The sequence below is a fragment of the Pseudoalteromonas sp. PSi26 genome (assembly GCF_054960575.1).
Genome location: NZ_JBHNYT010000002.1, coordinates 288358 through 346028, shown reverse-complemented (window position 1 = coordinate 346028; position 57671 = coordinate 288358). Strand labels below are relative to the sequence as shown.

General features: G+C 40.2%; 59 protein-coding genes (2 of these 59 only partly in view). 9 read left to right on the top strand and 50 right to left on the bottom strand.

All coding sequences use genetic code 11. The features are described from left to right. The 3 genes from clpB to rluD all read right to left on the bottom strand — a co-directional run. Window positions 1-2495, bottom strand: partial view of an ATP-dependent chaperone ClpB gene (clpB, locus tag ACFI34_RS03655; protein WP_058403463.1) — the 5' portion only. It extends 82 nt beyond the left edge of the window; only the first 2495 of its 2577 coding nucleotides appear in the window; the start codon lies at window positions 2493-2495; its stop codon lies beyond the left edge, outside the window. Window positions 2496-2592: 97 nt separating this feature from the next. Beyond that, entirely contained in the window at window positions 2593-3324 is a 732-nt protein-coding gene (gene pgeF / locus ACFI34_RS03650; RefSeq protein WP_462672441.1) for a peptidoglycan editing factor PgeF, read from the bottom strand. Then, entirely contained in the window at window positions 3324-4301 is a 978-nt protein-coding gene (gene rluD, locus ACFI34_RS03645; RefSeq protein WP_006792792.1) for a 23S rRNA pseudouridine(1911/1915/1917) synthase RluD, read from the bottom strand. The genes pgeF and rluD overlap by 1 nt, the downstream gene beginning before the upstream one ends. Window positions 4302-4442: 141 nt before the next feature. Here rluD and ACFI34_RS03640 point away from each other — a divergent pair, with 141 nt between their 5' ends. Continuing rightward, a complete protein-coding gene (locus ACFI34_RS03640) occupies window positions 4443-5207 on the top strand; it encodes an outer membrane protein assembly factor BamD (RefSeq protein ID WP_006792791.1) in 765 nt (254 codons plus the stop codon). Between the two features lie 56 nt (window positions 5208-5263). On the opposite strand, the gene glnB is transcribed toward ACFI34_RS03640, so the two are convergent. Then, on the bottom strand, window positions 5264-5602 hold the full coding sequence (gene glnB, locus ACFI34_RS03635) for a nitrogen regulatory protein P-II (protein WP_006792790.1): 339 nt from the start codon (window positions 5600-5602) through the stop codon (window positions 5264-5266). Between the two features lie 158 nt (window positions 5603-5760). Here glnB and ACFI34_RS03630 point away from each other — a divergent pair, with 158 nt between their 5' ends. Continuing rightward, window positions 5761-6312: a GspH/FimT family pseudopilin gene (locus ACFI34_RS03630; protein ID WP_462672440.1), complete on the top strand. Its 552-nt coding sequence runs from the start codon at window positions 5761-5763 to the stop codon at window positions 6310-6312. 78 nt (window positions 6313-6390) lie between these two features. Then, window positions 6391-6918: a GspH/FimT family pseudopilin gene (locus ACFI34_RS03625; RefSeq protein WP_462672439.1), complete on the top strand. Its 528-nt coding sequence runs from the start codon at window positions 6391-6393 to the stop codon at window positions 6916-6918. Window positions 6919-6920: 2 nt separating this feature from the next. On the opposite strand, the gene ACFI34_RS03620 is transcribed toward ACFI34_RS03625, so the two are convergent. From ACFI34_RS03620 to murJ, 13 genes are all read right to left on the bottom strand, one after another. Next, complete coding sequence (locus tag ACFI34_RS03620) at window positions 6921-7337, bottom strand: type IV pilin protein (protein WP_462672438.1); 417 nt, start codon at window positions 7335-7337, stop codon at window positions 6921-6923. Window positions 7338-7346: 9 nt separating this feature from the next. Further along, window positions 7347-10595 carry a PilC/PilY family type IV pilus protein gene (locus ACFI34_RS03615; RefSeq protein ID WP_462672437.1) on the bottom strand — a complete coding sequence of 1083 codons (3249 nt, stop codon included), beginning with the start codon at window positions 10593-10595 and terminating at the stop codon, window positions 7347-7349. 1 nt (window position 10596) lies between these two features. After that, entirely contained in the window at window positions 10597-11100 is a 504-nt protein-coding gene (locus tag ACFI34_RS03610; protein ID WP_462672436.1) for a pilus assembly PilX family protein, read from the bottom strand. Beyond that, window positions 11088-12089, bottom strand: a complete 1002-nt coding sequence (locus tag ACFI34_RS03605) for a PilW family protein (protein ID WP_462672435.1) — start codon at window positions 12087-12089, stop codon at window positions 11088-11090. Before ACFI34_RS03605 ends, ACFI34_RS03610 begins: the two co-directional genes overlap by 13 nt. Window positions 12090-12091: 2 nt before the next feature. Next, window positions 12092-12652 (bottom strand): type IV pilus modification protein PilV, encoded by a 561-nt coding sequence (gene pilV, locus ACFI34_RS03600; protein ID WP_375278953.1) that lies wholly within the window; start codon window positions 12650-12652, stop codon window positions 12092-12094. 105 nt (window positions 12653-12757) lie between these two features. Next, window positions 12758-13465 (bottom strand): LytR/AlgR family response regulator transcription factor, encoded by a 708-nt coding sequence (locus ACFI34_RS03595; protein ID WP_462672434.1) that lies wholly within the window; start codon window positions 13463-13465, stop codon window positions 12758-12760. Next, the gene (locus ACFI34_RS03590; protein WP_462672433.1) at window positions 13462-14496 is read right to left on the bottom strand and encodes a sensor histidine kinase; all 1035 of its coding nucleotides are present in this window, start codon (window positions 14494-14496) and stop codon (window positions 13462-13464) included. The genes ACFI34_RS03595 and ACFI34_RS03590 overlap by 4 nt, the downstream gene beginning before the upstream one ends. 40 nt (window positions 14497-14536) lie before the next feature. Then, window positions 14537-15466, bottom strand: a complete 930-nt coding sequence (ispH, locus tag ACFI34_RS03585) for a 4-hydroxy-3-methylbut-2-enyl diphosphate reductase (protein WP_462672432.1) — start codon at window positions 15464-15466, stop codon at window positions 14537-14539. Next, window positions 15466-15906 carry an FKBP-type peptidyl-prolyl cis-trans isomerase gene (gene fkpB, locus ACFI34_RS03580; RefSeq protein WP_006792779.1) on the bottom strand — a complete coding sequence of 147 codons (441 nt, stop codon included), beginning with the start codon at window positions 15904-15906 and terminating at the stop codon, window positions 15466-15468. The genes ispH and fkpB overlap by 1 nt, the downstream gene beginning before the upstream one ends. Next, window positions 15903-16403, bottom strand: a complete 501-nt coding sequence (gene lspA / locus ACFI34_RS03575; protein WP_010555931.1) for a signal peptidase II — start codon at window positions 16401-16403, stop codon at window positions 15903-15905. Before lspA ends, fkpB begins: the two co-directional genes overlap by 4 nt. A gap of 12 nt (window positions 16404-16415) precedes the next feature. Continuing rightward, a complete protein-coding gene (gene ileS, locus ACFI34_RS03570; protein WP_462672431.1) occupies window positions 16416-19244 on the bottom strand; it encodes an isoleucine--tRNA ligase in 2829 nt (942 codons plus the stop codon). 5 nt (window positions 19245-19249) lie between these two features. After that, window positions 19250-20200, bottom strand: a complete 951-nt coding sequence (gene ribF, locus ACFI34_RS03565) for a bifunctional riboflavin kinase/FAD synthetase (RefSeq protein WP_462672430.1) — start codon at window positions 20198-20200, stop codon at window positions 19250-19252. Window positions 20201-20283: 83 nt separating this feature from the next. Continuing rightward, window positions 20284-21822, bottom strand: coding sequence for a murein biosynthesis integral membrane protein MurJ (gene murJ, locus ACFI34_RS03560; protein ID WP_462672429.1), 1539 nt, complete (start codon window positions 21820-21822; stop codon window positions 20284-20286). Window positions 21823-22116: 294 nt separating this feature from the next. Here murJ and rpsT point away from each other — a divergent pair, with 294 nt between their 5' ends. Continuing rightward, on the top strand, window positions 22117-22377 hold the full coding sequence (rpsT, locus tag ACFI34_RS03555) for a 30S ribosomal protein S20 (protein ID WP_006792774.1): 261 nt from the start codon (window positions 22117-22119) through the stop codon (window positions 22375-22377). 65 nt (window positions 22378-22442) lie between these two features. On the opposite strand, the gene ACFI34_RS03550 is transcribed toward rpsT, so the two are convergent. Next, window positions 22443-22826 (bottom strand): response regulator, encoded by a 384-nt coding sequence (locus ACFI34_RS03550; RefSeq protein ID WP_006792773.1) that lies wholly within the window; start codon window positions 22824-22826, stop codon window positions 22443-22445. 113 nt (window positions 22827-22939) lie between these two features. Between ACFI34_RS03550 and ACFI34_RS03545 the strand changes: the two genes are divergently transcribed. From ACFI34_RS03545 to smrA, 3 genes are all read left to right on the top strand, one after another. Then, window positions 22940-23383: a hypothetical protein gene (locus ACFI34_RS03545; protein ID WP_462672428.1), complete on the top strand. Its 444-nt coding sequence runs from the start codon at window positions 22940-22942 to the stop codon at window positions 23381-23383. A 107-nt stretch (window positions 23384-23490) separates the two neighbouring features. Continuing rightward, the gene (locus tag ACFI34_RS03540; RefSeq protein ID WP_006792771.1) at window positions 23491-23736 is read left to right on the top strand and encodes a hypothetical protein; all 246 of its coding nucleotides are present in this window, start codon (window positions 23491-23493) and stop codon (window positions 23734-23736) included. Window positions 23737-23865: 129 nt separating this feature from the next. Further along, on the top strand, window positions 23866-24444 hold the full coding sequence (gene smrA / locus ACFI34_RS03535) for a DNA endonuclease SmrA (RefSeq protein ID WP_462672427.1): 579 nt from the start codon (window positions 23866-23868) through the stop codon (window positions 24442-24444). 205 nt (window positions 24445-24649) lie between these two features. Here the strand turns inward: smrA and ACFI34_RS03530 are convergent, their stop codons facing one another. Continuing rightward, window positions 24650-25570, bottom strand: a complete 921-nt coding sequence (locus ACFI34_RS03530) for a 2-hydroxyacid dehydrogenase (RefSeq protein WP_462672426.1) — start codon at window positions 25568-25570, stop codon at window positions 24650-24652. Window positions 25571-25726: 156 nt separating this feature from the next. Here ACFI34_RS03530 and olsF point away from each other — a divergent pair, with 156 nt between their 5' ends. Beyond that, window positions 25727-27433, top strand: coding sequence for a bifunctional ornithine lipid synthase OlsF (gene olsF, locus ACFI34_RS03525; protein ID WP_410900198.1), 1707 nt, complete (start codon window positions 25727-25729; stop codon window positions 27431-27433). 55 nt (window positions 27434-27488) lie between these two features. Here olsF and dapE read toward each other — a convergent pair whose 3' ends face one another. After that, on the bottom strand, window positions 27489-28673 hold the full coding sequence (dapE, locus tag ACFI34_RS03520; RefSeq protein ID WP_462672425.1) for a succinyl-diaminopimelate desuccinylase: 1185 nt from the start codon (window positions 28671-28673) through the stop codon (window positions 27489-27491). A gap of 263 nt (window positions 28674-28936) precedes the next feature. Here dapE and ACFI34_RS03515 point away from each other — a divergent pair, with 263 nt between their 5' ends. Continuing rightward, on the top strand, window positions 28937-29590 hold the full coding sequence (locus ACFI34_RS03515) for an OmpW/AlkL family protein (protein WP_006792765.1): 654 nt from the start codon (window positions 28937-28939) through the stop codon (window positions 29588-29590). Between the two features lie 35 nt (window positions 29591-29625). On the opposite strand, the gene ACFI34_RS03510 is transcribed toward ACFI34_RS03515, so the two are convergent. The 30 genes from ACFI34_RS03510 to ACFI34_RS03365 form a co-directional block, all read right to left on the bottom strand. Continuing rightward, window positions 29626-30027 carry a DUF2802 domain-containing protein gene (locus ACFI34_RS03510; RefSeq protein WP_462672424.1) on the bottom strand — a complete coding sequence of 134 codons (402 nt, stop codon included), beginning with the start codon at window positions 30025-30027 and terminating at the stop codon, window positions 29626-29628. A 17-nt stretch (window positions 30028-30044) separates the two neighbouring features. Beyond that, entirely contained in the window at window positions 30045-30542 is a 498-nt protein-coding gene (locus ACFI34_RS03505; RefSeq protein ID WP_006792763.1) for a chemotaxis protein CheW, read from the bottom strand. A gap of 24 nt (window positions 30543-30566) precedes the next feature. Then, on the bottom strand, window positions 30567-31367 hold the full coding sequence (locus ACFI34_RS03500) for a chemotaxis protein CheW (protein WP_462672423.1): 801 nt from the start codon (window positions 31365-31367) through the stop codon (window positions 30567-30569). A gap of 3 nt (window positions 31368-31370) precedes the next feature. Beyond that, window positions 31371-32141, bottom strand: coding sequence for a ParA family protein (locus tag ACFI34_RS03495; RefSeq protein WP_462672422.1), 771 nt, complete (start codon window positions 32139-32141; stop codon window positions 31371-31373). Window positions 32142-32153: 12 nt separating this feature from the next. Next, entirely contained in the window at window positions 32154-33113 is a 960-nt protein-coding gene (locus ACFI34_RS03490) for a flagellar motor protein MotB (protein WP_462672421.1), read from the bottom strand. A gap of 2 nt (window positions 33114-33115) precedes the next feature. Beyond that, window positions 33116-33880, bottom strand: coding sequence for a flagellar motor protein (locus ACFI34_RS03485; RefSeq protein ID WP_462672420.1), 765 nt, complete (start codon window positions 33878-33880; stop codon window positions 33116-33118). Beyond that, window positions 33873-35027, bottom strand: a complete 1155-nt coding sequence (locus tag ACFI34_RS03480) for a protein-glutamate methylesterase/protein-glutamine glutaminase (RefSeq protein WP_462672419.1) — start codon at window positions 35025-35027, stop codon at window positions 33873-33875. Before ACFI34_RS03480 ends, ACFI34_RS03485 begins: the two co-directional genes overlap by 8 nt. A gap of 59 nt (window positions 35028-35086) precedes the next feature. Next, window positions 35087-37330, bottom strand: coding sequence for a chemotaxis protein CheA (locus ACFI34_RS03475; RefSeq protein WP_462672418.1), 2244 nt, complete (start codon window positions 37328-37330; stop codon window positions 35087-35089). 15 nt (window positions 37331-37345) lie between these two features. Further along, window positions 37346-38113 (bottom strand): protein phosphatase CheZ, encoded by a 768-nt coding sequence (locus tag ACFI34_RS03470; protein WP_462672417.1) that lies wholly within the window; start codon window positions 38111-38113, stop codon window positions 37346-37348. Window positions 38114-38131: 18 nt separating this feature from the next. Beyond that, the gene (gene cheY, locus ACFI34_RS03465; protein WP_008132609.1) at window positions 38132-38515 is read right to left on the bottom strand and encodes a chemotaxis response regulator CheY; all 384 of its coding nucleotides are present in this window, start codon (window positions 38513-38515) and stop codon (window positions 38132-38134) included. Window positions 38516-38554: 39 nt separating this feature from the next. Next, on the bottom strand, window positions 38555-39265 hold the full coding sequence (locus ACFI34_RS03460; RefSeq protein WP_462672416.1) for an RNA polymerase sigma factor FliA: 711 nt from the start codon (window positions 39263-39265) through the stop codon (window positions 38555-38557). A gap of 26 nt (window positions 39266-39291) precedes the next feature. Next, a complete protein-coding gene (locus tag ACFI34_RS03455; protein ID WP_006792753.1) occupies window positions 39292-40152 on the bottom strand; it encodes a MinD/ParA family ATP-binding protein in 861 nt (286 codons plus the stop codon). Next, window positions 40145-41620 (bottom strand): flagellar biosynthesis protein FlhF, encoded by a 1476-nt coding sequence (gene flhF, locus ACFI34_RS03450; protein WP_462672415.1) that lies wholly within the window; start codon window positions 41618-41620, stop codon window positions 40145-40147. The genes ACFI34_RS03455 and flhF overlap by 8 nt, the downstream gene beginning before the upstream one ends. A 20-nt stretch (window positions 41621-41640) precedes the next feature. Further along, the gene (flhA, locus tag ACFI34_RS03445) at window positions 41641-43749 is read right to left on the bottom strand and encodes a flagellar biosynthesis protein FlhA (protein WP_462672414.1); all 2109 of its coding nucleotides are present in this window, start codon (window positions 43747-43749) and stop codon (window positions 41641-41643) included. A gap of 73 nt (window positions 43750-43822) precedes the next feature. Next, window positions 43823-44953 carry a flagellar biosynthesis protein FlhB gene (gene flhB / locus ACFI34_RS03440; RefSeq protein ID WP_462672413.1) on the bottom strand — a complete coding sequence of 377 codons (1131 nt, stop codon included), beginning with the start codon at window positions 44951-44953 and terminating at the stop codon, window positions 43823-43825. 9 nt (window positions 44954-44962) lie between these two features. Continuing rightward, a complete protein-coding gene (gene fliR, locus ACFI34_RS03435; RefSeq protein ID WP_006792749.1) occupies window positions 44963-45742 on the bottom strand; it encodes a flagellar biosynthetic protein FliR in 780 nt (259 codons plus the stop codon). Between the two features lie 3 nt (window positions 45743-45745). Beyond that, window positions 45746-46015 (bottom strand): flagellar biosynthetic protein FliQ, encoded by a 270-nt coding sequence (locus tag ACFI34_RS03430; RefSeq protein WP_006792748.1) that lies wholly within the window; start codon window positions 46013-46015, stop codon window positions 45746-45748. 40 nt (window positions 46016-46055) lie between these two features. Continuing rightward, a complete protein-coding gene (gene fliP, locus ACFI34_RS03425; protein ID WP_305397812.1) occupies window positions 46056-46796 on the bottom strand; it encodes a flagellar type III secretion system pore protein FliP in 741 nt (246 codons plus the stop codon). Between the two features lie 4 nt (window positions 46797-46800). Beyond that, the gene (fliO, locus tag ACFI34_RS03420) at window positions 46801-47184 is read right to left on the bottom strand and encodes a flagellar biosynthetic protein FliO (RefSeq protein WP_462672412.1); all 384 of its coding nucleotides are present in this window, start codon (window positions 47182-47184) and stop codon (window positions 46801-46803) included. Continuing rightward, on the bottom strand, window positions 47181-47579 hold the full coding sequence (fliN, locus tag ACFI34_RS03415; protein ID WP_006792745.1) for a flagellar motor switch protein FliN: 399 nt from the start codon (window positions 47577-47579) through the stop codon (window positions 47181-47183). The genes fliO and fliN overlap by 4 nt, the downstream gene beginning before the upstream one ends. 20 nt (window positions 47580-47599) lie before the next feature. Further along, window positions 47600-48691, bottom strand: a complete 1092-nt coding sequence (fliM, locus tag ACFI34_RS03410) for a flagellar motor switch protein FliM (protein WP_010555915.1) — start codon at window positions 48689-48691, stop codon at window positions 47600-47602. Between the two features lie 9 nt (window positions 48692-48700). Further along, the gene (gene fliL, locus ACFI34_RS03405) at window positions 48701-49228 is read right to left on the bottom strand and encodes a flagellar basal body-associated protein FliL (protein ID WP_058403499.1); all 528 of its coding nucleotides are present in this window, start codon (window positions 49226-49228) and stop codon (window positions 48701-48703) included. A 57-nt stretch (window positions 49229-49285) separates the two neighbouring features. Continuing rightward, the gene (locus ACFI34_RS03400; protein WP_462672466.1) at window positions 49286-51574 is read right to left on the bottom strand and encodes a flagellar hook-length control protein FliK; all 2289 of its coding nucleotides are present in this window, start codon (window positions 51572-51574) and stop codon (window positions 49286-49288) included. A 95-nt stretch (window positions 51575-51669) separates the two neighbouring features. Then, window positions 51670-52116, bottom strand: a complete 447-nt coding sequence (fliJ, locus tag ACFI34_RS03395; protein ID WP_058403500.1) for a flagellar export protein FliJ — start codon at window positions 52114-52116, stop codon at window positions 51670-51672. Next, window positions 52116-53450 carry a flagellar protein export ATPase FliI gene (gene fliI, locus ACFI34_RS03390; RefSeq protein WP_058403501.1) on the bottom strand — a complete coding sequence of 445 codons (1335 nt, stop codon included), beginning with the start codon at window positions 53448-53450 and terminating at the stop codon, window positions 52116-52118. The genes fliJ and fliI overlap by 1 nt, the downstream gene beginning before the upstream one ends. Before the next feature lie 18 nt (window positions 53451-53468). Beyond that, window positions 53469-54275 carry a flagellar assembly protein FliH gene (fliH, locus tag ACFI34_RS03385; protein WP_462672411.1) on the bottom strand — a complete coding sequence of 269 codons (807 nt, stop codon included), beginning with the start codon at window positions 54273-54275 and terminating at the stop codon, window positions 53469-53471. Window positions 54276-54278: 3 nt separating this feature from the next. Continuing rightward, window positions 54279-55319, bottom strand: a complete 1041-nt coding sequence (fliG, locus tag ACFI34_RS03380; RefSeq protein ID WP_058403503.1) for a flagellar motor switch protein FliG — start codon at window positions 55317-55319, stop codon at window positions 54279-54281. Next, window positions 55312-57027 (bottom strand): flagellar basal-body MS-ring/collar protein FliF, encoded by a 1716-nt coding sequence (gene fliF, locus ACFI34_RS03375; protein WP_462672410.1) that lies wholly within the window; start codon window positions 57025-57027, stop codon window positions 55312-55314. The genes fliG and fliF overlap by 8 nt, the downstream gene beginning before the upstream one ends. A 20-nt stretch (window positions 57028-57047) precedes the next feature. Continuing rightward, window positions 57048-57380, bottom strand: coding sequence for a flagellar hook-basal body complex protein FliE (gene fliE, locus ACFI34_RS03370; RefSeq protein WP_462672409.1), 333 nt, complete (start codon window positions 57378-57380; stop codon window positions 57048-57050). 171 nt (window positions 57381-57551) lie between these two features. Further along, window positions 57552-57671, bottom strand: the 3' end of a protein-coding gene (locus ACFI34_RS03365) for a sigma-54-dependent transcriptional regulator (RefSeq protein WP_462672408.1). It continues 1347 nt past the right edge of the window; only the last 120 of its 1467 coding nucleotides appear in the window; its start codon lies beyond the right edge, outside the window; it ends in the stop codon at window positions 57552-57554.

The window sequence follows — 57671 nt, the reverse complement described above, 5'->3', positions numbered from 1 at the left end:
TTTTGTGCCAATGGGTTTTCAATCGTTTGTTGAATGGCTCGTTTTAATGGACGTGCGCCGTATACAGGATCAAACCCACTTGCAGCAATAGTATCAAGCGCCGCATCGCTAATTTCTAGTAAGTACCCCATCTCAGTTAAACGTTCACGTAACTTCATTAACTGAATATCAGCAATCTCTTTAATGTGCTGATTCGCTAGCGGATGAAATACCACGGTTTCGTCAATGCGGTTTATAAACTCAGGTCTGAATTCACTGATCAATACATCCATTACTTTTGATTTAAGTGTTGCGTAATCATTATTACCCGCCTGCTCTTGAATAATATCTGAACCTAAATTTGAGGTCATGATGATCACGGTATTTTTAAAATCAACAGTACGCCCTTGTCCATCTGTTAACCTGCCATCATCAAGTACTTGTAATAAAATATTGAAAACGTCAGGGTGTGCTTTTTCTATTTCATCAAGCAATATGACCGAGTATGGTTTACGGCGAACAGCTTCTGTTAAGTAGCCCCCTTCTTCATACCCTACGTACCCAGGAGGCGCACCTACTAAACGGGCAACAGAATGTTTTTCCATAAACTCAGACATATCAATACGCACCATGGCATCTTCGGTATCAAACATAAAACCAGCAAGCGCTTTAGTCAGCTCGGTTTTACCTACGCCTGTTGGCCCTAAAAACAAAAATGAACCAATCGGCCGGTTAGGATCAGCAAGCCCTGCTCGGGAGCGACGAATGGCATTAGATACTGCAACAACCGCCTCGTCTTGCCCTATTACTTTACTATGCAGTTTATCTTCCATTTGCAGCAGTTTTTCACGTTCCCCCTGTAGCATGCGAGACACAGGTATACCTGTCCAACGAGAGAGTATTTCTGCAATTTCATCTTCGCCTACTTGGTTTTTAAGCAGTGTCATGTCTTGCATTTCGGCTTGTGACGCTAAGTCTAATTTGCGTTCAAGCTCGGGGATACGACCATATTGCAACTCAGACATGCGCTGTAAATCACTTGCTCTGCGAGCAACGTCTAAATCAAGCCGAGCTTGCTCAAGCTCCGCTTTAATTACTTGCGTACCTTGCAGTGATGCTTTTTCTGCATTCCAAATTTCATCGAGTTCGCGGTATTGGCCATCAAGATCGGTTATAAGCTCTTGCATTTCACTACGGCGTTTTTGACTCGCCTCATCTTTTTCTTTAGCGAGAGCATTATCTTCAAGTTTTAACTGAATAATGCGGCGCTCAAGCTTATCTAATGATTCCGGCTTGGAATCAATTTGCAAACGAATAGAAGAACCTGCTTCATCAATTAAATCTATTGCTTTATCGGGAAGCTGGCGGTCGCTAATATAACGGTGCGATAACTGCGCGGCAGCAACAATTGCAGGGTCGGTAATTTCAACTGAATGGTGCAGTTCGTAGCGTTCTTTTAATCCGCGTAAAATTGCAATTGTGTCCTCAACTGAGGGCTCTTCAATTAACACTTTTTGAAATCGGCGCTCAAGGGCAGCATCTTTTTCTATGTATTTACGGTATTCATCTAAGGTCGTTGCGCCTACACAATGGAGTTCACCACGTGCTAGTGCAGGTTTTAACATATTACCCGCATCCATTGCGCCATCGCTTTTACCTGCACCTACAATGGTATGAATTTCATCAATGAATAAGATGACTTGGCCTTCTTCTTTTGCCAACTCGTTTAAAACCGATTTTAAACGCTCTTCAAATTCACCTCTAAATTTAGCACCAGCAACCAAGGCTCCTAAATCAAGTGACAGTACACGTTTGTTTTTTAATCCCTCTGGTACTTCACCATTAATAATGCGCTGCGCTAAGCCTTCAGCTATGGCGGTTTTACCCACCCCAGGCTCGCCAATAAGTACCGGGTTGTTTTTAGTTCTGCGCTGTAATACCTGAATGGTACGGCGTATTTCGTCGTCTCGACCTATAACGGGGTCAAGCTTGCCTTGCTCTGCACGTTCGGTTAAATCAATCGTATACTTTTCTAAAGCTTGGCGCGTTTCTTCCGCATTCGGATCATCAACTTTTTGACCCCCACGAATTGCTTTTATGGCGCTTTCTATTTTTGTAGCAGTAATATTAAGCGATCTCAATATATCCCCAAGCGGGCCTTTGTCATCGCACGCAGCAAGAACAAATAACTCACTAGAAATAAATTTATCTTTGCGCTTTTGAGCGTACTTATCACATAAATTTATAAGCGTAGCCATATTATTGGATAACTGTACATCGCCCCCAACGCCTTCAACTTTGAATAGCTTCTCTATTTCTTGGGATAACTTTGTATTAAGCTCGTCTGCACTTACACCAGTTTGAGCAAACAAGGCACGAACGCTTGAACCACTCTGTTGGAGAAGTGCATACATTAGGTGAACGGGTTCAATAAATTGATGATCACGGCCTAGGGCAAGTGATTGCGCATCAGAAAGCGCAGATTGAAATTTACTTGTAAATCTATCTAAACGCATGAGGGGTTACCTATTAAAAAATCTAATTGATTAATAAATGGGTATGTTGCACGATTTGTTCAAGGTGCTAAAGAAAATTAATTCGTTAAATAGTTAATTACTTGCGCCAGATCAAACTTGCCATACGCCCTGTTCGGCCATCGCGACGATAAGAGAAAAATAAATGTGATTGAGAAACTGTACAGTACTCACCACCAGCAATATTTATTACCCCTAGCTGTGATAATAAAATACGCGCAATACCGTATATATCAGCATAATACTTGTTATTGGGTTGCGGCTTGAATGCTACTGAGAATAAAGGCGATTGACTATTAAATGCTTCAAAAACCTCTACACCAACCTCAAACTGATCAGGCCCTATTGCAGGGCCAAGCCATACATGTATATTTTGTGGTTCAGCGTTAAAGCATTTAAGTGTATTTTGAATAATACCTTGTTCTAACCCTCGCCAACCTCCGTGAATAGCCGCCACCTCGGTCCCATCATTACTCGCAAGTAATATAGGTAGGCAATCGGCAGTCATTATAGCCAAAGGTTGGTCAACTAAACGCGTATAGAGTGCATCGGCATCATATAATTTATTAAAATCAAACTGCTGATCAACTGTAATTACATTTGCACTGTGTATTTGATTCAGCCAGATAGCTGGCTTTGGGAGGATATTATTGAGTACTAAGCGGTTTTGTAATACATCAGCGTGGCTATCATTAACATGAAGCCCCAAATTTAAACTATTGTATGGGGCCTTTGATACGCCGCCTTCACGTGTGGTACTAAGGGTACTCACATTGTGAAGGCTTTGCCATTTTGCTGATAGCAACTGCATTATCTATCGATATCTGGGTTAGCCTGAGTATCTTCACGAAGTGCTAACGTCATTTCTACCATATCATCTGGGATAGGTGCTTGCCACGTCATCATTTCGCCCGTGATTGGATGCGCAATACTTAGCTTTACCGCATGTAACGCTTGGCGTTTAAAGCTTCTAAGTAGTTCGAACAATTGCGGTGTTGCACCCTTTGGTGGACGCGGACGACCGTTATATGACTGATCACCAATTAATGGGTGGTTCAAATAAGCCATGTGCACACGAATTTGGTGTGTACGGCCTGTTTCTAAACGCAAGCGCAAACGCGTATGCGCACGAAATTTTTCAGCAACACGGTAATGAGTAATAGCAGGCTTACCCATTTCATGCACAGCCATATGAGTACGCTGTGTTGCATGACGACCAATTGGTTTTTCAACCATACCACCCGCTGTCATAGTGCCGTTACAAAGCGCTTCGTATTCACGAGTGAAGTTTTCACGCTTTTGTAGTGCCTTAACGAGGTGTGTTTGCGCTTGAATTGTTTTAGCAACAACCATTAAACCTGTTGTATCTTTATCTAAGCGGTGCACAATACCTGCTCGTGGCACATTAATAATGTCAGGGTAATGGTGTAATAATGCATTAAGCACTGTGCCATCTGGGTTACCAGCACCAGGATGAACCACTAATCCCATAGGTTTATTAATAACTAAAATATGGTCATCTTCATAAACAATGTTTAAGTCGATATTTTGTGCAAGGTATTCACGCGGTGCCTCAATGGTTGTTTCAACATTTAAAACTTCACCGCCTAACAGTTTTGTACGCGGTGTGTTTAATATTTCGCCATCAACGGTGATTTTATCATCCAAAATCCACGTTTTTATACGTGAACGTGAATAATCAGGGAACAATTGTGCTAATACTTGGTCTAGACGTTTACCACCTAAGTCGGTTGGAACCTCGGCTTGAAGAGAAATTTGCTCTGTCATTCGTAACTTTACCCAATTTACCAGTGCAAGCTTTCCTCGACTGGGTTAGAATCGCTTTTAATAAAAGCATAATATAATACGTATAGTTTACTCGGTTTTACCGACTTGGCCTAGCCGAAGACATCGAAGGTAACAAATAAAATGATAAATAAAATAGGGAAACGTGCATTTGCCATCGTTTTTTCAGTTTCGGTACTTAGTTTAGGTGCCTGTTCGTCAGCACCTGACCAAGAAGACATTCAACGTGTACCAAATAGATCAGCACAAGCTTTATACGAAGATGCAAAAGAAACACTAGATTCAGGTTTATATGCCCGTGCAATTGAGCTTTTATCAGCGATTGATTCGCGCTACCCATTTGGGCCATTTTCAAAACAAGTGCAAATGGATTTAGTGTATGCTCATTACCAGTCGGGTAACACTGAACAAGCATTAGCAACCATTGACCGTTTTATCCGTTTGAATCCAAATCATAAAGATCTAGATTACATGTATTACATGCGTGGTTTGGTAAATATTAAAGCAGACAAAAACGCGTTCCAAGAATACTTTGGTATTGATAGAGCAGACAGGGATGCGAACAGAACCCGCGTTGCTTTTACTGATTTATCAACACTTGTAAAACGTTTTCCACAAAGCGGTTACGCACCAGAAGCAAAACGTCGTTTGGTATGGTTATTAAACCGTATGGCACGATACGAGCTAAAAGTAGCTACATACTACTATGAGCGCGAAGCGTACTTAGCAGCTGCTAACCGTGGTAAATTTGTAGTTGAACACTACTCTCAAAGTAGTTATTTAAATGCAGCCCTTGATATGATGCAAAAAAGCTATGAAAAATTAGGTTTAACCGAATTAAGTCAAAACGCTAAAAAAGCACAAGCGCTAAATAAAAGAACACAGTAAATACAAAAAAGGCGCTTTAAAGCGCCTTTTTACTGCCTAAGCTATTTAAGCTTAAATTAGATTGCGTCTTCATCTTCCTCTGCGGTACGAATACGAACCACACGCTCAACCTCAGTGACAAATATTTTACCGTCACCAATTTTTCCGGTTTGTGCAGTTTTAACAATAACTTCAATCGCGCGATCTACACTTTCGTCAGCAAGTACTATATCAAGCTTCACTTTTGGTAGAAAATCAACCATATATTCAGCACCACGATAAAGCTCAGTGTGCCCTTTTTGACGACCAAAGCCTTTTACTTCACTCACGGTCATGCCGTTAATGCCCACCTCTGACAGCGCCTCGCGTACATCATCAAGTTTAAACGGTTTTATAATTGCTTCTATTTTTTTCATATTAATTACTTTTTAAAGCCTTAGATGCCACGATTTTAGACAATCATAAGGTTCATAGCAAACAAAGCAATTGAATTACGGTGATAAATTAATCAGCCATGATATAATTTTGTCATATAAGAATCGTAATACAAAAATTAGCTGTAAATGAGATCGTTATGAAGATTAAACAATCAGGATTCACACTTTTAGAATTAATGGTAACCGTCGCAATTGTTGGCATTATAGCATCTATCGCTTTTTGGAATAGTAGCGACATGTTAGAAGAGAACCGTGCTGAAAACTTTTTACTTGAGCTGAAAAGAAACATTAGCTACGCGCGTTCTCAAGCTGCAAGCACCGATGAAATAGTTGTAATATGTGCAGCGCAACATGGTGAAGTAAAAAACCAAAACGATAATATGCGATGCCGAAACCGATGGGATAGGAATAAAATTATTATTGTTTTTATCGACTCTGATAACAGTGGCCACTACAACAAATCTACCGACTCATTATTACGCGTTATGGAAAAAATTAGCCTAGAAGATAAAGTTAAATTTACAGGTAACTCAAGGCGTCTACGGTTTAATACCAGTGGCCGAATTACAACAAACCCAGGAGAGTTTGTTTTTTGCCCTAACAACGGCACAGATAACAATAAAGCCCTTAGCGTTTCTCAATCGGGCACAGCGTTTTACTTAGGTGATAGCACAAAAACGTGCGGTTAAAAAACAACCAATTTAGCTTGTCATATTTTATTCATTTACTAAACTAAATTAAAAGATAATTAATTTAGGACTTCAGGGATGAGGTTATCAATATCGAAATGTAAAGGGATCACGCTTCTTGAACTAGTGCTTACACTCGCTGTGGTAAGCATTATCAGTCAAATCTCTATGTGGTATTACCCAGATTTTCTAGCAAAAAACCGGCTAGAGAACCATGTTAACCTTCTGCACCGAACTATCAATTATGGTCGACTTTACGCAATTGAAAATAGTACTTACGTTACTCTTTGCTCGTTAAACGAAGGCGAATGCTCAAAAGATGAATGGGATGGTCAAATGTCTTTGTTTATCGATCTAGATAAATCAACAACATTAGATGACGATGAATTGTTACTTAGTACCTTTGAAAGAATAAATGAGGCTGATGCGCTTGAATACCCTCGCACTGCAATCACGTTTCGCCCTGATGGCTCATTAAACGGTTTTCAAAATGGGACGTTTATTTACTGCCCAAATGAAAAAGCCAACCTAGAAGGGCTGGCTTTATCGGTAAGTCAAACGGGCAGAATAAGGATTAAATCAACCGATAAGTGCCAAAAAAATTAAACTCAACGGCCCCAGCAGTAGTCAATATCTGAGTTACCTTTAGCACCTTTAGCGCCTTTTAGACCTGTATCGGTAATAGATAACTCATTACAGTCGTTATCACCCTTTACAGCACCTGCTATTGGCTTTGCTTTTATTGTAAATGCATTGCCATCGACGACATCAATGGATAATTCAAAATGCCCATTTTCGGTTTTATCTTGAAGTCCTAAGTCTGCAAATGTCTCTGTATATTCCCTATTATCGACAAAATACTGCTCCTCCTTGTTTGCAGCATCTAATAATGCTGCAGCAGCTTCGGCGCGCGAAGCACGCTTTACGTATTCTGTGTAATTGGGCAATGCAATTGAAGCAAGTATGCCTACAATTGCAACCGCTATCATCAGCTCAATCAAGGTAAATCCACGTTGCTTATTCATTTTTATTCCTTAATTTCCAACTTCATCATTTTCTTCACGCTTATAGATATACGTTTGTTGCGTTCTAAATCCAAAGCCTAATGTATTATCAGGGTTAACAAGCTGTACTTTACCATCAACCACATTTAAACCAGGGCCTGTGATCTCAACTGGCTTCATTGGGTTTTGTGCATTTTCTCCTTTAATACCCGGCCCAATGAGGTAAAATTGGCTTTCTTGTGTTACAGATAGCGTTGGGTTGTCATCGCACTTACCATCGCCATTACCATCGGCACATGAAGGGCCTTCTCCAAAATAAAGTTGCGGTGTATCTGGAACATCGTAACTGGTTGAAAATTTCAGGTCGTCATACACTTTTGTCCCGTAATGCAGGTGGAAAGCATACAATGAGCCCCCCCCGCCACTAAGCGAACATTGGTTTTCTGTTGCAGAGTCCGAAGCGGGTGTAAAGCTTGTAAAGTAAGCAACACCGCCTACCACGGTAGCAGCAGCTAATGACTTTTCACCGGTACCAAGCTCATAACGCCAGCCATTAAATTTAGCTAAATCTACTTCTAAGTCTACAAAATCGTCCACATCATCTAGGGCATTACCAAATGGATCTGAGTTCATCAGCATTAAATCATCTGGTTTAATTGTGTCTGGTGCGTTAGTTTTAAACGTTTGTGTAACTGTGTTTTCATCTCTTATCATAAACAGTTGGTCTTGCTCATTTGTACCCGTTGGTTTAGAGCGGTTACCACTGCCTATAACTATTGCATCATAAGGTGTATCCAAACGTGTAATCACTTTTTTACTGTTGATCGTCGTTTCTGATACTTTACTGTAAATAGTACGCGCAACAAGTGGCTTGTAAAAAAAGCGTCTGTCTTCTGTTGCTTTGTTACTGCCAAGTTCTGCCAGTTTAAAATGGCTAAAATCATTGGTGTTTGTGCCAGGCATATCTATACGCCACACATCACCGCCTGTATCGGCCGCGTATATTCTGTCTATGTAGCCGTCATAGTCAGAATCTAACGTAGTAATATCTGCAGCAATGCTGTGCTTGCCCTTAAACCCATTAATGTTAGGCGTTAATGCCCACACTCGTTTACCTGTTTCGGCCTCAACAATGTATATGCCTCGGCCTACACTATCTTTACTTTTAATAACCGCGTCTTTATTTGTGTCGTAACCTGCTCCAAATACAAGTAATGGTTTATCGCCAAATGCTTTAATATAAGCTATCTGCGGCTTAGACCACGTCTGTCCCAGTTCTTGAAATTGACCTTTACCGCCTTCAATTGGGTTATCCCACAGTTTTTTGGGCTCATCTGGGTTGGTAATATCAAGCGCATAGTAGTTTTCTCCACCGCGGCGCATACCTGCAAACACCCATACTTTATCGTCGCCACTGGCGTCAATAATTCCATCATTTAGCCCATCGCTGTTTAAGCTTTTGTTATTAAAGTAAACGCTTATAGGGCCATCCATGCCATATTTCTTACCCGTTTCTTTGGTGCGTAAGGGTTTTATTATGTCGTAAAGTTCAGAGGGAATAAAAGCCCAGCTTTCACTCACTGCGTTATTAACATCATCATCCTTAAACATATGTAAGAAACCTGCATTAGTACCAATTAGAATACGAATATCATTATTACCATAATCTAATGCAACAGGTTTAGAGTGAAGCGGATCACCAAAAATATTTTGTCTTTGATCTGTAGTACTGTTGTCTTTATCTTCATCATCAACGTCTATTCCCATAGTCCATTTGATATCAGAATCCGATAATAAAATAGAGTTATCTGGAACTAAGTCTAAAACTTCATTAACTTTAGATGAAGTAAACCTGACAATATCTCCTTGCTTATCAGTATATATTTTACGGCGGTTTTCCAAATCACTGCCTGTTAAACTACTTAAGTGATAATTAACACCGCCCTGCGCAACAAGGTTACCGTCCGCTGATTGCCCAGAAGGTAACCAGAAAGTTTTTGCATCCGTATCAATTAAACCATTTGAGTCAAGTGCGTTGGCTCCTGTAGAGTCAACAATTTGGCTCCCAGACACTTTTAATTTTTTTAAATTGCCGCCCCAACGAGTATTAGTTTCTGGATAAAACATTGCAAAATAAATAGCGTCACGGCTTCTTGTTTGGTCTACGTTATTACTGGCCACTGAAGGGGATGAAAAACTATCGTTTACCTCTCGAATGCGAGCAATTGCGCTGTTTAATGATGCCGAAAGTTGATCTGGTGTACTGGCCGGTAAATTTTCACCACCACCTAATTGAGCGGCTTGACGCAATAATTCTTGTCCATCCTCACTCATACCTGAACCAAAGCCTATCGTATATAGGCGTCCAGTTTCATGGATATCAGGCGTTGATGGATACAAATCAACTGTTGTATCACTAGTACCGTGAATTACCTTAGCCAATTGGTGCAGGTAATTATCATAAACATAATCACTCTCAACTAAGGGCGTATTGAAAAAATCATTATGGGCGTCACTTATTGAACTATCACTAGCGTTATCGCTATCTTCATTGATATAACGCCTTCCATAAATGTCATAAACATACCTAGGAGAAGGATCTCCATCAGTCATATAAATGATATTTACTGAATTATCACAACGTTTTGCCTCTGCTGTTGAGTCGGCAAAAGGAGAAATATAATTGTAGCTGTACGTATTTTGCCATTGATCCCAACACCATCCTATCCTATTGCACCGTCGGACACGCTCTCTTCCAGTTATTACCTCGTTTTCTATTGCCGTATCTCTATTTGATCGTTCTACTGGTTCTGCATATTCTAAACTACCGCCTGTAATGTAAAGATATGCTTCCCAAAGAGTTTCAGATAAGGGCGTACCACCATCGGCAGGCAAACTATCAATTGATGAAGTTATATCTGAGTGTGGGCTCCCTATACCTTCAACAACATAGCCCCCTGATGTCCCCACAAAACGCATTAAACCAAAGTCAATCTCTTCATTATCATTAACTACTTTTTTCATTGCAGTTTTTGCAGCTGATAGACGGCTATCAGGACAATGAATGTATAGATTAGTGCTTTCATTAAAACCACAGTCATTGCCATTAGTAGATGAAAAAGCCATACTTCCGGAGGTATCGAAAATGAGCAAAACACGGGGTTTTTCATCAAGGTCTACATTATGGTTTACATATAACTCAATGTCTTCTGCGCTTGCCGTTGCACTGACCGCTAAGCCAAGTAATGCTGCTAGCACTTTGTTTAATTTAAAATTCATATTAAATCCCCTTACTTATGCTAGCCATTTCTTGTGCTACACCTGTCACAATTGTGAGTGAGTGCTTGGCTTTAGAGCCATACTCAATAGTCGTGGCAACTTGCACCATGTTGCACGATATACCTGCTGTAAAGTTAAATCGCCTTGGGCATTCTAAATCAAGTGCACCTTGATTTAAGTTAATCATTTTACTTTGCATATCGCCGTGCGTTGCAATTGTCATACCTTCACCGTTGTCTCCAGAGTGGTGTGAGACTTCATCGGGCGTTAAAAAAAACTGGTTTGCAGCTCCTTTATTAGCCTCATCAGAAATCATTCTTTGCACTTCACCAATAAGTTCGTTTTCAGCGACTTCTCGCTCTTGCGCTGCATTTGTAATTTTAACGTCAATACTGCTGCTACTCATCAGTGTTACAGCAATACCAGTGACGGCTATTACCATAATTAATGCAGTAATAAGCACAACACCTTGCTGTTTTGTAGGTGAGCTTTTTAAATACGCCATAAGTTTGATCCAACGTTGTTTAATCGAATTGTGGTAGTAAATACGGTACGTCTGTAACTGTCATTAAATGTTAACTGACGCTTATTATCGTCTTCGCCCAAGGTATATGTTTGATTCTTTAATTTAAGGCCCGGGTCTTCTTGTAAAGCTCTTATTAATAAGAATACTTGAACGGTTAAAATACCCTTTCGGTCTTCCCAGTCTGAATGTTCCATATCACCGATACTTTTATAGGTATCAATGCGGCTGTCACTATTTGTGTCGAGGCCAAAAACAAAGCGCATATTTTCTACGCCTTCCATTATTGTCTCTGTAGAAATATTAGCCCCTACCAAGCGTTTTCTCATCAGTGCAGGAACAGTAATATTTTTATTATTAACCTTGTACGTTTGCTCAGAAATGTAATAAACGTGGTGGCTATAAGGCCAAACAGTTGCATTAATATTTAGCGCACCAGCATTGACTACGCCGCGAACAAATTGCGCCTTTTCTTGCTCTGCAATAAAATAGTTTTGACCCGCTTGAGTTTCGTTTCCTCCAGCTCCTACGGTTAAGCGGTTACCTTGTAAAAACTTAAGCTGTAAAATATCTGTACTTTTAACGGGATTACTCACGCAATTTAGTTCTTTAGACTCTTCAGCAACCTTTGCATAAATAGTTCTAAAGTTAGTGGTAGACGCTAAATCAGGAAAACTCCCATTATTAGCCCCTTCAAAGCAATCTGGTGCAGGGGTTGTTGCTGAAGCCCTTGTGGTGTTACCTGCGACAAATGAGTCATCGTAGTATGTGCCCCAAAACCCAATTTGTTCTATATCACGCTGCATAATATTAATAGCAAGACGCGCAGACTCTTGGATCTCGCCTATGGTCATGGTGTCTTTTGTGGTTACTTTCATACCAATGTAGGTAAACATAACGCCACCAAGAACTAAACCACCTATAAAAAGCGAGATCATCATTTCTACAAGGGTAAACCCTTTTTGCTTCATGCTTAGCTCCTTAAGTAAATGTAACTAGTTAAAACAACTAAACGACGCTTTTTGTCTGATTCGCCACACTCAATCGCAGCTGTTGCATCATTAGCTGTAAACTCTTGCCTACCTTGCCATGAGATAATCACTTCTAAGTTAAACGCTTTTCCACCTGACCCACCAACTGCCGTTGGCGTAATACACACAGTTGCATCATCTAAGGCACCTGTGTTCTCTCGCGCTCTGATTGCTCTTTTCCATTGTTCTAAATCTAAAGCCGCCACTTGCGCTGCACTACAGCTTGCACTGAAACAAGTTTGAGACGTTGATGTGGAGGTTTCACTGTTAAATGTTCTAGCATAAAGCCCTACTAGCTGAGGTGTATCATTTGCACGAATACGCTGAATAATGTCGTTTCCAAGCGCAACAGCTGCGGCTCGCTGCATAGAATCAAAGCTTGCTTGCTTAGCTTTAGCTTGCAAAGCCACGGCCCCTAATAAGCCAAAACTTAAAATAATAAATGCAATAAGTACTTCAATTAGTGTGAAGCCTTTTTGAAATTTTGTTTGAGACGATTGCATACCAAAACCAAATAAAAATTATCTGATTATAAGTTTATGGCATTAAAATTTAGATTCAATACTTACTCGGATGAACGGTAGAATTTGTTGATAAACGGTTAACAGCTAGGCTTTTAATATATTTTTAACTGCTTTTAGCTCCCGTCGGCTTACGGCTAACTTTTCTTTGCAACCAGCAAGTTCAATAGTATGTAAACCAGCACTTTGTGTATTTAAACACAGCAGTTTATTTTTATTTACTAGGGTGTTTCTATGAATTCGTAACAATTGAGCGGGGTAAAGTAGCTCTAACTGTTTTAAACTTTGTTCAATAAAGGCCTCTCCACCTTCAAAAACCATATTAGTGTATTTTTCCTGTGCATTAAAATAGAAAATATTTTCAAGATCTACACTTTTTATCACCCCTGCTACCTGATAACTAATTTTAGGTGATTGCTGCTTTTGTACATGCGCTTTATTTAAACGCCCTAGTTGTTCTAGTACTTTAGCTAAAGACTGCTCTGTAACCGGTTTAACTAAATACCCTGCTGCACTTAACTGCAATGCATCTAATGCATGTTCAGGGTGAGCCGTTATAAATACTATAGCTGGCGGCAAAGCCAAGCGGCTAAGCTCATACGCTACTTGCAGGCCATTAATACCGGGCATATCAACGTCTAAAAAAATTAAATCGGGATTATATTTGTTAGCAAGCTTCAACGCTTCATTACCATTTGCCGCTTCTGCTTTTATCGTTATGCTGTTTTCATTTGTTAAAAGCCGTTTTAAGCGTATTCTAGCTAATGGTTCGTCATCAACAATTAGTACATTCATAAGCTATTCTCAATGTGTTTAGGAATAACAACTTTCACTCTAAATACGTTGTCTCTATTGGTAATAGTAAGCTGCGCTTTATTTTTATAGTAAATATTTAAACGCTGACGAATATTTTCAAGCGCCATGCCGTTATTAGGCCTAGTTTGCACCTTTGAGGCTGCAATTGAGTTTGAAACAATCATTGTTATATAGCCGGTTGTGATATGCAGTTCTACATTTATTGTCGCGCCGTCTTCACTTGCTTCAACACCGTGGCATACTGCGTTTTCAATCAATGGCTGTAGTGTTAAACACGGTATATTCAATGCTGGGAATTCTTCTGGAATGAGCCAATTAACTTTTAATCGTTCACCAAAGCGCCATGTTTCTAAAGCAATATATTGCTTACTCAGTGTTACCTCATCGTTTAGTAGCACGCTTTTACCAGAACGCATTGCTGCTTGCGATAATGCAGCTAAAGCTAAGATAGCTTGCTCTGCGGCCGCAGCATCCTGATGCGTTAATTCTGCTGCTGTATTTAAGCTGTTATATAAAAAATGTGGACGAATTCGTGCCTGTAAAGCATCTAATTCTGCACGTGAAAGTGCCTTAGTTTGTTTCTCTTTCTCAGCATAAATAAGTAAAAACTGCACAAACAACGCAACCAAAAAAGCGACAATAATAGTATTTTGCAGTACAAAATAAATAAGGTGTTTAGTTGTATTTATGTCAAACGCAAAGCGCGAAAATAAAACACTAAATAAGCTGGTAAATAATAAAAAAGAAACAAAAAAAAGTGAAAGTTGCAAAACATGAGTACGATTTTGCAATAAAGGTCTGGCTATATACAACGATGACGTACTTGATAAAACGATTAAATGTAGAAATAAGCTAATTATCCCAAGCCTAAGCCATATATCCCCCTGAGCGTGCGGAGCAAATGCTAAAACGACCGCTATAACTTGAGTGACAACAAGCGAGGCAAGTACACCTCGCTCATTAAAAAGAGCCGAAAAAAGCAGTGCATCCGATTGAAGCGGCTTGCCCATGACAGCTCTCCTTGTAATCTAAATAGTTAATTTATATAGATTAACGCAGCTCCACAGGAACAGCAAATACGATATTTTCTTCTTCGCCTGGATTTTCGACAACTTGCTTACCGCCAAGTTCTTTCAAACGACTGATTACTTGTTGAACAAGCACTTCAGGCGCAGATGCACCAGCCGTAACCCCTACTGAATTAGCGCTTGAAACCCACTGTTCTTGTACGTCAGTCGCATCATCAATTAAATAAGCGGTTGTGCCCATTTTATCCGCAAGTTCGCGCAATCGATTTGAGTTTGAGCTATTTTTCGCACCAACAACTAATAATACATCAACCTTATCAGCTAGGTCGCGAACAGCATCTTGGCGATTTTGAGTCGCGTAACAAATATCATCCTTGCGCGGGCCGTCAATTGCTGGAAACTTTTCTCGTAATGCGTCAATGACATCTGCGGTGTCATCAACAGAGAGTGTTGTTTGACTACAATAAAATAAATTTTCTGCATCTTTAACATTAAGCGCAATAACATCGTCTACGGTTTCTACTAAATAAATACCGCCAACATCATTGTCGTATTGCCCCATGGTGCCTTCAACCTCTGGGTGACCATGATGGCCAATTAAAATACATTCAGTTCCCTTGCGGCTTGCGCGGGTTACTTCCATATGTACTTTAGTAACAAGTGGACATGTTGCATCAAACACTTTTAGTTCTCTGCGCTTGGCCTCAGAGCGTACCGCTTGAGATACACCATGCGCACTAAATATAACAATGCTATCGTCTGGTACTTGGTGCAATTCTTCGACAAACACAGCACCACGATTTTTTAAGCCATCTACAACATATTTGTTATGAACAACTTCATGACGCACGTAAATTGGCTTTTCAAAAATATCTAAAGCGCGCTCTACTATACTAATTGCTCTGTCAACGCCTGCACAAAAACCACGTGGGTTAGCTAATAAAATATCCATTAGCCCTCTACCTCAATAATATCCACTTCAAATGTTAAGCGCTGCCCAGATAACGGGTGATTAAAATCAATCGTAACCGACTCACCTTGCACTTCACGCACTAACCCAGGAAGTTCTGTTCCATCAGGTTGTGTAAACGCAATAATGGCACCTACTTTAGCAGGTGTCTCTGCGCCAAATTTACTACGATCAACGTAATAAATATTATCTGGATTTGGCTGACCAAATGCATCTTCAGGCTCTAATTCAAACGTTTTACTTTCACCTGCGCTTAAACCTAATAGGCACTTCTCAAAATTTGCCGTTAGGCTGCCATCGCCCATTGTTAACTTTGCAGGTTTGTTGTGCACTTTAGTTGAATCAGCGGCAGAGCCATCTTCAAGTTTTATAGAAAAATGAAAAATAACTTGCGAGTTTTCACCAATTACAGCTTGGCTCATGCTTTATGCTCCTTCGGACTCTCACCTGTAAAGGCGTCAAATAATAACAATGCCGCGCCCACACAAATAGCACAGTCAGCAAAGTTAAATACTGGAAAATGTGAGTCTTCATAAAATACGTGAATAAAGTCAATTACATAACCGTAAGCAATACGGTCGTATAAGTTACCAATAGCGCCAGCAAGCACTAACGAGTAAGCACCACATAACACTTTATTAGTTGCAGGTAATCTTTTTAGCCACCACACCAATAAGGCACTTATAGCAATTGCAATTGCGCTTAAAAACCAACGTTGCCAACCACCAGCATCACTTAAAAAACTATAAGCAGCACCATAGTTATGCACATAGGTAATACTAAAAACAGGTAGTAAATTAATAGACTCGCTATAAGCCATAGTATTTACAACAAGTGTTTTACTGGCAAAGTCTATTGCTAAAAGCAATAGACTCAACCATAACCACACTAAACCACTTTTTTGGGCTAGTTTGCTCACTAAAAACATCCCCTAAGCGAATTGACGCTTTTCGCCTTCGCCATCAACATTACTAACACAACGACCGCAGATTTCTGGGTGAGCAGGTTCAACACCTACATCGTCGCTGTAATGCCAGCAACGCTCGCATTTGGCGGCATCTGTTGCTGCAACGCTAATGTACAAACCTTCTATTTCTGTTTCTTGCGTATCTGCAGGCTGGCTATCAACACGTGTAACGTTAACAGCTGACGTTAACAGTACAAAACGCAGCTCATCACCCAATGCCGTTAATTTATTTGCCAGCTCTTCGCCCGCAAATAAATTAACCGTTGCTTGAAGTGCAGCACCAATAACTTCTTCTTTACGTGCCGCTTCTAATAAACGGTTCACTTCGTCACGTACATTTAAAATTGCTTGCCAGTCATCATTACTAAACTGGGTATGTGTTGGTGCTTGTAAACCTTCATACCACACTGATGTGAATACGTAATCACTGCGTTCACCCGGTAATGCTTCCCAAATTTCTTGCGCTGTAAAGCTCATAATTGGTGCCATCCAACGCGTCATTGCTTCAGCTATATGGTATAGCGCTGTTTGACAAGAACGTCGCGCATGGCTGTCGCTCTTTGCAGTGTACTGACGGTCTTTAATTACATCTAAATAGAACGAACCAAGCTCGCCCGTACAGAAGTTCATCAGCTTTTGCGTAACTAATAGCATTTGGTAGCTATCGTAAGCGGCTAAAATTTCGTCCTGGAGCTGAGCTGCACGTCCAACAATCCACTTATCAAGCTCAACCATATCGTCAACAGCCACTTGATCTGTTTTAGGATCAAAACCATTTAAGTTAGCTAATAAATAACGGCTCGTGTTACGAATACGGCGGTAGCGATCTGCTGAGCGTTTAAATATTTCGTCCGATACAGTCATTTCTGCCGTGTAATCAGTAGAGGCAACCCATAAACGTAAAATATCTGCACCTAGCTTATTCATAACGTTTTGTGGAGAGATAACGTTACCTAACGATTTAGACATTTTTCTGCCGTTTTCATCAACGGTAAAACCATGTGTAAGCACTTGCTTATAAGGGGCATGGCCATTAATTGCAACCGATGTCATCATCGACGACATAAACCAACCACGGTGTTGATCCGACCCTTCTAAGTATAAATCTGCTGGGCCTACTAATTCTTCACGCGCATCAACAACACACGCATGCGATACGCCTGAGTCAAACCATACATCGAGTGTATCTTGCACTTTCATGTATTGTTTAGCGTCTTCTTCGCCTAATAGTGTTTCTGGCTCTAAGTCATACCATGCTTGAATACCTGACTTCTCAACTAATGCAGCAGCTTGCTCAATAAGTGCTTGGGTATTTGGGTGTAATGCACCGGTGTCTTTATCAACAAATAAAGCAATGGGTACACCCCAAGTACGTTGGCGAGAAATACACCAATCTGGGCGACCTTCGACCATGTTTGCAATACGGCTTTCACCCCACTCTGGTAGCCACTGCGTATTTTTAATTTCAGCCAGTGAATCTTTACGTAAGTTAGCCTGATCCATACTAACAAACCATTGCGGCGTAGCGCGGAAAATAATAGGGGTTTTATGACGCCAGCAATGCGGGTAACTGTGAGTAAGCGCATGGTGATGAACTAAAGCGCCACGCTCTTTTAAAACTTCAATTACGCTCGCGTTAGCTTTAAATACATGCTGGCCTGCAAATAATTCTGTATCAGGCAAGTACACACCATTTGCGCCAACTGGGTTAGCAACTTCAAGGTTATAGTTTAAGCCTGCCACGAAATCTTCTTGACCATGTCCCGGTGCTGTATGCACCACACCAGTACCTGAGTCCGTAGTTACGTGCTCTGCAACAATCACCGGTACACTAAAATCATAAAAAGGATGTGCTACCTGTAAATTTTCAAGTGCAGCGCCTTTTACATAGCCTAAAACGTGGTAATGATTAAAACCAAACCGATCCATAGCATCTTTTACAAGCTCTGAGCCTAAAATTAAACGCTGCTCAGCGCCTTCATCTTCAACTTGAACCAATGCATATTCTAGGTCAGCATGAACAGCGACTGCACGGTTGGCCGGAAGCGTCCATGGTGTTGTAGTCCATATTACAGTGCCAACATCACCTTTACCTTTATGCCCTTCAACCATATCAAACGCGTTAACTACGGCGTCTTGATCATCAAAAATAAAACGCACATCAATGGCTGGCGATTGTTTATCTTGATACTCAACTTCAGCTTCAGCTAATGCAGAGCCACAATCAGTACACCAGTGCACAGGCTTTGCGCCTTTGTGCAGGTGACCATTTTTTATAATACGGCCAAGCACACGAATTGCATTCGCTTCAAAGTCAAAGTTCATTGTTAAATAAGGCTTGTCCCAATCGGCAAACACACCTAAACGTTTAAAATCAACTTTTTGACCTTCAACTTGCTTTTTAGCATAGGCGCGGCATTTTTCACGAAACTCGCTGGCAGTTACTTTAACGCCAGGCTTACCTACTTTTTTCTCAACCATTAGCTCAATTGGTAAACCGTGACAGTCCCAACCTGGAATATATGGTGAGTCGAAATCTGATAAGGTTTTAGACTTAACAATAATGTCTTTTAAAATTTTATTGACTGAGTGACCTAAGTGAATGTCGCCATTTGCATACGGAGGGCCGTCATGCAAAATAAAGGTTTTTTTACCCTTTTTAGCGCTGCGGATTTGACCGTATAGGTCGTCTTCATACCATGCTTTTAGCATTTTTGGTTCACGTTGTGCCAAATTGCCACGCATTGGAAACGGTGTTTCCGGTAAGTTCAAAGTATGTTTATAGTCGCTCATTTATCCTACATTCCGTCTCTATCGGCTACCTGATTTAAACCAAAACACTGTTTAGCGGCGGCAACGTCTGTTGCTATTTGCGCCGTTAATTGTGTTAATGTCTCGAATTTTTTCTCATCGCGGAGTTTTTGTATCAACTCAACGTGCATAAATTGTCCGTAAATGTCTTGTGCAAAGTCAAAAAGATGAACTTCTAGAAGTGCACGTGTCCCATTAAATGTGGGTTTATTGCCTATATTAGCAACCCCAAAAACCTGTTTCCCTGCAATAGTCGCCTGCACAGCAAACACCCCATTCACGGGGCAAACTTGGCGCTTTAGCGCTATATTTGCAGTTCTAAAGCCAAGTTCACGGCCTCGTTTCCAACCATGTATAACACGCCCAGAAATTGCATAAGTATGACCAAGCATTACTTTTGCATCGGCTAAGTTGCCACATGCCAATGCTTCACGTATTAACGTGCTGCTTACTCTAGCATTTAACTGGTGAAAACTCGCAGTGCTTTGTACATCCATGCCTGCTTGTTTACCCATATTTACAAGTAAATTAAAATTACCTTTACGTTGTTGGCCAAATCTAAAGTCGTCACCCACCGTTAACGCTTTAACACCGAGTTTTTTTATGAGTATCTCATTTACAAACTGTTCTGCATGCATATTTGCAAACCGCTGGTTAAAGCTAATACAAATTACACGTTCAATGCCTAAATCACTTAATAAACGTAACTTGTCGCGTAAGCGAGTTAACCTTGCTGGGGCATTATTTTTTGCAAAAAACTCTTGAGGTTGAGGCTCAAACAACAACACCGTACTGGGTAAATTGTGTGCTTTAGCGTCGGCTAACAAGCCTTTTAATACTTGCGCATGACCTAAGTGAACGCCGTCAAAATTACCAATAGTTAACACACATCCAAAATGGTGTGGGCGAATATTGTGTATACCTCTAATTAACTCCATGCCACCTAAAGCCTTTTTTCAGCAAGTATTATCACGACTTATATCAAGGAAAAGCCACAAGGCTGCCGATTATAATCTTTTTTTTAGTTTGATTCAGTAATTGCTACACTTTTTATCGTATTTAGTCTTACACCCATTAAAAAGAGCATTGCAAAGTAGCTAACTCCTGCTAATACAACAAGGGCAATTAATAATATAACCTGTTGTACGAAAGCCCACGAGGCCCAGAAATAGTAACTACTTACATACCATGTAACACACCCCATGACTAAACTTGCAACGATGCACTTTATTGTGAAACGCAAACTCATAGAAGAAAACTGATACACATTTTCTTTTTTTAGCTGCCTATAAAGTAAAAATGCATTACAACTGGCTGACATTGATGTAGCGAGTGCTAACCCTAAGTAACCTATAAAAGGGGCTAACATAATATTAAATACCATATTTAGCACAAGGGTTATAATACCAATGCGTACGGGCGTTTTAGTATCTTGACGTGAATAAAACCCAGGCGCGAGCACTTTAATCAACATAAAACTAACTAACCCTACAGAGTAAGCTACAACACCTAAACTTACCGCTTTTACATGATCAACACTGTCCTCTTTAAAGGCACCATGATCAAATAACACCGTAATTATAAGTGGGCTAATTATCATTAAGCCAACCATTGCTGGTATACCTAAAAATATTACAAAGCGAACTCCCCAGTCGAGTGTATGCTGAAAATCGCTCAATTTTTTACTGCTATGCAATTTAGAGAGTGCGGGTAGAATAACCGTCGCAATACCTATTCCAAACAAACCAAGCGGAAACTCTATTAGCCTGTCTGAGTAATAAAGCCATGCTATAGAACCTGTCATCAGTAATGAGGCAATCATAGTATCTAGTAATAAATTAATTTGGCTTATCGATACGCCAAACAATGCAGGCAGCATAAGCTTACGCACTTTTTTTACGTTTTCGTCATGCCAAGCCCAGCGCGGGCGAGCCAACATTTTAGCGCGGAATAAAAAAGGTAATTGAAATAACAATTGCACAATACCACCGACAAATACACCTATAGCTAGGGCGTATGCACCTACACTAAATTTGTCATGTAAAAAAATTGCACAGGTAATAATTGATATATTTAGTAACACAGGGGTAAATGCCGCAACGGCAAAACGGTTGTAAACATTCATTACCGCACCGCTCAGCGCGACTAAACTTACAAACAATAAATACGGAAAGGTAAATTTTAATAACGAACTGGCCAGCTCAAACTTCTCTGCATTGGGGCCGCCTTGCCACCAATCAATAAACCACCCTGTACCAAATAAAGCAGCGATGACCGGTGAAGCCACTACACCAAAAATAGTGACTAACAATAAAATAGTGCCCAGCGTACCTGCAGTTTGGGCAACGAAGAGCCTGACTTTATCATCACCTTGTTGCTCTTTTATTTCACTTAAAACGGGTACAAATGCCTGTGCAAAAGCGCCTTCTGCAAATAAGCGACGTAAAAAGTTAGGAATTCGGTTAGCAAATAAAAATACGTCAGCCGCAGCACTTGCGCCAAGTAAATTGGCAACAACTGCATCTCTTACGAGCCCTAAAATACGCGAGATCATAGTCATGCAACTAACAATCATACCGGAGCGAAATAAACCTTTTGACACCTTAAACCTACTTAAAAATCCCTAAGATACGCGATTATGCCACAGTCTTTTTTATAAATCGCTTTAAAGCACTAGGCTGGGGGTCTGTGCTTTGTTACAATAGCGTCATTAACTGCTAAAGCGGCAAATTAATGTTCGTTATAAGGAGCAGTTTTTCTTGAATAGTTAAATTTAATTGACATTCATGATAGAAACAGGCATATTCCACGGCCTTTAATTTAAGCTTTATTTTAAGATTGTTAGGAGCAAACCTTGGCTAACATCAAGTCTGCAAAAAAACGCGCTATTACTAGCGAAAAGAACCGTCAGCACAACGCAAGCCGTCGCTCAATGATGCGCACTTACTTCAAAAAAGTAGTTGTTGCTATTGAAGCTGGCGATAAAGAAGCTGCACAGCAAGCTTTTTCTGTTGCTACACCTATCCTAGACCGTTACGCAACTAAGGGTCTAATCCACAAAAACAAAGCAGCTCGTCATAAGAGCCGTTTAGCAGCTAAGATCAAAGCGCTATAATTTGCTTTTGTTAGAATATAAAAAACCGGCTTTTGCCGGTTTTTTTTTACTTAAAAGTTTTTGGCCTACATAATTTCTAAATCTGGATAAAACTTTTTAAGCATGGCTGCTATTTTTTTAGGTGTAAACGGTTTTACGATAAACCCTTTAGCGCCTTTATCTATGGCATCTTTTACATTTTCAACAGCTGAATGCGCAGACACCATAATTACATTCGTTTCTGGACTCATCTCGTTGATTTGTGCAATTAATTCTTTGCCGTCTCCATCCGGTAACTCAATATCTAAAAAAATCATACTGTATTTTGCAGCTTGGCATTCACTAATACACTGTGAGGCAGTAGATGCTTCCTTTACATTGTCTATCCCTAGATGCATGAGCGTTTGACTCAAAAAACTACGCACCGTGCTAACGTCATCCACTATTAAAATTGATAGCTGCGTGTCCATCTTCATTCCTCATAGGCTATAAGCTAACTTTACGTTATTATAATAATTAGCTTAGTATATAAATTTACTATTTGAATTATAAAGACCTATGTAAAAAAGGCCAGATCTGCTTTATGTCAAAAACACCAAAAAAACAATCCTTGCTAGGTAAAACACCAACAAGAAAAAAAACAACACAAAAAAATAAAACTCGGGCAACCTCTCAAAGGCAGGCACAAACTAAACAACACACTATTGATGCAGAGTTAAATAGCCAAGAACCTAAAGCCAAAAAAGGACTGTTAATAACGCTCGCTATTATTGCAGTTATCATTATAGCTTTTCCAAAGCCAACTTTACTCACCTATAAAAAATTAGGGATGGTTAGCGAAAGTATTTATTGGCCTGGTGTATTTGGATACGGTGCAACGCTTGTAGACTCACATTTACATCCTAAGTTTGACGATAAGCGCAAATCTCTTTATTTATGCAGTGATTTACAGAATCCTCAGAGCTGCCAAAAGTATCAAGTTATTGCTGACGACGGTCTAATTTCAGCGATTAAAAGTTACTTTTAGCATTAATAAAACTAATCTGAAAAATGTAAAATTACTTGGTTGAAAGGTGCGCAAAAGATCACCATAATGGCGCTCCTTTTTTCAACAACTGAACTATTGAAACGACCATGCTAAATGAGCTAGATTGGCTTTTAAACACGATACTACTTGCACTAGGTTTAGGTGCATTCTTTATTAACCACATAACATTACTGCGCGTAGCTGCGATAAGTGCATGTGGCCTGCTATTTTTATCATTTAGCTTAGATCTTATGTCGTCGAGTGTTATTTCAAATATGAGTTTGGTATTGATCAATACATTTTACCTGTTTAAGGTTTATACATTTGGGCAACTTAATGTAACTCAGAGCTAACAACTTCCCCTAGAATATTTTATAGCCCAGCATTGCTGGGCTTTTTTTATTGTATAAATCAAAATGGTTGGGTAATTAGGTGAACTGAGATAATATTGGCCTCGTATTACATTATTATGAGATTTCGGTATGTCCTTATCTGATTTTGATTTGTTTTTATCTTCCATGGAAGATGTGACCCCTATTAGCAGTGATACTATTAAACCGTTATCAAGCAACCCTCATTCTTCACTTGCGCAACAACAAAAGCGACAAGCGGCTGAAAATACTCTATCAACAGATGAAAACTACTTAAGTACAGAGTCTGTAGAGCTTGTTGAGCCATTTGCTATATTAAGTTTTAAAAAAGACGGAGTACAAGGCCCTGTATTTAAAAACTTACGTTTAGCAAAGTATCAAGTTGATGCGACCTTAGACCTTCATGGCCAGCTACTTAAAAATGCACGCAATACGCTCTTTAATTTTATTAATGACTGTCAGCAGCAAAATGTACGTGTGGTGCTAATTAGGCATGGTGTAGGAATTAAAAATAAAACCAATCCGGGAATACTTAAAAGTTTTGTAAATAAATGGCTACCTGAGTTACCGGCGGTTTTGGCATACCATACTGCACAGAGGCATCATGGAGGGAGTGGAGCAACTTATGTTTTACTTAAAAAAAGTGCCGATAAAAAACACGAAAATAGAGAAATCCACAGCAAGCGCTAAACTTGCTGTGGTGCCATTCTATAAAATAGTTGGCTGATTAAACCAAGCAGATACGCCTAAAATTATTATAGAAATTATAATTAAGCTTAATCTAGCACCACCCTGATTTGTTTTCATTTCACCCTCTTTATATTTTTCTTGTTGAGAACATATACAACATTAATAAAAATTACATATGTTAACAAGCTGTTTCTTTAAATATTTATCAATATCCTTTCGTTCTATCTATTCGATTATTTAAAGTAATACCTTGCTGCAAGCGTTCGACGTTTTCTGCTATTTGTGCTGAAACACTGTTTATATCTGATAATGCAGCACAATGCGGTGTAAGGGTTATTTTATCATGCTGCCAATAAGGGTGTTCTCTACTAAGAGGTTCGTGTTCAAAAACGTCAATGACTGCTGCACGAAGCGAATTCTCTTCCAAGGCATTAAGTAAATCAGCCTCTATAACATGCTCACCTCGTGCAACATTAATAATAACTGCATGATTAGGAAGCATACTAATCGTATATTTATTGATAATACCTTTTGTTTTATTAGTTAATGGCAACAAACAGACTAGATAATCAATATTGCAAAGCATTTCTTTAAGCCCTTGTTCGCCATAAAATAAATTAACTGTATTACTGGTTTTATGTGTATGGGCCCAAGCATTTACAGTAAAGTTATTGGCAAGAAGTCGTTTCGCACATGCTTTACCTAGCTCCCCAAATCCCAAAATACCTACATTGTTTTGTTGATAAGCCCTTTTGGGCTTCCATTGGTGCTGCATTTGCTTAATAAAGTATTCTTTTAATCGTAATTTTTGCGCTAAAACATGGGTAAGTACATATTCGGCCATGTCTTGTGCCAATTTTTCATCAACTATACGCACTACATCTACGTCATCACCAAGCAAATTTAAATCAATACTGTCTACACCCGCACCAAATGAAGATACCGCTTTAAGGTTTGGCAACTTTGCCCACATATCATGCGGTGCTTTCCATGCTAATACAAAATCAATAGCTTCTAGATTATTGCAATCTGGCCACTGCTGTATTTTTGTAGAGGGTAATCGGGCTTGTAATTGCGCTATTAACTTTGTGTTATCTCGCCCTGTAATTGCTACTAATACCGACATAGTTACTTCCATAATAAGTTTTTATAAAATCCATGCTGACTAATCAACACTTCGGACCCTTTACACTTTAAAAGGTCACACAACTGCAAAATAACTGTCACACCCTTTTTTTACTCTACAGACATGGCAATCGTGCTAAATTAAAAAGAGGTTTGTATGATCAGTGTTGATAAAGTAATTGCAGCAAACTTACCACAATTAGAAAGCTCACCAAAAGTAAAAAGCCTAGTAAAAAAGGGATTAGGCTATTTACTACATGAACAAGAGTTTGTAGCCTTTGCCGACACCTACCCTCATTTACAAGGGCTAGAATTTGTTGAACAAGTTCTCGATGAGCTCAATTTTGATACACGTTATAAGCCAAAGCAAATAGAGCATATTCCTAGCGAAGGTAAATTAATTATTGTTGCAAACCACCCTATAGGCTCTTTAGATGCGCTTGCATTAATTAAAGTGCTCTCAAGCGTAAGAAAAGATTTAAAGGTTGTTGCTAACCGTATGCTCATGTCGGTGACTCCAATGCACGATTTACTTTTACCTGTAAATAACTTATCTGGCACAAGTAAGAAACAAGAGCTTTATAATATTCACCAGCATCTGAAAAATGAGGGGGTATTATTAATATTTCCCGCTGGTGAAGTATCACGACTGAGCCCTACAGGTATCAAAGATTGTAAATGGAACAGCGGGTTTTTGCGCATCGCAAAAAAAGCCAATTGCCCTATATTACCTATTTATATAAAAGCTAAAAACAGCCCATTATTTTATGGGACTTCAATAATATACAAACCCTTAGCAAGCTTATTACTAGTAAAAGAAATGTTTAAACAACGCCAGAAATCGTTAGAGTTTGAAATTGGTGCGTCTATTCCTCCAGCGTCATACCTCATAGAAAATTTAAAAGATAAAGAGATTGTTAATTTAATACGAAAACAACTGTATCGTCTAACAACTAAAAAAACCTTACCACTTAAAACACAAACTCCTATTGCTGTCCCAGAGTGTAGAAAAGAGCTTAAAAAAGCAATAGATGCGTGTCAGCTTCTGGGGGAAACACAAGATGGTATGCATATTCATTTATATCAATATACGGGTAGCTCACCTATTTTTAGAGAGCTAGGGAGGTTGAGAGAAATAGCTTTTAGAGCTGTAGGTGAAGGTAGCGGAAAACGCCGTGATATTGATAAGTACGATATGGACTATCAACACTTAGTTCTTTGGGACCCAACTCAATTAGAGTTGGTAGGCGCGTATAGGCTAGCTTGTGCTAAAGAAATAATTGATAAACATGGCCGTAAAGGTCTGTATACCGACAGTTTATTTACTTATAGCACTGAAATGGGCCCCTACCTAGAGCAAGGAATTGAACTTGGTCGTAGCTTTGTTCAGCCAAAATATTGGGGGCGCAAAAGCCTAGATTACCTGTGGTACGGCATTGGCGCTTTTGTTAAAAACTACCCACAATATCGTTATTTATTTGGGGCTGTTAGCGTGTCTAATACGTTACCAGATCCGGCAAAGGCCATGCTAGTGTATTACTATCAGCATTATTATAAAACCGATGAGATACTTGCTACTCCAAATAATGAATTCAAACTAAGCGAACATGAACTTACACAGTGTGACATGGTTTTTTGCAAAGACGATGTTAAAGAAGACTTTGTAGAACTAAAGCATGTGCTTGCTAACATGGGTGCGCAAGTTCCCACTTTATTTAAACAATATACAGAGCTATGCAAACCTGGCGGGGTGAAGTTCTTAAGTTTTAGCGTAGATCCCGACTTTAACAATTGCATTGATGGTTTAGTATTGGTTGACTTACAGAATGTTAAAGACAACAAAGCAAAGCGATACTTAAGCTAATTGAAGCGAGGTTACCCTCGCCACTATCAGGGTTTTAATTGAGAACTAACTAACATTACCGTTCTATATAAATACGTGAAAGTAAGTCATAATAAATTGCTTCAACTTTTATTAAGTCATCAATAGATACGTGCTCATTAACCTGGTGAATTGTATGGTTTCTTAGCCCACATTCAATTACTTGAGTATGGCTGTTAGCAAAAAAACGACCGTCAGATGTGCCACCACTGGTACTTAGAACTGGGTAGTTTCCAGTTTGACTATGTATGGCTTGTTCAACACAAGTAATTAAACTCCACTTGCTCTTAGGTTGGGTATAGTAAGGTTCACATGGACGCTCCCAATTAATAGTTATGTAACGTGAAAATTCATCCAACGAATTGTCCAATATTGATTTAATTTTTTCACTGCTGTACCGATGGCTATAGCGAATATTAAATGTTATTTCACAGTGACTAGGGACTAAATTATCGACCACATTGTCAATATTTATGCCTGTAACTTGCAGTGTTGTTTTTGAGCCAGCGTCATCTAAGTGCCACGCTTGTTCACTCAGTTTATTGACTATTTTGGCACTAATATGTGCGGCGTTAATGGTATTTTGAGGATAAGCTACATGACCTGCCCTGCCCTTTACCAGAATACGTGCTGAAAGTGCACCACGGCGACCGTTTTTAATTGTATCGCCAACATGTGTCGAACTAGTTGGCTCGCCTACAATACATCCGTCTAAAACAATCCCATTTGAAGAAAGCTTATTGGCTATTTGCGCAGAGCCAAACTCAGCCTCGCCTTCTTCATCAGAGGTAATGAGCCAATAAAAAGTCCCCGCTTTTGATGATGTGTTATTTATTAATTTTTTTGTGGCAGTTAGCATAGCTGCCACACCTCCCTTCATATCAGCGGCACCTCTTCCGTAAATTACGCCATTAATTATTCTTCCATCAAACGGAGGGGTTAGCCAGTCACCATTATCTGCGGGAACCACATCAATGTGCCCTGAAAAAGCGACACACGGCCCCTCATTGAATTTAATATGCGCAATTAAGTTAGTGACACCATTACTCGTAAACTTTTCACAGCAAAAACCTTGCTCAGATAACTGCTCAACCAGCCAATCTATTGCGCCGGCTTGATTCGGCGTTACTGATTTAAATTGGATAAGCGTTTGTAATTTATTTATTAATTCGGCGTTTAGCCTTTGAGAAGTGACTGCGTGTTGTGAAACAACTAAAGACATTTTTTTAACACCTTTATTACTAAGTAAGGCATTATTAAATAGTGAGAGTATGACTAAGAGATGTCAGCTTTTATACATTCTGATGATTATTACTTATATAGATTGTCAATCATTGCTGTTACGAAACAGCGTCAAAATTAATCTAAATCAATAAAATACTTTTCAACGTTCAATCATTTTTGAAACTTTGATCTAGAACAGGTTTTTCATATTTGTTAAGCGTAATAATGGCGTCAATCAAAAAGTAGTTCTTGGAGAACAACATGAAAACCAAAATTAGCATTGCATTATTAACCTCTTTATTAGCACTCTCTCCAGCTGCACACGCTAACTTCAGCGTAAATCTGGGTGCTATTAACGTAAACCCAGATAACAGTGGCTCTGCAATTAACGAAGCCCCTTCATTAGGTCTAAAAGGTGATTCTAATACTCAGCTAGGTATTACCGTAGACTATGCATTTAATGACAACTGGGTATTAGAATTGATTGCTGCTACGCCATTCTCTCATGATGTAAATGGAACAGGCGGCTTGGCTGGTAATAAAATTGCTAACATTAAACACTTGCCACCCTCGTTAGTGGCACAGTATCACTTTTTAGATACAAGCTATCAGCTTAGACCATTCATAGGTGTTGGTGTTAATTATACAACCTTTTTTGATGAACAGCCTTCACAAGCTCTTAAAGCAACCCTTGGTACAGACGATGTTAAAGTTGAGCTTGATGACTCTGTAGGATTTTTAGTACAAGTAGGGGCTAATTATAAAATGGATGATCACTGGGGACTTCACGCAATGGTTTCTATAATGGATATTGATACAGATGCAACTGTGTATGCTAACAATGCAAAAGCATTAACATCAACAGTTGAGCTTGACCCTGTAGTGGCAATGTTTGGTGTGAAGTATAGTTTTTAAAGTCTAAATACAGTGTTATGTGTGTAAAAAAGGCGCTAAGCGCCTTTTTTTTTGTGCAAAGAAAACAATAACTCGGCCTCAGCCCTGGGTAACTCACACTCGCGAATAACTTCTTCTAAATCTGCACCTAACTCAACCATTTTCACAGCACGGGAATAAATCTTAGCATCGGGATCATCGTATTTTTGAGCCGATTGCTGCTGCAGTAAATCTTGGTTTTGTTGCTCAACCTCTAGAACTCGCTTGCCGATACTGAGCAAACCGGTTCTTAATTCAGCGGCTTCGCTTCTTAAAATATGAACTTGTTCTGCACATTCTTTAAGCTTTTGATGTACATCAGCAACGTCGATGGTGTGTTTATTTTTAAATGCAATAGTAAGCGTTAACGATATAAGACCTACCGCTAACGCGCTTATAGCAATACTAAGTAACAGCATAGTTTATCTGATAAAGCTTATAAATCGCTTAACTCATCCCATTCGTCATCACTAAGTAGCTTATTTAAATCAACTAAAATAAGAAGCTCATTATCTCGATTACAGACACCTTGGATAAACTTAGCGCTTTCTTCAGTACCCACATTTGGCGCACTGTCAATTTCAGAGCTACGCAGGTATACAACTTCAGAAACGCTATCAGCTAAAATGCCTATAACTTGTTCTTCAGCTTCAATAATTAATATACGTGAGTTATCAGTTGCATCAGCTGCTGACAAACCGAATCGAGCACGTGTATCAATAACGGTTACTACATTACCACGTAAGTTAATAATGCCTATTACATAAGAAGGCGCACCAGGGACTGGTGCAATCTCGGTGTAACGCAGTATTTCTTGAACTTGCATTACATTAACACCGTAGGTTTCCTCTTCTAGTTTAAAAGTAACCCACTGTAATATTTCATCATTATTATCTGCATTTTTATTTTCTGACAGTAATTTCTCTTGGTTCATGCTGTTACCCCATAATGGTCATTACTACTGACGGCTATCTAAGCCCTCTTCTAATAACATATTTAAATTGTCTACATCTATTAAAGCACACATTTTTTCTTTAATAACCCCGGCAAGCCATGGGCGCTTACTTTGATCTGTACGCCATTTTACATCTTCTTTTGTCAATGTAATGTTATTTATAAGCTTCTCAGCTAATAATCCCCATTGGCTATCTCCTAAAGTTATTAAATACTGATAATCAAGTGATGCCTCAAGTTTTTCATCGTACTTCTCTGGCATAACCCAGCGCGCTGTATCTACAACATTGAGCTTTTCATCACGGTTAAGCATAACGCCTTTAAACCACTTAGGTTTACCAAACAGGTGATTCACTTCACCTAATTGATGTATACCGCCAAGAGCTTTAAGCGGGACTGCTAGCGTAAGTCCTGCAACCTCAAAGAACAAAGCCTGAAATTCGCCGTCAAAGTAATCTGACTCACTGTTATTTGAAAGATTTAATTGTTTCTGTTTTGCTATTTTAAGGTCTGTACTCGTTGTCTCTTTTGGCGTTTCAATGACGCTAACTTTCGGTGTTGTGGCTTCTGCTTCTTTAACTTCATGCGTATCATCTAACGAAGATGATTCATGCTCAGCCACTACTTTAACTTTAGTAACTGGCTTCTGACTTTCATGAGTGGCTTCTTCGCTTGGCAAGTCACCCGGTATATTTTCTAAAAGTTTTGCTACGGGCTCTAAGTCACTGGCAAGCTCTTCTTCGCAAAGTAAGGCACCTAAGTACTGAGTCATTACTTTTTCATTAGCAAATAATTGCTTACTCATTCATTAACCTTGTTCAATTAAATAATCTAATAATGCTTTATAAGCAAATACACCACGAGAGCGAGGGCAAAACTCTATGGGTACTTTTTGTGCTAAGCTTGCATCTCTTAGTTTTGTATCTACGGGAATAACACCTGGCCAAACTTTGTTACCGTAGGTTTTTTGTAACGTTTTATAGGCTTCGAGTGATGCCTTCGTTCGTTTATCGTACATTGTAGGTATTATAGTATATTCGTAACTTTTCGCTTGTGAGCTCTGCATTAACTCCATTGTACGCATCATTCTATCTAAGCCTTTAAGCGCTAAAAACTCAGTTTGAACAGGGACTAAAATGCGCTCACTCGCAGCCAATGCATTAACCATTAAAACCCCTAAAACAGGTGGACAATCTAAAATAGCATAATCGTAATGTTCACTTATTTTGGCAAGTGTCTTTTTTAAAATTAACCCCATGCCTGTTTTATTGCCCATACTTCTATCTAATGTAGCAATAGCCATAGTAGCAGGTAATATATCTAAATTTTCGAGGGTGGATGGGCATAAGGCTTGAAGTATCTCCTCACTTTGCATACTAGTTCCACGAGCGAAAATATCGTAAACACTGACTTCTAAATCTTCAGAATCAATACCAAAGTAATACGTTAAAGACGCATGAGGATCGGTATCTATTAGTAATACACGTTTACCCTGCAGTGCTAAAATACCAGCAAGACTGACCGCAGTCGTTGTTTTACCAACGCCACCTTTTTGGTTAGCTACAGTCCAAATCTTCACATCACATCCTAGTTACTGTTCATTGCGAGTTGTAATACGAATTCCACCATGTGGTAAACGAATAATTTTAATTGTGTCATCGTCTGACGGTAATTCTACTTCTGGCTCAGGCACTACTGCCTCAGCTATAGGCTCTTCTGCTGATTTATTTTTCTCTTCTGGCAAGCCATATTTAGATAACGCTATTACTACCTTTCTATTTTCAGCTCGGCCTTTATCTGTGTCGTTAGGTGCAAAGGGTGAATACTGTCCATACCCTTCAATAGCCATTCGGGCCGAATTTATGCCAAGAGCTTCAAGCTCAACAAGTATTGAAGTTGCGCGAGCGACAGAAAGCTCCCAGTTAGAGCGAAATATTTCATTTCTAATTGTTTCATCATCTGTATAACCACGCACCCGTATATAGTTATCTACTGGCGCGACAATATCTTTTACAATTTTAACAACTTGTTTTGCTCTAGAATGAGCAACAGCGCTACCACTTGAAAATAACATACCTGAACTCAGTTCTATTATGAGCCAATCTTGATGCAATTCTAGATTGGCTTCGCCATCACGTATTTCATCAATAAGCGCTGACTGAAGTTTCGTTAATAAGCTATCAAGTGGTTTTCCTAAATATTTTTGCTGTATATTACTTGTCTCACTTTGGCCGTCTAACAACTCTGGGCCTTGCTCTTCCTTGTTGATACTTTCGCCATACAGTAATTCATCTTCAGGAGTAACTCTATCAGTAAGTATTCCTGTACCATCTACACCTGTACCTTGCTGAGAATAAACACGAGCCGACTTGTCGAATACTTGCTCTAGGGAATCGGATAAAATTTGGAAGTTTTCTTCTTTGTTAATCGCAATAGCATACATTACAACAAAGAAGGCAAACATAATGGTCATATAATCCGCATAAGATACTAACCAGCGCTCTGTATGCTGGTTTTTATGGGGCGAGCGACCAAATCGTCGACGCATCATTTTTATGCGTCCACTAAGCTTGGCCGTTCAACACGATAAGCTTCTAACTTTAGCTCAATGTTCATTGGGCTTTGGCCATCGCTGATTGCAATTATACCTTCTGCAAGCATTTCGTGGTAAAGCATCTTTTCTTCTACACGTTGCTTGAGCTTATGTGCCATTGGCAAAAATAATAAATTAGCTAACCCCACCCCATAAATCGTTGCAATAAAGGCTGTTGCAACTCCAGCGCCAAGCAATTGTGGGTCGGTAATAAAAGACATAGCTTGAATGAGTCCAAGAACAGCTCCTAAAATACCGATGGTAGGGCTATAACCGCCCATTGCTTCGTATACACGTGCAGCTTCAAGCAAACGCTCACGCTCCAACATTAAATCTATCTCAAGCGTATCCCGTAGCCTCTGCTCTGAACCGCCATCAACAAGTAAACTCAGACCTTTTGCGGCATATACATCTGAGTGAGTTAGGGCCTCATCCTCTAATGCCAAATATCCTTCTTGTCTCGCTTTATGAGACCAACGTTTAACTTGCTCAATTGCATCATCAATATTGTAATTTGGAGTCACAAATACCCAGTGACTCATTCTAAGCATTTTTTTAAAGGTACTAGTAGACGTTTGCAGCATTACAGCGCCCACTGTTCCACCAAGTACTATAATGAGCGCAGGGCCATTAAAAAGTGCGGCAATCACACCACCTTCTAAATGATAGCCAATTGCTATAGCACTTAGGGCAACAATTAAACCAACTACAGAAAGCTTATCCACAACCGGTTTCACTTTTTATCCGCGTTGCAATATCTTCAAGCGCTAAACTCTCACTTGAAAGTCCCGCATTAGCAACAGCCTGTGGCATACCATAAACAACACAGCTCTTTTCATCTTGTGCCCAAATGGTAGCTCCTGTTTGTTTTAACATTCTTGCGCCATCTCTACCATCAGCCCCCATGCCTGTTAAAATAATAGCTAAAACATCTCCCTGATAAGCTTTTGCAATACTTGCAAATGTAACGTCAACACTGGGCTTATAAGTAATTCGCTCGCTATTGTCTTCAAAAACGCGCAATGTTTTGGAACCACCTCTACCTTCAACCATCATTTGTTGCCCGCCAGGAGCCAAATAGGCAGTTCCAGGGTCAAGACGATCACCTTGTTGTGCTTCTTTTACTTTTATTTTACACAATCCATTTAAGCGAGCTGCAAATGCTGGTGTAAAAGCAGCTGGCATATGCTGAATGAGTAAAATAGGATGCGGAAAATTAGCGGGTAATTGCGTAAGCACATTTTGTAAAGCAACAGGGCCACCAGTAGATGTACCAATAGCCACAAGTTTATATTGTTTGCCACTTGCACGAGTTGATACGCTGTTTTGTGTTTTTGTTAATGTCGACGCGGTTGTTGAACGCTGAAAACTTCTATCTGGTTGCCTGATTGAAGACGCAGTGTTACTGATTTTATCAGGCACCGATCGTGTCGCTGGTTTCTGGTGAGTTACTGGCTTAAAGGCTTTAGGAATGCGCTTATTACCAATTTCTTTGACTTTAGCTTGAAGGAGCTTTATCGCATCTTCATTATTGCGTGCAATATCTTCAAACTTTTTAGGTAAAAAATCCATCGCTCCAGCATCAAGCGCATCAAGTGTTGCTGTTGCGCCAGCACGGGTTAAAGAAGAAAACATTAATATTGGCGTGGGGTTACTTGCCATTATCTCTTTAACTGCACTGATACCATCAAGCACAGGCATTTCTACATCCATTGTGATCATATCAGGACGAAGCTGAGCTGTTTTCTCAACAGCCTCTCTGCCATTAATGGCAAAACCTATAACTTGTATGTCGCTGTCTTGTTCAAGGATCTCGCTTACTCTACGACGAAAAAAGCTTGAATCATCAACAACTAAAACTTTTACGGCCATTTAGCTCTCTTATTAAATTTATACGTAGGCACACATCTGATGCGCACCTACTTTATGATTTAGCCAGCGTAGTGTTTCAACATGTTTGGAACATCTAAAATTAGTGCAATTCCACCATCTGATGTAATAGTTGCACCTGCCATGCCTGGAGTACCCTGCAAAAGAGCATCAAGAGGTTTAATTACAACTTCTTCTTGACCTATTAAAGAATCAACTACAAAACCAACCTGCTGAGTACCTATTTGAACAATAACAACATGACCTTGCGCTTTGCGCTGAGTGCGATCTGCTCCCTTGACTAACCAATGCTCAAGATAAAATAGCGGTATCGCTTTCTTACGTACAATAATAGTTAGTTGACCATCAACTACATTTGTTTTGGTTAAATCTAAGTGGAATATTTCACTCACACCAGCCAATGGTAGTGCAAATGTTTGTTCACCAACTACAACCATTAAGGTAGGTAATATGGCAAGTGTTAGCGGTACTTTTATTTCTAAAATTGTACCAACACCTAGCTCTGACTGAATACTCACTGAGCCATTAAGTTGAGTAATTTTAGTTTTTACAACATCCATACCCACACCACGCCCTGAAATATCAGAGATCTCTTCCTTAGTAGAAAATCCTGGTGCAAATATTAAATTGTACGCTTCGGTATCCGATAAACGGCTCGCCTGATCGTGATCTAAAACGCCTTTGCTGATTGCTATTTTTTTGAGCTTTTCAGCATCCATACCCGCACCATCATCTTTGATAGTTAACAAGATATGGTCGCCTTCTTGAGACGCTGAAAGCGTTACATTACCCGTTCTAGGTTTGCCTGCTGCTTCACGAGCTGCTGGCATCTCTATTCCGTGGTCAACTGAGTTTCTAACTAAGTGAACAAGTGGGTCTGCAAGTGCCTCAACCAAGTTTTTATCTAAATCAGTTTCTTCACCAACGAGCTGTAAACTAATATCTTTATTTAAGCTTCGTGCTAAGTCACGAACAACGCGAGGGAAGCGGCCAAATACCTTTTTAATTGGCTGCATTCGCGTTTGCATTACTGCGCCTTGGATATCAGCCGTCACAACATCTAAGTTAGAAATGGCTTTGCCCATTGCTTCACTTTCTGAGTTAGTTGCTAAACTTACCAACCTGTTACGAACAAGTACAAGCTCACCCACCATATTCATTATTTGGTCTAGGCGTTTTGTGTCAACTCGGACTGTTGTTTCTGCTTGAGGAGGAGCTGGCTTTTTCACAGCTGCAGGAGTTGAAGCTGCTTTTTCTGCAGGCTTTTGCACTGGTTTTGGGACTGCTGCTTTTACAGGTTCAGGCTTTTTGACCGGCTCACTTACCTTAGGCACGGGTTTTGCCGCGGGCTTCGGTTCTGAAGCTGCAGGACTCTCTATTGATTTAGGGGCACCTGAACCATGAAGCTCGTCAAGCAATGCTTCAAACTCATCATCGCTAATTTCATCATCGCTAGAATCACTTGCAGGTGAACTTGCTGAGGGCGTTGAAGAGTTTTCTGCAGAATTATTACTTGCTGTTTGCTCTTTTACTGGCTCACTGGCCGCAACAGCACCAAAGCTTCCAACACCATGAAGTTCATCAAGTAAGTTGTCAAACTCATCATCTGTAATGTCTCCACTGACATCACTACTACTTGACGCGCTTTCACCTGCTGGACTTTGACCTTTTCCATGTAATTCGTCTAGCAAGTTTTCAAATTCATCTTCTGTTATCTCATCAATCTGAGTTTCATCATCGCTTTGTTCAGCTGCTCCACCGCTAAATAACTCATCGAATGCAAACGGATCTTCTTCATCAGTTACTGAGGTTTCCTCGGCAACTGGGGCCTCAATAACCTCGGCTTGAGATTCTTCAGTTGAATCAACTGGTGATTCACCAGCAAGCTCTTCTTCTGTTGGAGGTAAACCAAGTTTATGAAGGGTTTCTAGAAGTTCGGGATCAGCGGGTTCTGGTTTATCACGATTTTGAATGGTGGCAAACATTTCGTTAATCGTGTCGAGAGCTTGTAAAATTACGTCCATCAATTCCGAATTAACCGTTCGTACACCTTGCCTAAGCAGATCGAACACATTCTCTGCGCCATGACACGCGTCAACGAGCTCTGTCATAGCTAAAAACCCAGCACCACCTTTTACAGTGTGAAACCCTCTAAATATGGCATTGAGTAATTCGGTGTCCTCTGGATTGTTTTCCAGCTCAACTAACTGTTCAGATAAAAGCTCTAGGATTTCTCCTGCCTCTACAAGAAAGTCTTGTAAAATATCTTCATCGACTTCAAACATGCAGTTACTCTCCTCTTAGAAGCCCAAACTTGATAAAAGATCATCGACTTCATCTTGATCAGATACAACATCATTACGTGATTCTTTATCAATAATAGGGCCTTCTGGACCTGCTAAAGTTTGTTCGTCTAATGGTTCTTTTGTTTTTTGTTGTTCTATTTTTTCGGCTTTACTTTCGTTTTGATCAGCGAAGGCTGTCAAAAGATGAATTAAGCTTTCTTCAACTTCTCTAACAAGCTCAATAACTCGGCGAATAACTTGTCCGGTTAAATCTTGATAGTCTTGTGCCATAAGTACATTAGTCATCAAACTTTGCAGCTCATCGGTTTTATGATGAGAATTGTTCATAAACTTATCAATGCTGTGGCATAACGATTTAAACTCCCCTAACTCAATCTCTCGATTCATTAGGCGATCCCATGTCGGTTTGATAAGAGATATTTCATCTGCCAACTGTTGAGCAATTGGTAGGCTAGCCTCAACAGCATCCATTGTTTTATTTGCGGCATTTTCTGTCATTTCTATAACATAATTGAGCCGTTTTTTTGCATCTGGAATAGCATCGGTAGTTAAGTCAGTTAAGCGAGTGTCTAGCTCGAAGCTTTTTAAAGCCTCATGCAATTGACGGGTTAACTTTCCAACTTCAGCAAATATTTCAGATTGCTCCTTAGAAGCAGTATCTAAAATTAACTGATTGGCTTTGTCTTGCTCACCGTTTTCTAGATAAACAACGAGCTGACGAGCTTGTTCTAAAGTTATTTGAGGCGCAGCAAGTGCTGACATAAGCCTCTCCCCCTATCATTAGCCTAAACGTTCAAATACTTTTTCTAATTTAGTTTTGAGTGTTCCAGCAGTAAATGGCTTAACAATATAACCATTAACACCTGCCTGTGCTGCCGCTATAATTTGTTCTTTTTTAGCTTCAGCCGTTACCATCAATACCGGAATGTGTTTAAGCTTATCATCCGCACGTATTGCTCTAAGTAGGTCTATGCCCTGCATTCCTGGCATATTCCAATCGGTAACAACAAAATCAAATACTTGATTTTGTAGCATTGGCAAAGCGGTTGACCCATCGTCTGCTTCTTGAACATTAGTGAAACCTAAGTCACGCAACAGATTTTTAATAATACGTCTCATTGTTGAAAAATCGTCAACAACCAGAATTTTCATGTTTTTATCCAAAACATCCCCCAGTGAGGTCTTAACCTTGTTTACTTACTACTAGTTTATCCAGTCATTGATTTTAGCTTTAAGCTTAATCATCGCCTGACCATGTATTTGACTTACACGCGATTCACTTACATCGAGTATATGCCCTATTTCTTTTAAATTCATTTCATCGTTATAGTACAAAGACAGCACCATTGCATCACGTTCTGGTAAAGATTTTATTGCACCTAATAAAGATTCATTAAACCGCTCATCTTTAACGTTATTAAACGGTTTGTCTAGCGCTAAATCTTGGTCCACTGGACTGATGACATCTTCATCAACACCCAGGTCTTCAATACCTAGTACTTTACTTGCATTTACATCGTTTAGGATATGATGGTACTCATTTAACGAAATTTCAAGTTTTTCAGCAACTTCTATATCTGTCGGCTCACGGTTTAAGCTTTTTTCTAAAAAAGCAATTGTTTCGGCCACCAAACGGCTTTTACGATGCACTGAGCGGGGTGCCCAATCGCCACGTCGCATCTCATCAAGCATTGCTCCACGAATACGAATCCCCGCAAAAGTTTCAAAGCTAGCCCCTTTGGTTGCATCAAAGCTCTTAGATGCTTCAATCAGGCCTATCATGCCTGATTGTATTAAATCGTCCAACTGAACGCTGGCAGGTAAACGCGCTATAAGGTGACATGCCACTTTTTTGACAAGTGATGCATGTTTTTCAACAATCACATTTAAATTTTGTGCTGATTGATATCCCATAACTTTATTCACCAATGTTGTCATAATTAGCCGTTAACTAGTTTCTCTATGAAAAACTCCAAATGACCTGATGGTTGGTTGGGTATTGGCCATTTAACTGCTTTTGTTGCTAGCGCTTGAAACGCAAGTGCCGCAGGCGAATTTGGAAAAAGTTCTACAATAACTTTTTGACGGCGTGTTGCCTTACGCATATTTTCGTCGTAGGGAACCGTTGCAACCAAGTCCATTGATACATCTAAAAAGCGATCGGTTACTTTGGAAAGTTTTGCAAATAACTCTTGCCCTTCACGCATGCTGCGGACCATATTTGCAACAATTTTAAATTTATATACACCATGCTCACGGCTCAATACTTTTATCAGCGCGTAGGCATCTGTTATTGATGTAGGCTCGTCGCATACAACAACCATGACATCTTGTGCTGCGCGGGAAAAACTCAGCACCATGTCAGAAATACCTGCGGCTGTATCGACAATTAAAATATCAAATTCTGTATTTAATTCGCTAAAAGCTCTGATGAGTCCCGCATGCTCTGAAGGCGACAATTCAACCATGCTTTGAGAGCCCGACGTTGCGGGTACAATTTTAATACCTGCGGGGCCTTCAACTAAAATTTCATCAAGTTCGCATTCACCAGATAAAACATGTGATAAGTTACGTTCAACACGTAGTCCTAGCATAACGTCACAGTTTGCTAAGCCTAAATCGGCATCAAGAACCAATACTCTGTTACCTTGCTGGCCTAATGCAATTGCGGTATTAAGAGAAACATTTGTTTTTCCTACTCCACCTTTACCGCCAGTGACAGCGATAACTTTTACGCCGTTGTTATTGTTTTGACTCATTTTGCGCAGGCCACTTGCTTGATCTAATACTGTGTTAATCATACATCCCTACTGTGCTTGGCGCCACTGCTTGGTGCCTTGAATGTTGTGCTTTTGCTCTTTTTAAATAGAGTTGCTCAGCCTTTTTAACTAGTTTTTCAGCATTTGCAACTCGAATATCTTCTGGTACTCGTTGACCGTTAGTAAGATACCCTATTGGAAGGCGATTTTGAATCGCAATACTAATAATCTCACCTAAACTTAAAGATTCGTCTAATTTGGTGAATATACAACCACTTAACTGCACTTTTTTAAAGTGTCTGACGGTTTCTTGCAACACGTGTATTTGCGATGTTGCACTGAGCACTAAATAACTACGAATATCAACGCGCTGGTTACGCATTAGCGTATTAAGTTGTTCAGTTAAGCGCAAGTCGCGCTGACTCATACCCGCAGTATCAATTAATACTAGTCGTTTATTTCGTAAATGATATAAAACTTCAGCTAATTCATTAGCATCTTTAACTTGCTTTACACTACAACCTATAATTCGGCCATAAGTAGCAAGTTGCTCATAAGCACCAATTCTGTATGTGTCTGTTGTGATTAAAGCGACTTTGTCTGCACCGTATTTTTGTGCGCCAAGTGCAGCTAATTTAGCAACGGTTGTTGTTTTACCAACACCAGTTGGACCGACTAAGGCGTATACACCGCCTTGACGTAAAATCTCGTTGTTAGTTGTCTGCATCTGATCTTCAACCATTGTTAGAAGAGCTTTCCAACCTTGCTGGCGAGATACATCGTCAGGAACAAAGCACGCCATTTGCTCAGCAACATCTTTATCTATTCCCATACCGACTAAACGATCAATCATGCATGCACGAGTAGGGTCGCGTCTTGCCATGTCTTGTTGCATAAGCCCTGATACTTGATGCTCTAACAACTGACGAATGGCATTCATTTCGTCACGCATTGACGAAATTTGCTCACTTTCATTATGTTTAGTTTCTTGGCGAGCTGTCACTGGGGTGTCAAGGTCATCAAAATCACTTTCTAGGTCATCAAACCCAAGGCTATCTGCTTGTGTTTGCGGACGCGCTGAAGCTTGACGCTCATTGGTGAATATAGGCCGAGGACGCTGTTCTTGCGCTGGCTCTTGGTAGTTGTCTGTAGTGTCAATACCTGATTGCGAAAACATAGAAGCCAGTTCTGCAGAGCGAGGACGTGGAGCTTGACGCTCTAATAATGCTTGAAGACTATCGGCTACTTTCGCTTGTGGCTCTGGCTTAGCGCGAAGTGGCTCTGGTTTTACAAAATTATGCACTGGCTGTGACTTTGCAAAACTTTGTGCTGGCGCACTTTGCGGTTGCTCTTTTTTAGGGGCTGCTTTGTCATAATCAACAGCTGCTACAATTTCGACACCGTTGGCTAGCTTTTTATTTGACATAATAACCGCATCAACACCTAATTCGTCTTTAACTTCTTTAAGTACTGTGCGCATATCTTTAGCAAAAAAACGTTTTATTTTCATGATTCAACCCCTTTAAAATCTTATTGTTGGCCTACAGAGCTGACTATCTTGATCTGTCTTTCATCTGGTACCTCTTGATAAGACATCACCCTTAAACCCGGGATGGTGTACTTAACAAAACGAGATAACACAGTGCGTAACATTCCCGACGTTAGCAATATTGAAGGTTCACCGGACATTTCTTGGTTTTGATGCGCTTCGTTTAGTGACACTTGAAGTCGCTCTGCAAGTCCTGGTTCTATACCGGCACCTTCGTCGCCTGCATTTTGTAGTGACTGATGCAACATCTGTTCCAACTCAGGTGCCAAGGTTATGACAGGGATTTCTGACGACATACCCACAGCATCTTGAACTATTAATCGGCGTAATGAAATACGCACTGCAGCCGTTAATACATCAGGGTCTTGACTACGTGGCCCATACTCAACAAGGGTTTGTACAATTGAGCGCATATCACGAATTGCAACGCCTTCATTAAGTAGATTTTGTAGTACTTTTACTATCACAGTTAACGGTAATACGTCAGGGACTAAACCTTCAACTAAGCGAGGGTGGCTTTTACCTAACATATCTAATAAGTTCTGTACTTCCTCGTGACCTAAAAGCAGTGCTGCGCTGTTAGTAAGTAACTGGCTAATATGTGTAGCCACAACCGTGGCTGAATCTACCACGGTATAGCCAAGCGATTGTGCTTCGTCTTTTTGATCTGGTTTTATCCATACCGCATCAAGCCCAAAAGCAGGATCCTTTGTTTCAACCCCTTTAATTGGCCCAAATACTTGACCTGGATTTATTGCCAACTCATCACCATGCTTGAGTTCACCTTCACCGGTAGATACCCCCATAAGCGTAATTCTGTATGCATTAGGGTCAAGCTCTAAGTTATCGCGAATATGTACGGGTGGAACTAAAAAACCCAGCTCTTGAGAAAGTTTTTTACGTACTCCCTTAATACGATTTAGTAGCTCTCCGCCTTGAGACTGGTCAACCAAAGGAATTAATCTGTAACCCACCTCTAATCCAATTACATCCACTTGCTGAACGTCATCCCAGCCTAGTTCTTTTTGCTCTTGCTTGTTGGCAACGCCCGTACCAGCAGTTCCATTTGCAGTTGCCTCGGCTTCTGCTGCAGCCACTTTTAATTTACTTTGTTGAGTGTAATAAGCTAAATAACCAAGTAATGCACCTAAGCTTAAAAATGCTAAATGAGGCATGCCAGGCACTAAGCCCATGGTAATTAAGATGCCAGAGGCTATAAATAATGATTTTTCGTTGCCAAGTTGTTTCTTAAACTGGTCGCCCATATTGAGAGACTCGTTTTGGCGTGTTACTACAATTGCGGTACCAATTGATAGTAGTAATGAGGGGAGCTGAGCCACCAAGCCATCTCCAATCGTAAGGAGTGTGTAAACTTCCATAGCTTGGCCAAAGCTTAAATCGTGCTGGATCATGCCAACAAATAGGCCACCAACAATGTTTATAATTAAAATGACGATACCAGCAATAGCATCACCTTTAACAAACTTACTTGCACCATCCATTGAACCATAAAAATCGGCCTCGCGGGTTACTTCTTCTCGGCGATCGCGCGCTTGCTCTGCACTAATGAATCCTGCGTTTAAATCGGCGTCAATTGCCATTTGTTTACCTGGCATTGCATCAAGTGTAAAACGTGCAGATACCTCAGAAATACGCCCTGCACCTTTAGTGATTACAACAAAGTTAATAATAATAAGAATTAAAAATACCACTAAGCCAACAGCATAGTTACCGCCAATCACAACAGAGCCAAAGGCTTCAATCACTTTCCCCGCGGCATCTCCACCATTATGTCCTTCAAGTAGTACAACACGTGTACTTGCTACGTTAAGTGCTAAACGCATAATTGTGGCGATAAGTAACACGGCCGGAAACATACCAAACTCAACCGGTTTCATGGTGTAAACCGTTACGAGTAGTACCACCAACGCTAACGCAATATTGAATGAAAAAAGGATATCAAGTAAAAATGGCGGTAACGGTAAAATGACCATTCCCAAAGCTGCAAGCACAAGCAAAGGTGTACCTACGCCTTTTGCATATTCTTTTTTGTCTGCGTTAAGTTGTTGTAATACCGCTTTAAAACTCATAATTCTACAATTTCAAAAAATTGACACTACGTAGAATTAGCAATAACTATTCCAAGTTAGTAAAGGAGTAATATTAATACTTGTAGGCATCAGGAATGGGGAGCTTTTTATTGAGCTTTGTCGGGCGTTTTCCGCGACCTTTATTGAAGCGTTTTAGCTGAAAAACATAAGCTAACACCTGTGCAACGGCAGTAAAGAGTTGATCAGGAATTTGTTCACCCACTTCTGCGGTATGATAAAGCGCTCGAGTAAGCATTGGCGACTCAACAATTGGTACATCATTACCGTTTGCCACCTTTCGAATTTGCATAGCCAGTTCATCCACGCCCTTAGCAAGTACTATAGGCGCTCCTGCTCGCTCAGTGTCGTATTTGAGAGCAACAGAATAATGCGTTGGGTTGGTAACAACTACATCAGCATCAGGCACGTCTTGCATCATTCTTTTTTGAGACATTTGCCTTTGAGTTTGCCTAATGCGCGCTTTTATTTGAGGATCACCTTCAGAGTTTTTGTACTCGTCTTTTACCTCTTGCAGTGTCATTTTTAACTGCTTATGGTGAGTATGACTTTGATACGGGGCATCGATTGCCGCAATAATTACCAATGTGCACGACAATGCCAAAAACATCCACGAGAGGATTTCGAGCGCATGAATAATATTGTTAGGCGCAGACTCAATGCTTAAGTGTAGTATTTCGTCAAAAAAGGTATTAATTAAGAAAAAGGCAAAACTTGCGACCACTAAAAACTTTAAAATAGCTTTAGTAAGCTCTACCGCAGCTTGTGGGCCAAACATGCGTTTAAAGCCTTTAAATGGAGACATTTTGCTTGCTTTAGGAGCGGCTGCTTGCCAGCTAAAATTAAAGCCACCTAGCAAAGTATTACCTATAATGCCTGCAAATAAAATAATGAATACAAACATGGCCATAGGGAAAATAAGCGCGTCGGCAACACTGGACCAAACCGCAAACATTTTAGTGGTGTCGTAGGTTTCATTACGATTAAGGCTGAGCATTCTGCCCATAATATTGTATAAGCCCTTACCAATTTCAGGGCCGTACATTAACAATGAAATAGCTGAAAAAATAAGAACAAACATAGTGCCTAATTCTTTAGAACGAGCGACCTGCCCTTTCTTTTTAGACTCTTCTATTTTTTTCCCTGTGGGTTCTTCTGTTTTTTCTTGACCTGAATCTTCAGCCATAACACACTCCTAAGGTGAACAACCAACTAAAGTACACATTAGTTCGATCATTTTAAGCCACTGAAATTCAAATTGCAGGATGAAGTTTCCCAATGTTGCCCAAATAATGACAAGCCCTGCAACAAGGGTGAATGGAAAACCAATAGCAAAAATATTTAGCTGAGGCGCCGCACGGGTCATAATACCAAATGAAATATTGATAACTAGCATTGCTGTCAATGGTGCAAGTGAGAGCACTAAAGCAGTTGTAAACATCCAACCGCCCCACGTTACAATATCCCAGTAATGATCTACTGACCACCAATTACCATCAATTGGCAGCACTTCAAAACTATGTACAACCATCTGTATCATCATTAAATGGCCGTTGAATACAAAAAATAATAGTGTTGCTAAAATAAGAAAAAACTGACCAACAGCCGGAACGCTGGCCCCATTTGAGGGGTCAATGACAGAAGCAAAACCTAAACCGGTTTGCATAGCAAGTATCTGACCTGCCAATACGAAGGTATTGAGGAGCAAGGTAGAAGCAAAACCAATCGCTATTCCAATAAGCATTTGCTGTATCACTACTAAAATCATTTCAAACGAAAACAAGTTAGTAAATGTAGCTGGAGGAAGAACAGGCACAACCAACAGAGTTACGACCACTGATAAACCCAGCTTTATACGTGTTGGCACATTTTTAGCGCCTAACCCCGCCATTATCATAATCATGGAGCTAATTCGTACCAAAGGGAGCAAAAAGTCGCTCAACCATTGAATGACAACTGAAAACGGGTACTCCACTTGTTAACCTGCAATTTCGGGAATGAGCAGCACTAACCGAGTAAAAAAGTCCATTAGCTCCTGAGTGAACCAGTGGCCACCAACAATTAATGCGCTAATAGTGATCAATAAGCGAGGCAAAAAACTCAACGTTTGCTCATTGATAGACGTAGCGGCTTGAAACACCGCCACCACTAGGCCAATAATTAAACCTGGAACAACAATAGCCGATACTAACTTAATAACTAAAAACAGTGCATCGCTAAGAATATCAACAAAAATTTCTGGTTCCATGCTGTAATCCTATCTTTTAGTACCATTCAAAAAAAACATACTATGTGCCTAAACCAAAGCTTTTGGCGAGGGTTCCCATCACTAAGCTCCAGCCATCAACAAGTACAAACAGCATTATTTTAAAGGGCAAGGAAACAATCATGGGGGAGAGCATCATCATACCCATAGCCATGAGTACGGATGCAACAACCAGGTCAACAATTAAAAAAGGTATAAAAAACATAAACCCGATAATAAATGCAGTTTGCAGTTCGCTTGTTACAAATGCGGGTATAAGAACTATGAGCGGAGTTTCTTCAGGTGACTCTAGCTTGTCGTAGCCTGCTATTTTGGCAAATGTTTCTAAGTCTTTTAAACGAACCTGCGAGAGCATAAATGCTTTCATTGGCTCTTTTGCAAGCTCCAATGCTTGTACCGACGTAACTTGCTCACTCAAATAAGGCTCTATGGCTACGTCATTAACCTTTTGGTAAATAGGCGCCATGATAAAAATACTTAAAAATAAAGACATGCCCAACAGTACTTGATTAGAGGGCGTTTGCTGCAAACCAATTGCCTGACGGAGTATAGCCAATACAACAATTATACGTGTAAAAGACGTCATCATTATTACGGCTGCGGGTATAAAACTCAGCGCCGTCATAATGGCTAAAACTTGCAACGTCACCGAGTAATCTTGTGTGCCATCTGCGTTTGTTGTGATAGTAAGCGCATCAATACCTTCGGCGCTTACGCTTGGAACAAACACAATGGCAAAAATAATTAGCAGCCACTTAGTCATAGGTTCAATTCTTTTTATTTTGTTTCGATTTGGGGTTTAACAGTTTACTAAATTGCTTAGCAAGTTCTGGGATTTCTTTTTCACTCAGTGGTGATTCTAATTTATGAAGGTAATTAATGCTGTGCGGTGTGACGCCTAATAAATGCTGCGCATTATCAATCTCTACCACCATTAAGCGTTCGCGTGAGCCTAACGGAAGACTTCGAACCACTTTAAATTCATCACTGTTTGCCAAATTAGGATTAAGTTTTTTTACAAAAATAGCCAGAACTACAATGAGCACTAACACCATAATAAGAGAAAGCACCATAGAAATTAAATCGCCCGTAGGTGTAACCGACTCTGTTTTTGTAAATACAGACGCTGTTAGCGCAAAAAAGGCACTCATCGTAACTTTTTGATCCGCTCTACTTGGCTGATAACATCCGTTAGACGAATACCAAACTTGTCATTTACCACAACCACTTCACCGTGAGCAATCAAGGTACCATTAACCAATACATCTAATGGCTCACCAGCAACACGATCTAGCTCTACTACTGAACCTTGGTTAAGTTGTAGTAAATTACGAATATTAATTTTTGAGCGCCCAACTTCCATCGATATGGTCACTGGGATGTCTAAAATTGTATCGAGCTTGCGCTTTTCTTCGCCTGTTATTTCGCTTTTTTCATCACTTAATTCATCAAGTTCGGCAACTTGCGCTTCGCCAGCATCATCACCACCTTCAGCCTCTGCAAGTGCGGCTGCCCATTCGTCCATTGTGTCTTGATCATCGCTCATACGTTTAACCTTTTAATCAATTACCAGTCTAAGTCTACACCGTCTGAAAGGTGTAAATCTTCTTCTAATTCTGCTAACTCTGCATCTGAGTCAATTTTCTTGCCGCCTTTGGTAAATACATGCAGCTCAGATTTAACTGAATCAGGACGTTTAATTTTTTCACTAATTTGCAGGGCGACATTATCACGAGAACGACCCATTTTAGCTCTAAATGTGGGCAGCTCTTCTACAAATACAGTAATATGCTCTGGCATTTCAACAGGAATAATATCACCTGCTTTAAGCTCCATTATTTGTTGAAGTGTTAAGTCGACCTCTAGAAGCTGGGTCGACATATCAACTTCAACATCCATTATTTCATCTCGTAATGCTTTACTCCAACGTAAGTCGGTATCTTCGGTGTCTGATTGAACACCCGCATCCAAAAGCTCCCTTATTGGTTCGAGCATTGAGTACGGCAAAGCAATGTGAAAATCACCGCCACCGCCATCAAGTTCAATATGAAAAGAGCTAATAACCACAACTTCAGTAGGGCTCACAATATTAGCCATTGCGGGGTTTACCTCTGAATCGAGGTACTCAAACGACACGTCCATTACCGGTGCCCATGCCTCTTTATAATCTTCAAAGATTATTTTTAGCAACATTTGCACAATTCGGCGCTCTGTTGGGGTAAATTCACGGCCTTCAATTTTTGCGTGGTAGCGACCATCACCGCCAAAAAAGTTATCCACCAAAATGAATACTAACCGTGCTTCCATGGTGATCAGGCCGGTACCCTTTAAAGGTCTGAAACGCACCATATTTAAGCTTGTTGGTACAAATAAAGTATGAACATACTCACCAAACTTTATCATTTGAACGCCATTAATAGACACTTCCGCTGTGCGGCGCATCATATTAAATAGACTAATTCGCATATGGCGAGCAAAGCGCTCATTAACAATTTCCAGCGTCGGCATGCGACCACGTACGATTCGATCTTGCGAAGAAAAATCGTACTGTAGCGTACTTCCCCCGCCATCTTCGCCATCGTTTATATCTTCCTCTTCAACGTCATCAACACCGTGTAATAGCGCATCAATTTCGTCTTGGGATAATAAGTCGCTCACGCTAACCCCTTATTGCATTACAAAGCCGGTAAACAATACCCGCTCAATTACTTTACTGCCTTCAACGTCATTTAAGGCGGTTTGCACTGTCTCTAGTGCAGAAAAACGCAGTGTTTCTTTACCTGCACTAGTACTTAATTCATCTGCAGTAGTCGTTGAAAATACGCTGAGTAACTTACCTTCGATAAGCGGGATATGCTTTTTAGCGGTTTCTTCATTGACTTCGCCACGAACCAAAAGCTGCACTTTAATTTGAACAATTCTATCTCTGCTAGAACCCGGTACGTTAAATACAAATGGTCTAGGCATCGCAACGTAAAGTGCACTGCCTATCTCTGCAGATGAACCAGAAGCCTCTGGCGCTTCTTCTGAAAGAGTTGTTTCTTCATCTAACGTCTCAACCGGCTCATCCGAGCCCGACATTAAAAAGAAACCCGCAGCACCACCCACCACTAGCAATGCTGCTGCAATAATAATTATCAGCTTTTTTTTACTTTTAGGCGCTTCTTCTATTTCTAAACTTGTTTCTTCAGCCATCATCATTCCTTATATCGCAAAGGTATTTGCTTGTTTTAGTTATTATAATAGCAGTAGTTAGGCATAGTAATCTATTGATGATGATGTTTGTAGCGCAGAAGTTTGTTCTGGGCTTTTTGCTGGCTGATCACTTTCACTATTTGCTACTCCATTTTGGGCCAATTGCTCACCCGAATCCGATTCATTTTGCTCAGCATTTTCGCCACCTGACTGGCCATATGAAATAGTGCTCTCACCCAGTTCCAAACCTTGCTGTGCTAGCATTTCGCGTAAACGAGGCATAGATTGTTCAAGCGCCTCCTTGGCCTGCTGGTTCTGTACCACAAAGTTAATTTGTGCTTGTTCTGCATCGCTGCGAACGCGTATTTGCATGCTGCCCATTTCAGGTGGGTCAAGACGAATTTCAGCCTCTTTGTTATTAATGCTTAACATTGAACTAACACGCTCTTGTAACAACTTGGCTGCGTCACTTTTAACTATGTTAATCGCCTGCATCATACCAGGGTCAATACTCACCTGCTTTGCCTGTGTTGTACTTTGTAACTGCTGATTTTGCATAACTTGTTGATCCAATATCCCCATTTCATAATCAATCGAATCATAATAGCTTTGGGTACTGGTTTGGGTCGTATTTAATGCATTAGTTATATGGTTAAACAACTGCGTAACTTTAGCGGGTGACTGCTCAGCCGTGCTATTTTTTAGCCCCTCTTTTTGCAGTTGGTCAAGCGCTTTTGTTAGCTCTTCATCACTAGTAGGCTGTGCAGCTAATTTAGTTGGATCTGCGCTACTTTCAAAACCTGATTTTACACTCACTTTTTGTGGCTGATTCACCGCATTTGGTGTTTGTGAAGCTATAAAAGTAACTGGCTTTGTTGTCTCTTCACCTTTTACCGGTAAGGTAACCGCTTTGTCTATTTGCGATTCATTTGTTTGCGGCAATTTTTGTGAGTCATTTACAGCTTTTTGCGATATCGTAAATTTAGTGTCTGATAATTGATTCGCATCTTTCGCAACCAACACTTTTAGCTCACCAATAGCTTGCTTAATAGCTGCTAACTGTTCACCTTTTGGTTGCTCAGTTTTAATAAAAGTGTTTAGTTGAGTCAGTAGTTCCTGCTTTTCAGTCCCAGAAAGTTTATTAAACTGCCCGCTGGGCGACAACTTAACTTCTGTGCTTTGTGTCTGTTCGTTATCCGTTATAAATTGAGTGAGCATTTGCTTTAAAGCCGTCAATTTTTCAACGCTATTTGATGGAGATAGTGAATCTGCTTTAATTTGATTATTTAGTTTTGATAGTTGTTCAGGCGTTAAACTTGCTAATATCTTATCTGTTTTTATTGCATTTGCATCTTTAACCGTTAGCGCATCTATCGCGTCTGCTTTTTCGGTTTCAGTGGTACTTGAGTTAGCTGAAATTGCTCTTGACGTATTTTCTACTGGTTCCGTAACTGTATTTTGAGCGACGGCATTTTGAGCTACGCTATTGGCACTAACTTTATTGCTATTTTCTAATGTACTTTGAGTAGTAGCAACTTTATCAACATCCGTTTTTAAAACAGTGTTATCAGAGTTGACACTCGCGTCAGAAAGTACTGAATTTTGTGAAGCGGGGATTTTATCCGCAAAAATACCTTTGTTAGTCTCTGTCCCACCGTCTTTTGCATCAGTTTCCGGAGCTATACTTTGCGTTTCTGCAGTATGTTTAACTGTATCCGATTTTATATTTAGTTGTGCTTCAACAGCCTGTGCAATAGACGTTTTATTTTGTTTTTCTGAATGTAACGAGCTACTAGCATCTGCATCATCTTCTAAAATTTTCGCACCACTTATACTGCTGTCTATAAGTGATGAATGAGGTCTAATTATTTTACCTATTTCATCTTTAACAGGTAAATCTTTTGCTGGCACAGCAACATAACCTTTAACAGGCAACTTTTCGTTTAAATCAGCAGTAACAAGCGGTGTTTTATTTGTAGATGTATCTGTTAGGTTTGTATCTTTCGCTTTTTCGCTTGGTTTTGTGACTTCAGTATTTATTGATTGGGATGAATTAATTTGTGCAAGAATGTCATTTCCAGACTCTGCATCTATTTTGGCAGCATTTTTGTCATCAATATGGTTCACTGAGCTTTTTTCAACATCTGAAGCTGATGAAGCAGCAAACTGCCCGTCAGCCTGAGTCTGTTCAAACTCTTTTTTTATAGGCTCAAATGCATTGTGTGCATCTTGTAGCTGAGTAAAAAACTCCGCACCTGATTCATCGCCAGATGTTGCTAAGCTACTGTCTTTAAAAGCTAAAAAAGACTCTTTATCAGCCGAAATTGAAACAGATATATCATTCATCGCCATAGATCACCTAATACGGTTACGGCAATATGTCACCGCACATTGCCCAAAATTAAATACCACCCATTAGCAAAGCAATAAACGTGCCTAACTTAAGAAAGTTTTCGACGCTGAAAAAATTGATTAGATGTAAACTCATCTAACATTTTCTGTTCGTTTTTAGCAACTATAGCTGCAGCTTTCACTTTTTGATTTTCAATCAACTTAGCAACCGCTTTCGCTTTTATTTGTTGTTTTAGCCACAGCGTTTTTCGCTGTGAAACAACTTGCTTTGCTGTATTAACCGTACTTGCTTGTTGGCGAATAGCTTCTTCAATTTTTGCAATAAACGCATGATACTGCCCAAAACCTGCACTTGATAAACCCGACTGCCCTTTTAAATGTAATTGCTGGGAGTACTCAAGTCGAAAGTCATTTAAGCCTTGAAGTTTTTGCTGATTTGCGAGCAAGTTTTGATTTGCTTGCAGGTAACTCATGCGCAAGTTTTCTTCTTTTTCGCTTTCAAGCTTTAGTAATAATTCGAATTTACTTTTAGCCATTATCCTTGGCCTAATAATTGAGCAAGACCTTGTAGCCCATCGTCATAACTTATTACATCACGCATACCCTGCTGTAAAAACCCGTTAACCCTAGGCATCATGTTTATTGCTTGATCGAGCATAGGATCGGTTCCCTTTTGATACGCACCTAACGTGATCATGTCTTTATTTTGTTGGTACATCGAATACACCTGCTTAAGCACTCGCGCTTGCTGCATATGAGGTTCAGAAACTACTTGAGGCATAACTCGAGATATTGATTTTTCGATATCTATTGCGGGGTAATGTCCGCTATCGGCCAACTCACGAGAAAGTACAATATGACCGTCGAGTATGGCGCGAGCGGCATCAGCAATTGGGTCTTGCATATCGTCACCTTCACTCAATACAGTAAAAAAGGCCGTAATTGCACCTTGCCCTTCTCCCCCATTACCCGCTCGCTCAACCAAAGCGGGTAACTTTGCAAAAACCGAGGGTGGATAACCTTTTGTAGCCGGTGGCTCTCCTACAGCTAGAGCAATTTCTCGCTGAGCCATGGCATAACGTGTTACGGAATCGAGTAGCAGTAATACATTTAAGCCTTGATCTCGAAAATACTCAGCAATAGTAACTGCGCTTTCACAGCCTTTTAGTCGCATTAACGGCGATGAATCCGCCGGCGCAGCGACAACAACCGAACGTTTACGCCCTTCTACACCAAGTATTTCCTCAATGAACTCTTTTACCTCACGGCCACGCTCACCAACCAAACCCACTACAATGACATCGGCTTCACTGCCCCGTGTCATCATGCCTAATAATACAGATTTACCTACACCAGAGCCTGCAAACAACCCCATTCGTTGACCTTGCCCTACGGTGATCACTGAGTTTATAGCACGTACACCTACATCCATGGGTTGGCTAATCGGTCGTCTGGCTAAGGGGTTTATTGTATTTTGAGCAAACTTTAAGTAATGCTCAGCGTTAATTTTGCCTAAACCGTCGAGTGGTCTGCCTAACCCATCAACAACACGCCCCAATAAGCTCATGCCTACAGGTAAACCCAAATTATTTATTTGAGGGATAACTCGCGCGCCAGGTAGTACACCCGAAATATGATCGTTGGGCATTAAATATAAGGTTTGATCGTTAAAACCAACAATTTCGGCGTCAACAAAACCATTCATGGTCTCTATTTTACATTGACTACCAACTGGCGCTCGCAAGCCCTTAGCCTCTAGAGTAAGGCCAACGACACGTGTTAGTATCCCCGCTACAGCAGGTGTATGAGGCTTAATATTTTGTTGATATTGCGATAAGCGTTCGCTTAAAGAAGCACTTTGAGCAGACATAGTACGCCTAAAAAATACTTAGATATTGCTATTATGCAAAAAGCTATCCAACGTTTCTTTGACACGTGTTTTTAGAGTCATATCAAGAGAGGATTGCGCGGTTTTCACCTCACACCCGCCTCTATCAAGCGTGGGTTCGGGAACAAGTTGCCAGTTGTTTTGTGCAATAGTTTGTTCGCCATAGCTTTCTTTTATTATATCGAGGTCGGTCGGATTTAGGTGAATTTTCACTTTTTCTTGCTGCGCATTTAACGAATCAATACTGTGTTTTAATGTATGTAAAATAACATCTGATGATATTTGTACTTCTTGGTAAATCACCGCCTCTGCAAGCATGCTAGCCAATTGAACAAGTTGCAATTCGGCTTGTTCGTCCACCTTTTTTAGCGGTGAATTAAGCGCCTCTAAAATGCTTTTTAAGCTAATTAGCTGCTCTTCAACAATCGGTTTAATATCTTCTTGTCCTTGGGTCTTACCAAGCTCTAACCCTTCTTTGTAACCCGCTTCTTTTCCCTCACTAACGCCTTTTTCAAAGCCGTCAATGTAGCCTTGTTCATGGCCTTGCTTAAGGCCCTCTTCGTAAGCATCTTGTCTAATGCGTTCAAGCTCAACCATAGTAAGCTTAGGCAGTTCGGGTTCTTGTGGTTCATCAGCGGGCATTTCTTCGGCAAGCTCTTTTTTATAAAGCTCACTAAGGGGCGTACCATAAGCTGTTGAGCGGTTACCAAAACTTTTTTCGCTAGGTGCTACATCTGGGATAGCCCAGTTTTTTAATAATTCATCGGCTTCTTCAGCACGAAGTGGACGCCCTTTGAGTTTACTCATGGCTTACAAGAACTCCTCACCACCACCACCGCCTAACTGAATTTCACCCGAATCAGATAAACGTCGTGCTGTTGATAAAATCTCTTTTTGTGCTGCTTCTACTTCACTTATACGCACAGGCGCCATAGCTTCTAAATCATCAGCCAGCATATCAGCAGCACGCTTAGACATATTACCCAGTATTTTGTCTTTCAGACCGTCGTCTGCACCTTTGATTGCTTTCATTAGCACATCCTGTTGTACTTCTCGTAATATAGCTTGAATACCACGGTCATCCACATCCATTAAGTTTTCAAATACAAACATTAGATCTTGAATTTGCTGAGACATCTCTTCGTCATGTTCACGAATAGAATCCATCAACTGACCTTCAACATTTGTATCTAGGTAGTTCATAATGTCTGCCGCGGCTTTTAAGCCACCCATTTTCGCAGCTTGTGCACCTGCTTGTCCGGCAAATTGTTTTTCCATAATCTCGTTAAGTTCTTGCAGGGCCGCTGGTTGCACTTCTTCAAGGTTAGCGATTCGCATGGTTAAATCAAGACGTACTTTCTCTGGGAACTGCGCAATAATTTCTGCGGACTGCTCAGGCTCTAAGTAAGACAACACAATCGTTTGTATTTGTGGGTGTTCATTACGAATAATATTCGCCACCTGCTTAGAATCCATCCATTTGAGAGAATCAAGACCTTTAGCCCCAGATCCCATAACAATTTGATCAATAAGGCTGGCCGCTTTATCTTCACCCAATGCAGCGGTAAGCGCCTTTTTAATAAAGTCTTCTGACTGAAACCCTATAGTACTGAAGCTTTGAATTTGCTCAATAAATAAGTTGTGAACCGCACTTATTTTAGCCTGTGACAGGTCGTCTAACGCAGCCATTGCCATCCCAACTTTTTGAACTTGTTTAGGCTCTAAGTGTTTTAGTATTTGCGCTGCATCCTCTTCTGATAGGCTCAACAGTAATATTGCGGCTTTATCTACGCCATCGAGCTTATCAACATCAAACGCTGGCGGTAATTGTTTTTGTTCTTGATCAGTCATCTTCTGTTAACCACGCTTTCACTACTTGTGATGAGAGTTCTGGTTCATTGGCTACAAGGGCACGAATTGCTTTTAGTAAGTCTTCGTCGCCATGTAGGTCTGGTAACTGAAGTGTACCATCGCTTGAGAAACCAATCGAAGCAGAATCAAAGTCTTTGTTTAGCATATCTAACGTGCTATCGCCAATATCTACACCTGCACTTAAGGCATCTTCGTCATACTCTTCAAGTGTATCGTCTGGGTAAATTAAGCGTTTAAGCATCGGTTTAACTACCGCCATTATCAGTACAATAATAACGAGGGCACCCAGTACCAAGCGGATTATTTTCATAAACCAGTCTTGTTCCCAAAGCGGCACACTAATATCAAAATCAGTTGCTTCGCGAACAAACGGAACCGTTACCACTTCAAGTGCATCACCACGCTGCATATCAAAACCAACGCCACCTTGTAATAAACGACGAATATTTGACAGTTCTTCCACTGAGCGCGGTGTCATTGTGGTTTCACCGTTTTCACCTACTTTTGGAATGTAGTCAACGGCCACCGACACGCTTATTCTACGTATCACACCTGTTTGCTGGCGCTTATGTGAGATAGTTGTATCTAACTCATAGTTACGCGTCGCTTCTTTATGCGTTCTTGATGGTGAAGTTGCACTACCTGCTCCACCTTGTCCTGCAACTTCAGGGATATTAGAGTTTACTGGAGGCTGATTCGTCAGTGCACCAGGTATACCTACTGCTAAACCACCTATATTATTTTCTTCGAATGTGGTTTCGCTTCTTACTGCTGGTAAATCTGGATTGTAGCGTTTTTGCGTCTCCTCAACAGCACTAAAGTCCATACTTAAATCAACTTGTGCAGTGTAATTTGCAAGCCCTACAACAGGTATTAAAATACTGTCTATTTTTTCAAGATATTCTTGTTCACGCTTGCGCTCTATGTCGTATTCTTTACGTGAACGTGCAGCAAGCGATGTTTGCGAGCCTGAATTTAATAAACGACCATTTTGATCCGTTACTGTTACACGAGCCGGCTCTAAACCTTGTACAGCTGATGCAACCATATCAACCACTGAGTCGACCTCTTCGCTATCTAACGAACGCCCACGCTTAAGAGTAAGCACAACAGTAGCTGAAGGCTTTTTTTCTCTGCGAGCAAATACATTTTCTTTTGGAATGGCAAGTAACACACGTGCACGCGTAATATTATTAAGCTCTTCAATTGTGCGCGCTAACTGTTGCTCACGACCATGCTTTAAGCGTTCACGCTCTAAACGCTGACTTACACCAAACCCCATGTCTTGCATGATGATATCTGACCCCGATGTAGGGCCTTGCTCTAGCCCTTCGCGAGTCATTAAAAGTTTAATATTTTGGTACTCAGTTTCAGGGACGAGCACTACATTTCCATCTACTTGATATTCAATTTTTTGTGCATCTAAAAAGTCGAGCGTTTCAATAAGCTCTTCTGTCTGCATTTTACCAAGCGGGCGCATATCTGGCTGACGTGCCCAAATAATAATAAATATAGCTATCGCTAAACAAATGCCTAAAGCAATAACTAAAGTTACTTGGCGCAATAAATCAACGCCATTTAGCGAACTTAAGTAGCCTGATTTCTGTTCTTGTTGATCGTCGCCATCACTATGGTCCATTTCACCAGTAGCAAGAGCCAGATCGGTTGATTGATTAGATTGCGCCACAATAATTCTCCACTACCTAGTTAAACAGGCATGTTCATGATTTCTTTGTAAGCTTCAACAAGTTTGTTACGAACCTGCACTGTTGCTTCAAATGCAACTGACGATTTTTGAGAAGCAATCATCGCTTCAGCCAAAGAAACGCTTCTGTCGCCTGTTTCTACTGCCACTACTTTTTGTTTAGCGTCTTGCTGTAAACCGTGCACAGTATTAATTGCATCCGATAGCATATCGCCAAATTGAGCGGTTGATGAGGCTTGTGCTTTTACTGGCAGTCGTTCAACTTGATTACTACGACCAGCCTCTAAAGCCATTGATTGCATTTCTTGAAGTACAGCGCTATTTTGAATTTTCATAATTTGTCTCTGACAATGCAGTTAACTCTTAATATAGATAAAGCACAAACCATGCCAAATAATAAACACTTAAATTTCAATAGCTTAAAGTTTAATTTTGTGAGTCAGAGTTTTGACAGCCCTAAATTCAATAGCTAAATTCAATAGCTAAATTTAGGGCTAAATGTGAGGCTATGCAGGAAGTGAAATACCTAAGTCGCGCATTTGCGCTAGTTTATAACGTAGAGTACGAGGGCTTATACCTAACGTTTCAGCGACATCTTTTCGCTTACCTTGGCACCTTGCTAACGT

Bases quoted from the DNA above. Each gene is read 5' to 3' on its own strand.
- pgeF (WP_462672441.1), bottom strand. From the start codon at position 3,324: ATGCAGTTGCTATCAGCAAAATGGCAAAGCCTTCACAATGTGAGTACC.
- rluD (WP_006792792.1), bottom strand. From the start codon at position 4,301: ATGACAGAGCAAATTTCTCTTCAAGCCGAGGTTCCAACCGACTTAGGT.
- ACFI34_RS03640 (WP_006792791.1), top strand. From the start codon at position 4,443: ATGATAAATAAAATAGGGAAACGTGCATTTGCCATCGTTTTTTCAGTT.
- glnB (WP_006792790.1), bottom strand. From the start codon at position 5,602: ATGAAAAAAATAGAAGCAATTATAAAACCGTTTAAACTTGATGATGTA.
- ACFI34_RS03630 (WP_462672440.1), top strand. From the start codon at position 5,761: ATGAAGATTAAACAATCAGGATTCACACTTTTAGAATTAATGGTAACC.
- ACFI34_RS03625 (WP_462672439.1), top strand. From the start codon at position 6,391: ATGAGGTTATCAATATCGAAATGTAAAGGGATCACGCTTCTTGAACTA.
- ACFI34_RS03620 (WP_462672438.1), bottom strand. From the start codon at position 7,337: ATGAATAAGCAACGTGGATTTACCTTGATTGAGCTGATGATAGCGGTT.
- ACFI34_RS03615 (WP_462672437.1), bottom strand. From the start codon at position 10,595: ATGAATTTTAAATTAAACAAAGTGCTAGCAGCATTACTTGGCTTAGCG.
- ACFI34_RS03610 (WP_462672436.1), bottom strand. From the start codon at position 11,100: ATGGCGTATTTAAAAAGCTCACCTACAAAACAGCAAGGTGTTGTGCTT.
- ACFI34_RS03605 (WP_462672435.1), bottom strand. From the start codon at position 12,089: ATGAAGCAAAAAGGGTTTACCCTTGTAGAAATGATGATCTCGCTTTTT.
- pilV (WP_375278953.1), bottom strand. From the start codon at position 12,652: ATGCAATCGTCTCAAACAAAATTTCAAAAAGGCTTCACACTAATTGAA.
- ACFI34_RS03595 (WP_462672434.1), bottom strand. From the start codon at position 13,465: ATGAATGTACTAATTGTTGATGACGAACCATTAGCTAGAATACGCTTA.
- ACFI34_RS03590 (WP_462672433.1), bottom strand. From the start codon at position 14,496: ATGGGCAAGCCGCTTCAATCGGATGCACTGCTTTTTTCGGCTCTTTTT.
- ispH (WP_462672432.1), bottom strand. From the start codon at position 15,466: ATGGATATTTTATTAGCTAACCCACGTGGTTTTTGTGCAGGCGTTGAC.
- fkpB (WP_006792779.1), bottom strand. From the start codon at position 15,906: ATGAGCCAAGCTGTAATTGGTGAAAACTCGCAAGTTATTTTTCATTTT.
- ileS (WP_462672431.1), bottom strand. From the start codon at position 19,244: ATGAGCGACTATAAACATACTTTGAACTTACCGGAAACACCGTTTCCA.
- ribF (WP_462672430.1), bottom strand. From the start codon at position 20,200: ATGGAGTTAATTAGAGGTATACACAATATTCGCCCACACCATTTTGGA.
- murJ (WP_462672429.1), bottom strand. From the start codon at position 21,822: ATGACTATGATCTCGCGTATTTTAGGGCTCGTAAGAGATGCAGTTGTT.
- ACFI34_RS03550 (WP_006792773.1), bottom strand. From the start codon at position 22,826: ATGGACACGCAGCTATCAATTTTAATAGTGGATGACGTTAGCACGGTG.
- ACFI34_RS03545 (WP_462672428.1), top strand. From the start codon at position 22,940: ATGTCAAAAACACCAAAAAAACAATCCTTGCTAGGTAAAACACCAACA.
- ACFI34_RS03540 (WP_006792771.1), top strand. From the start codon at position 23,491: ATGCTAAATGAGCTAGATTGGCTTTTAAACACGATACTACTTGCACTA.
- smrA (WP_462672427.1), top strand. From the start codon at position 23,866: ATGTCCTTATCTGATTTTGATTTGTTTTTATCTTCCATGGAAGATGTG.
- ACFI34_RS03530 (WP_462672426.1), bottom strand. From the start codon at position 25,570: ATGTCGGTATTAGTAGCAATTACAGGGCGAGATAACACAAAGTTAATA.
- olsF (WP_410900198.1), top strand. From the start codon at position 25,727: ATGATCAGTGTTGATAAAGTAATTGCAGCAAACTTACCACAATTAGAA.
- dapE (WP_462672425.1), bottom strand. From the start codon at position 28,673: ATGTCTTTAGTTGTTTCACAACACGCAGTCACTTCTCAAAGGCTAAAC.
- ACFI34_RS03515 (WP_006792765.1), top strand. From the start codon at position 28,937: ATGAAAACCAAAATTAGCATTGCATTATTAACCTCTTTATTAGCACTC.
- ACFI34_RS03510 (WP_462672424.1), bottom strand. From the start codon at position 30,027: ATGCTGTTACTTAGTATTGCTATAAGCGCGTTAGCGGTAGGTCTTATA.
- ACFI34_RS03505 (WP_006792763.1), bottom strand. From the start codon at position 30,542: ATGAACCAAGAGAAATTACTGTCAGAAAATAAAAATGCAGATAATAAT.
- ACFI34_RS03500 (WP_462672423.1), bottom strand. From the start codon at position 31,367: ATGAGTAAGCAATTATTTGCTAATGAAAAAGTAATGACTCAGTACTTA.
- ACFI34_RS03490 (WP_462672421.1), bottom strand. From the start codon at position 33,113: ATGATGCGTCGACGATTTGGTCGCTCGCCCCATAAAAACCAGCATACA.
- ACFI34_RS03480 (WP_462672419.1), bottom strand. From the start codon at position 35,027: ATGGCCGTAAAAGTTTTAGTTGTTGATGATTCAAGCTTTTTTCGTCGT.
- ACFI34_RS03475 (WP_462672418.1), bottom strand. From the start codon at position 37,330: ATGTTTGAAGTCGATGAAGATATTTTACAAGACTTTCTTGTAGAGGCA.
- ACFI34_RS03470 (WP_462672417.1), bottom strand. From the start codon at position 38,113: ATGTCAGCACTTGCTGCGCCTCAAATAACTTTAGAACAAGCTCGTCAG.
- ACFI34_RS03460 (WP_462672416.1), bottom strand. From the start codon at position 39,265: ATGGGATATCAATCAGCACAAAATTTAAATGTGATTGTTGAAAAACAT.
- ACFI34_RS03455 (WP_006792753.1), bottom strand. From the start codon at position 40,152: ATGATTAACACAGTATTAGATCAAGCAAGTGGCCTGCGCAAAATGAGT.
- flhF (WP_462672415.1), bottom strand. From the start codon at position 41,620: ATGAAAATAAAACGTTTTTTTGCTAAAGATATGCGCACAGTACTTAAA.
- flhA (WP_462672414.1), bottom strand. From the start codon at position 43,749: ATGAGTTTTAAAGCGGTATTACAACAACTTAACGCAGACAAAAAAGAA.
- flhB (WP_462672413.1), bottom strand. From the start codon at position 44,953: ATGGCTGAAGATTCAGGTCAAGAAAAAACAGAAGAACCCACAGGGAAA.
- ACFI34_RS03430 (WP_006792748.1), bottom strand. From the start codon at position 46,015: ATGGAACCAGAAATTTTTGTTGATATTCTTAGCGATGCACTGTTTTTA.
- fliP (WP_305397812.1), bottom strand. From the start codon at position 46,796: ATGACTAAGTGGCTGCTAATTATTTTTGCCATTGTGTTTGTTCCAAGC.
- fliO (WP_462672412.1), bottom strand. From the start codon at position 47,184: ATGAGTGCCTTTTTTGCGCTAACAGCGTCTGTATTTACAAAAACAGAG.
- fliN (WP_006792745.1), bottom strand. From the start codon at position 47,579: ATGAGCGATGATCAAGACACAATGGACGAATGGGCAGCCGCACTTGCA.
- fliL (WP_058403499.1), bottom strand. From the start codon at position 49,228: ATGGCTGAAGAAACAAGTTTAGAAATAGAAGAAGCGCCTAAAAGTAAA.
- ACFI34_RS03400 (WP_462672466.1), bottom strand. From the start codon at position 51,574: ATGAATGATATATCTGTTTCAATTTCGGCTGATAAAGAGTCTTTTTTA.
- fliJ (WP_058403500.1), bottom strand. From the start codon at position 52,116: ATGGCTAAAAGTAAATTCGAATTATTACTAAAGCTTGAAAGCGAAAAA.
- fliI (WP_058403501.1), bottom strand. From the start codon at position 53,450: ATGTCTGCTCAAAGTGCTTCTTTAAGCGAACGCTTATCGCAATATCAA.
- fliH (WP_462672411.1), bottom strand. From the start codon at position 54,275: ATGAGTAAACTCAAAGGGCGTCCACTTCGTGCTGAAGAAGCCGATGAA.
- fliG (WP_058403503.1), bottom strand. From the start codon at position 55,319: ATGACTGATCAAGAACAAAAACAATTACCGCCAGCGTTTGATGTTGAT.
- fliE (WP_462672409.1), bottom strand. From the start codon at position 57,380: ATGAAAATTCAAAATAGCGCTGTACTTCAAGAAATGCAATCAATGGCT.